Annotated in this window: 51 protein-coding genes and 1 pseudogene; 35 read left to right on the top strand and 17 right to left on the bottom strand. The window is 36.0% G+C overall.

The window, feature by feature from the left end:
• Positions 1 to 50 precede the first annotated feature (50 nt).
• The 5 genes from AC6HVZ_RS15395 to AC6HVZ_RS15375 all read left to right on the top strand — a co-directional run bounded on the left by AC6HVZ_RS15395 (position 51) and on the right by AC6HVZ_RS15375 (position 5585).
• The gene (locus tag AC6HVZ_RS15395) at positions 51 to 617 is read left to right on the top strand and encodes a site-specific integrase (protein WP_497559065.1); all 567 of its coding nucleotides are present in this window, start codon (positions 51 to 53) and stop codon (positions 615 to 617) included.
• The gene (locus tag AC6HVZ_RS15390) at positions 617 to 2023 is read left to right on the top strand and encodes a tyrosine-type recombinase/integrase (RefSeq protein WP_497559064.1); all 1407 of its coding nucleotides are present in this window, start codon (positions 617 to 619) and stop codon (positions 2021 to 2023) included. The genes AC6HVZ_RS15395 and AC6HVZ_RS15390 overlap by 1 nt, the downstream gene beginning before the upstream one ends.
• A complete protein-coding gene (locus AC6HVZ_RS15385) occupies positions 2013 to 3659 on the top strand; it encodes a tyrosine-type recombinase/integrase (RefSeq protein ID WP_497559063.1) in 1647 nt (548 codons plus the stop codon). Before AC6HVZ_RS15390 ends, AC6HVZ_RS15385 begins: the two co-directional genes overlap by 11 nt.
• Before the next feature lie 5 nt (positions 3660 to 3664).
• Positions 3665 to 4108, top strand: a complete 444-nt coding sequence (locus AC6HVZ_RS15380; protein WP_497559062.1) for a DUF6262 family protein — start codon at positions 3665 to 3667, stop codon at positions 4106 to 4108.
• Positions 4109 to 4634: 526 nt separating this feature from the next.
• Positions 4635 to 5585 carry a hypothetical protein gene (locus AC6HVZ_RS15375; protein ID WP_497559061.1) on the top strand — a complete coding sequence of 317 codons (951 nt, stop codon included), beginning with the start codon at positions 4635 to 4637 and terminating at the stop codon, positions 5583 to 5585.
• Positions 5586 to 5756: 171 nt separating this feature from the next.
• Here the strand turns inward: AC6HVZ_RS15375 and AC6HVZ_RS15370 are convergent, their stop codons facing one another.
• Entirely contained in the window at positions 5757 to 5951 is a 195-nt protein-coding gene (locus AC6HVZ_RS15370; protein ID WP_497559060.1) for a hypothetical protein, read from the bottom strand.
• A 368-nt stretch (positions 5952 to 6319) separates the two neighbouring features.
• Here AC6HVZ_RS15370 and rpsR point away from each other — a divergent pair, with 368 nt between their 5' ends.
• Entirely contained in the window at positions 6320 to 6550 is a 231-nt protein-coding gene (gene rpsR, locus AC6HVZ_RS15365) for a 30S ribosomal protein S18 (protein ID WP_390364252.1), read from the top strand.
• Between the two features lie 301 nt (positions 6551 to 6851).
• Here the strand turns inward: rpsR and AC6HVZ_RS15360 are convergent, their stop codons facing one another.
• Complete coding sequence (locus AC6HVZ_RS15360; protein ID WP_497559059.1) at positions 6852 to 7019, bottom strand: hypothetical protein; 168 nt, start codon at positions 7017 to 7019, stop codon at positions 6852 to 6854.
• 4 nt (positions 7020 to 7023) lie between these two features.
• Positions 7024 to 7512 carry a DUF1189 family protein gene (locus tag AC6HVZ_RS15355; protein ID WP_497559058.1) on the bottom strand — a complete coding sequence of 163 codons (489 nt, stop codon included), beginning with the start codon at positions 7510 to 7512 and terminating at the stop codon, positions 7024 to 7026.
• Between the two features lie 371 nt (positions 7513 to 7883).
• On the opposite strand from AC6HVZ_RS15355, the gene AC6HVZ_RS15350 reads away from it, so the two are divergent.
• From AC6HVZ_RS15350 to AC6HVZ_RS15305, 10 genes are all read left to right on the top strand, one after another.
• The gene (locus tag AC6HVZ_RS15350; protein ID WP_497559057.1) at positions 7884 to 8819 is read left to right on the top strand and encodes a YybS family protein; all 936 of its coding nucleotides are present in this window, start codon (positions 7884 to 7886) and stop codon (positions 8817 to 8819) included.
• 31 nt (positions 8820 to 8850) lie between these two features.
• Complete coding sequence (locus AC6HVZ_RS15345; RefSeq protein WP_497559056.1) at positions 8851 to 10827, top strand: DHH family phosphoesterase; 1977 nt, start codon at positions 8851 to 8853, stop codon at positions 10825 to 10827.
• A complete protein-coding gene (rplI, locus tag AC6HVZ_RS15340) occupies positions 10824 to 11270 on the top strand; it encodes a 50S ribosomal protein L9 (RefSeq protein ID WP_497559055.1) in 447 nt (148 codons plus the stop codon). The genes AC6HVZ_RS15345 and rplI overlap by 4 nt, the downstream gene beginning before the upstream one ends.
• A 54-nt stretch (positions 11271 to 11324) precedes the next feature.
• On the top strand, positions 11325 to 12692 hold the full coding sequence (dnaB, locus tag AC6HVZ_RS15335) for a replicative DNA helicase (protein ID WP_497559054.1): 1368 nt from the start codon (positions 11325 to 11327) through the stop codon (positions 12690 to 12692).
• 953 nt (positions 12693 to 13645) lie between these two features.
• A complete protein-coding gene (gene yycF / locus AC6HVZ_RS15330) occupies positions 13646 to 14347 on the top strand; it encodes a response regulator YycF (RefSeq protein WP_497559053.1) in 702 nt (233 codons plus the stop codon).
• A gap of 5 nt (positions 14348 to 14352) precedes the next feature.
• Positions 14353 to 16173 (top strand): cell wall metabolism sensor histidine kinase WalK, encoded by a 1821-nt coding sequence (gene walK / locus AC6HVZ_RS15325; RefSeq protein ID WP_497559052.1) that lies wholly within the window; start codon positions 14353 to 14355, stop codon positions 16171 to 16173.
• A complete protein-coding gene (locus AC6HVZ_RS15320) occupies positions 16173 to 17477 on the top strand; it encodes a YycH family regulatory protein (RefSeq protein WP_497559051.1) in 1305 nt (434 codons plus the stop codon). The genes walK and AC6HVZ_RS15320 overlap by 1 nt, the downstream gene beginning before the upstream one ends.
• A gap of 2 nt (positions 17478 to 17479) precedes the next feature.
• On the top strand, positions 17480 to 18409 hold the full coding sequence (locus AC6HVZ_RS15315; RefSeq protein WP_497559050.1) for a two-component system regulatory protein YycI: 930 nt from the start codon (positions 17480 to 17482) through the stop codon (positions 18407 to 18409).
• On the top strand, positions 18406 to 19191 hold the full coding sequence (locus tag AC6HVZ_RS15310) for an MBL fold metallo-hydrolase (RefSeq protein ID WP_497559049.1): 786 nt from the start codon (positions 18406 to 18408) through the stop codon (positions 19189 to 19191). The genes AC6HVZ_RS15315 and AC6HVZ_RS15310 overlap by 4 nt, the downstream gene beginning before the upstream one ends.
• 120 nt (positions 19192 to 19311) lie before the next feature.
• A complete protein-coding gene (locus tag AC6HVZ_RS15305; protein WP_497559048.1) occupies positions 19312 to 20529 on the top strand; it encodes a S1C family serine protease in 1218 nt (405 codons plus the stop codon).
• Between the two features lie 264 nt (positions 20530 to 20793).
• On the opposite strand, the gene AC6HVZ_RS15300 is transcribed toward AC6HVZ_RS15305, so the two are convergent.
• The gene (locus AC6HVZ_RS15300) at positions 20794 to 21180 is read right to left on the bottom strand and encodes a DoxX family protein (protein WP_497559047.1); all 387 of its coding nucleotides are present in this window, start codon (positions 21178 to 21180) and stop codon (positions 20794 to 20796) included.
• Between the two features lie 276 nt (positions 21181 to 21456).
• On the opposite strand from AC6HVZ_RS15300, the gene AC6HVZ_RS15295 reads away from it, so the two are divergent.
• Positions 21457 to 23172 (top strand): ABC transporter ATP-binding protein, encoded by a 1716-nt coding sequence (locus tag AC6HVZ_RS15295; RefSeq protein WP_497559066.1) that lies wholly within the window; start codon positions 21457 to 21459, stop codon positions 23170 to 23172.
• Between the two features lie 770 nt (positions 23173 to 23942).
• On the opposite strand, the gene AC6HVZ_RS15290 is transcribed toward AC6HVZ_RS15295, so the two are convergent.
• The gene (locus tag AC6HVZ_RS15290; protein WP_497559046.1) at positions 23943 to 24764 is read right to left on the bottom strand and encodes a formate/nitrite transporter family protein; all 822 of its coding nucleotides are present in this window, start codon (positions 24762 to 24764) and stop codon (positions 23943 to 23945) included.
• Positions 24765 to 25046: 282 nt separating this feature from the next.
• Here AC6HVZ_RS15290 and AC6HVZ_RS15285 point away from each other — a divergent pair, with 282 nt between their 5' ends.
• On the top strand, positions 25047 to 25343 hold the full coding sequence (locus AC6HVZ_RS15285; RefSeq protein ID WP_497559045.1) for a 4a-hydroxytetrahydrobiopterin dehydratase: 297 nt from the start codon (positions 25047 to 25049) through the stop codon (positions 25341 to 25343).
• Positions 25344 to 25492: 149 nt separating this feature from the next.
• Here AC6HVZ_RS15285 and AC6HVZ_RS15280 read toward each other — a convergent pair whose 3' ends face one another.
• Positions 25493 to 26017: a hypothetical protein gene (locus tag AC6HVZ_RS15280; RefSeq protein ID WP_497559044.1), complete on the bottom strand. Its 525-nt coding sequence runs from the start codon at positions 26015 to 26017 to the stop codon at positions 25493 to 25495.
• 240 nt (positions 26018 to 26257) lie between these two features.
• On the opposite strand from AC6HVZ_RS15280, the gene AC6HVZ_RS15275 reads away from it, so the two are divergent.
• Positions 26258 to 26596, top strand: coding sequence for a YqzG/YhdC family protein (locus AC6HVZ_RS15275; RefSeq protein WP_497559043.1), 339 nt, complete (start codon positions 26258 to 26260; stop codon positions 26594 to 26596).
• A gap of 491 nt (positions 26597 to 27087) precedes the next feature.
• On the opposite strand, the gene AC6HVZ_RS15270 is transcribed toward AC6HVZ_RS15275, so the two are convergent.
• Positions 27088 to 27243, bottom strand: a complete 156-nt coding sequence (locus AC6HVZ_RS15270; RefSeq protein ID WP_497559042.1) for an aspartyl-phosphate phosphatase Spo0E family protein — start codon at positions 27241 to 27243, stop codon at positions 27088 to 27090.
• 396 nt (positions 27244 to 27639) lie between these two features.
• Between AC6HVZ_RS15270 and AC6HVZ_RS15265 the strand changes: the two genes are divergently transcribed.
• The 7 genes from AC6HVZ_RS15265 to AC6HVZ_RS15235 are packed head-to-tail and all read left to right on the top strand — an operon-like array spanning position 27640 to position 34380.
• Entirely contained in the window at positions 27640 to 28533 is an 894-nt protein-coding gene (locus AC6HVZ_RS15265) for a hypothetical protein (protein WP_497559041.1), read from the top strand.
• Positions 28514 to 29194, top strand: coding sequence for a DUF4129 domain-containing protein (locus tag AC6HVZ_RS15260; RefSeq protein ID WP_497559040.1), 681 nt, complete (start codon positions 28514 to 28516; stop codon positions 29192 to 29194). Before AC6HVZ_RS15265 ends, AC6HVZ_RS15260 begins: the two co-directional genes overlap by 20 nt.
• A gap of 18 nt (positions 29195 to 29212) precedes the next feature.
• Complete coding sequence (locus AC6HVZ_RS15255) at positions 29213 to 30343, top strand: DUF4350 domain-containing protein (protein ID WP_497559039.1); 1131 nt, start codon at positions 29213 to 29215, stop codon at positions 30341 to 30343.
• Positions 30340 to 31269 carry an AAA family ATPase gene (locus AC6HVZ_RS15250; RefSeq protein WP_497559038.1) on the top strand — a complete coding sequence of 310 codons (930 nt, stop codon included), beginning with the start codon at positions 30340 to 30342 and terminating at the stop codon, positions 31267 to 31269. Before AC6HVZ_RS15255 ends, AC6HVZ_RS15250 begins: the two co-directional genes overlap by 4 nt.
• A complete protein-coding gene (locus tag AC6HVZ_RS15245; protein ID WP_497559037.1) occupies positions 31220 to 32578 on the top strand; it encodes a DUF58 domain-containing protein in 1359 nt (452 codons plus the stop codon). Before AC6HVZ_RS15250 ends, AC6HVZ_RS15245 begins: the two co-directional genes overlap by 50 nt.
• Positions 32579 to 32604: 26 nt before the next feature.
• The gene (locus AC6HVZ_RS15240; RefSeq protein ID WP_497559036.1) at positions 32605 to 33576 is read left to right on the top strand and encodes a stage II sporulation protein M; all 972 of its coding nucleotides are present in this window, start codon (positions 32605 to 32607) and stop codon (positions 33574 to 33576) included.
• A gap of 12 nt (positions 33577 to 33588) precedes the next feature.
• Positions 33589 to 34380 carry an RDD family protein gene (locus AC6HVZ_RS15235; protein WP_497559035.1) on the top strand — a complete coding sequence of 264 codons (792 nt, stop codon included), beginning with the start codon at positions 33589 to 33591 and terminating at the stop codon, positions 34378 to 34380.
• A gap of 241 nt (positions 34381 to 34621) precedes the next feature.
• On the opposite strand, the pseudogene AC6HVZ_RS15230 reads toward AC6HVZ_RS15235, so the two are convergent.
• The 5 genes and pseudogenes from AC6HVZ_RS15230 to AC6HVZ_RS15210 form a co-directional block, all read right to left on the bottom strand.
• Positions 34622 to 34837, bottom strand: a pseudogene (locus AC6HVZ_RS15230) (hypothetical protein); the annotation flags it as partial.
• Between the two features lie 858 nt (positions 34838 to 35695).
• Positions 35696 to 35872 carry an NUDIX hydrolase gene (locus tag AC6HVZ_RS15225; RefSeq protein WP_497559034.1) on the bottom strand — a complete coding sequence of 59 codons (177 nt, stop codon included), beginning with the start codon at positions 35870 to 35872 and terminating at the stop codon, positions 35696 to 35698.
• 217 nt (positions 35873 to 36089) lie between these two features.
• The gene (locus tag AC6HVZ_RS15220) at positions 36090 to 36467 is read right to left on the bottom strand and encodes a group-specific protein (protein ID WP_497559033.1); all 378 of its coding nucleotides are present in this window, start codon (positions 36465 to 36467) and stop codon (positions 36090 to 36092) included.
• Positions 36468 to 36489: 22 nt separating this feature from the next.
• Positions 36490 to 37035 (bottom strand): GNAT family N-acetyltransferase, encoded by a 546-nt coding sequence (locus tag AC6HVZ_RS15215; RefSeq protein WP_497559032.1) that lies wholly within the window; start codon positions 37033 to 37035, stop codon positions 36490 to 36492.
• Positions 37036 to 37302: 267 nt separating this feature from the next.
• On the bottom strand, positions 37303 to 37662 hold the full coding sequence (locus tag AC6HVZ_RS15210) for a Lin0512 family protein (protein WP_497559031.1): 360 nt from the start codon (positions 37660 to 37662) through the stop codon (positions 37303 to 37305).
• A gap of 194 nt (positions 37663 to 37856) precedes the next feature.
• Between AC6HVZ_RS15210 and dacB the strand changes: the two genes are divergently transcribed.
• A complete protein-coding gene (gene dacB, locus AC6HVZ_RS15205; protein ID WP_497559030.1) occupies positions 37857 to 39386 on the top strand; it encodes a D-alanyl-D-alanine carboxypeptidase/D-alanyl-D-alanine endopeptidase in 1530 nt (509 codons plus the stop codon).
• 41 nt (positions 39387 to 39427) lie between these two features.
• On the opposite strand, the gene AC6HVZ_RS15200 is transcribed toward dacB, so the two are convergent.
• The gene (locus AC6HVZ_RS15200) at positions 39428 to 39601 is read right to left on the bottom strand and encodes an aspartyl-phosphate phosphatase Spo0E family protein (protein ID WP_497559029.1); all 174 of its coding nucleotides are present in this window, start codon (positions 39599 to 39601) and stop codon (positions 39428 to 39430) included.
• A gap of 232 nt (positions 39602 to 39833) precedes the next feature.
• Here AC6HVZ_RS15200 and AC6HVZ_RS15195 point away from each other — a divergent pair, with 232 nt between their 5' ends.
• Together AC6HVZ_RS15195 and rlmH are read left to right on the top strand one after the other, a co-directional pair.
• Entirely contained in the window at positions 39834 to 40181 is a 348-nt protein-coding gene (locus AC6HVZ_RS15195; protein ID WP_497559028.1) for a hypothetical protein, read from the top strand.
• 6 nt (positions 40182 to 40187) lie between these two features.
• Positions 40188 to 40667 carry a 23S rRNA (pseudouridine(1915)-N(3))-methyltransferase RlmH gene (rlmH, locus tag AC6HVZ_RS15190; protein WP_497559027.1) on the top strand — a complete coding sequence of 160 codons (480 nt, stop codon included), beginning with the start codon at positions 40188 to 40190 and terminating at the stop codon, positions 40665 to 40667.
• On the opposite strand, the gene AC6HVZ_RS15185 is transcribed toward rlmH, so the two are convergent.
• Complete coding sequence (locus tag AC6HVZ_RS15185; protein ID WP_497559026.1) at positions 40593 to 42317, bottom strand: recombinase family protein; 1725 nt, start codon at positions 42315 to 42317, stop codon at positions 40593 to 40595. The two genes, rlmH and AC6HVZ_RS15185, sit on opposite strands and share 75 nt — an antisense overlap.
• Positions 42318 to 42432: 115 nt before the next feature.
• Between AC6HVZ_RS15185 and AC6HVZ_RS15180 the strand changes: the two genes are divergently transcribed.
• Both AC6HVZ_RS15180 and AC6HVZ_RS15175 read left to right on the top strand, forming a co-directional pair.
• Positions 42433 to 43770, top strand: coding sequence for a hypothetical protein (locus AC6HVZ_RS15180; RefSeq protein ID WP_497559025.1), 1338 nt, complete (start codon positions 42433 to 42435; stop codon positions 43768 to 43770).
• Between the two features lie 136 nt (positions 43771 to 43906).
• On the top strand, positions 43907 to 44491 hold the full coding sequence (locus tag AC6HVZ_RS15175) for a hypothetical protein (RefSeq protein ID WP_497559024.1): 585 nt from the start codon (positions 43907 to 43909) through the stop codon (positions 44489 to 44491).
• Positions 44492 to 44679: 188 nt separating this feature from the next.
• Here AC6HVZ_RS15175 and AC6HVZ_RS15170 read toward each other — a convergent pair whose 3' ends face one another.
• Positions 44680 to 46215 (bottom strand): recombinase family protein, encoded by a 1536-nt coding sequence (locus AC6HVZ_RS15170; RefSeq protein ID WP_497559023.1) that lies wholly within the window; start codon positions 46213 to 46215, stop codon positions 44680 to 44682.
• Positions 46212 to 46385, bottom strand: a complete 174-nt coding sequence (locus AC6HVZ_RS15165; protein WP_497559022.1) for a hypothetical protein — start codon at positions 46383 to 46385, stop codon at positions 46212 to 46214. Before AC6HVZ_RS15165 ends, AC6HVZ_RS15170 begins: the two co-directional genes overlap by 4 nt.
• Positions 46386 to 46832: 447 nt before the next feature.
• On the opposite strand from AC6HVZ_RS15165, the gene AC6HVZ_RS15160 reads away from it, so the two are divergent.
• Positions 46833 to 47462 (top strand): hypothetical protein, encoded by a 630-nt coding sequence (locus AC6HVZ_RS15160; RefSeq protein WP_497559021.1) that lies wholly within the window; start codon positions 46833 to 46835, stop codon positions 47460 to 47462.
• 754 nt (positions 47463 to 48216) lie between these two features.
• Here AC6HVZ_RS15160 and AC6HVZ_RS15155 read toward each other — a convergent pair.
• Complete coding sequence (locus tag AC6HVZ_RS15155; protein WP_497559020.1) at positions 48217 to 48459, bottom strand: helix-turn-helix domain-containing protein; 243 nt, start codon at positions 48457 to 48459, stop codon at positions 48217 to 48219.
• 353 nt (positions 48460 to 48812) lie between these two features.
• On the opposite strand from AC6HVZ_RS15155, the gene AC6HVZ_RS15150 reads away from it, so the two are divergent.
• The 3 genes from AC6HVZ_RS15150 to AC6HVZ_RS15140 all read left to right on the top strand — a co-directional run.
• Positions 48813 to 49115: a hypothetical protein gene (locus AC6HVZ_RS15150; RefSeq protein ID WP_497559019.1), complete on the top strand. Its 303-nt coding sequence runs from the start codon at positions 48813 to 48815 to the stop codon at positions 49113 to 49115.
• Between the two features lie 230 nt (positions 49116 to 49345).
• Entirely contained in the window at positions 49346 to 49936 is a 591-nt protein-coding gene (locus AC6HVZ_RS15145) for a hypothetical protein (protein ID WP_497559018.1), read from the top strand.
• A 389-nt stretch (positions 49937 to 50325) separates the two neighbouring features.
• Positions 50326 to 51397 (top strand): hypothetical protein (locus tag AC6HVZ_RS15140; RefSeq protein ID WP_497559017.1); only part of this gene is annotated, 1072 nt, incomplete at its 3' end.

Here is a 51397-nt window from a genome sequence, read left to right as displayed (position 1 = left end):
AAAATTAATTAAAGCCTTCAAACTGTTGATAATAAAGGAATTGGAAATTTATGTCACCAAACTTGGGAAATAAACTATTATTTAAACTTCTCTATGAATCAGGTTGTCGGATAGGAGAAGCATTGGGACTACGACTTATGGATTACAGCGAACCTAATCCAACGGAGCAGATAGGTACAATTTATGTAAGAAAACATAAGCCATACTATCACAAGGACCATAGCCTAAAAACGATAGAAAGAGATATCCCAGTTTCAATGGGATTAATATATGCCATAGAGGACTATGTATTATCTTTTCGACCACAAATAGGAGAGATAGATACAATATTCGTTAATCATAGCACTTCTTCAGAAGGTAAATTTATGATAAGAAGTACTGTTGAAACTATTTTCAAAGAGTTGTCTGAAGAAACAGGAATAAAATGTACCCCTCATATGTTAAGACATACTCACGGTACAGAATTAAAAGAAAGTGGATATAGTGAAGTCTACATTATGGATAGATTAGGTCATAGTTCCATTGAATCAACAAAAAAGTATATGCATATTTCCTACGAAGCCCAAGCAAAGGCGTATGCAGGATTTATGGAACAAAGAGGCGGTGATTTTGAGTAATGAAACAATCAGTAATAAGAACGCTTGATATTAAAACAGATAAATGGGTAATTGATTATCCCACAAGTTTAGGTAATACTATTTCCTTTGATTTTACATATTTGCCGAATAGCTGGTTTAAGAAGATTCAGAAGCAGATAACAATAGAATGTATGACACTTAAAAAGCCAAGTGTAGAAACTCTTAATAGATATAACAGCGGATTAAGGCGATTTTTTGAATTCTTAGAACAGTATGGGATACAATTAGACACATTCGCAGACCTAACACATCAACACACTCAAATGTTTTTATTTTATCTAAAACAACAAGATATCGCTAATTCGACAAGGCATATTTCATTATGTTCACTTAAATGGCTGGTGCAATTTGGTCGGTTATTTGAATATGATGGGTTTCCAAACAAAGAAGTGTTTGATGGAGATGAATATAAAGTAGTTAAAACGGAAGATGTACTTAAAACCAAATACATTCCAGATGATGTAATGAGACAGATTGAAGCAGCATTAAAAAGAGAAAAAAACCTAATCCTTAAATGTTTAGTAGAGATTGGTATCGATACTGGAATAAGGTTAAGTGAGGCGTTAGAACTTACAAAAGGTTATATTACTGAGGATTTCACAGGAAAGCCTGTGCTTCACGTTATTTCTCCTAAAAACAATACTGAAAGATTTATTCCTGTGTCTCAACGTGTAAAGAGAGCAGTTAAAACTCTTGAAGAGTTATCGGAAGAAGGTAGGATTGCAATCGGTTCCGATAATTTAACTGTTTATTGGTTGAAGAAAGCAAGACCTCCACGTTTTGATAGGTTGGTTCAAGGAATTTTTCGACCACAACTATATAGTTTCGTAAAAAAACATAAAATAACAGACAGTGAAGGAGATTTATACCCTTTAACTTATCACGCATTCCGTCATACGTTAGGAACAGAAATGTTAAATCGAGGTATGTCAATCTTTGAAATACGTGACTATCTAGGACATGAATCATTACATTCCACAGCTGGATATGCAAAATTAAAAAATCAAACAGTTCAAAAAGAGTATAGCAAATTAGGTTTTATTGGGATGATTGTAGAAGAAATAAGTGAAGAGTCAATGGGAAAGGGGAAGAAGTTGGATACAGACACTTTAAAAGCAGCCTCTTTACCAGACGGAGCTTGTAAAAAACCAATTGATAACCAAGGCAATATATGTGCAAGATTTAATATGTGTATTATTTGTCCCAAGTTCATTACAACTCCTGCTCATCTTCCGGTTCATAAAAGCCATTTAGAACGATTACGGGCTGATAGAGAGTTTTATATGGCTACTGAGTATATTGGTTCCCAAAATCATTTAGAAACGATAGAACATGCCTTAGAAACGATTATAGACCGATTAGAGGTGATTGGGAGTGGAAGTTAAGAATAATACAGAAAAGGTTAAAGAAAAAGCATTACCATTATTTGATTATGATCCTTCCAATCCAAAAAAGGATTTTCATTGTGGAAATAGTATGTTTTCAGATATGGAGTGGGATTTTAATGGATATGTCGATAAGAAGCATCTTAGTGGGGCAAAATTAAAAATAAAATTTTATGCATTTGAACATAAGCCAGAAATGTTAGAAGTAGTTAAATGGTTTATGCATCACGAAATGACTACAGGAGATATTTTGACTGCAAAAAGGAGCATGGATGGTATTGTAAAATACATAAAATTTATTAATGAATATGTGCCAGAGGTAGAATCATTTGCTGAAATATCCAAAGAGCTTCTTATAGCATATTTTGACCATTTACTTATTGCAAAAAGTGAAACAACGGGTAACCCTATAAGTCCTGTAACAATAAAAAAAGCAGCACTTGCGATTAAAGAAGTTCTTATTAAGGGGAGTGTAAAAGGTTGGGATGTTCCAGACGATGTTGGATATGTTCAAAGGTTGTATGATGATAAAATTATTAATAATAAAGCCCTAAAAACTGATTCAAAAAAGCAGATGAAAAAGTTGGCAGCTAAGGTTTCTGATGAAGACCTAATTGATAAAATAGTAAAAACAGCTATGAAAGATTTAGAGCAAAATAGAAATATACTTGTGGCATCGGCAACTGTCATTACATTACAACTTGGACTAAGAATAAGTGAAATCATTACGATTGAAACAGGGTGTCTAAAACCAATAGGCGGAGAAACAATGATTGATTGTGGTACAGAAAAGTTACATTCCGAACGTATTGAGGTCCTAAAGCCGGCGAACGAACTAGTTATCGAAGTTATATCCAAATTAGAAGAATATTCAATGCCATTAAGAAAAGAGTCAGGATTACCCTATTTGTTTTTAAATAGGAAAAGAAATGAGAAAGGATATCCAGTTGCACTTGTTAACCATCCTAATTGGAATAAAAACTATCTTAGACCTTGGTTAAGAGAACATCAATTTTATGATTCAAATGGTAAATTAATAGATTTTACTTCTCATACGCTTAGACATGCATTTGCTACTTATGCTCTAAAAGGTGGGGCCTCAATAGAAGTAATTTCCGAAATTATGAACCATAAAACAATACGTGGAACACAGCATTATACTCATCCAATCGAAGAAGAAGTAAAGAGACGATTTAATGAAGTTCTAAATGAAGGTGCTATATTATCTGGAAAAAAGGCACTTCAAATTAAAGATAAATTGAGGGAACATAACCCGTTTAAAGGTAAAACAACTGATCAAGTTGATAAACTTCGTAGGGCTATGAAAATCCAAGTTTTATCACATGGTTTGTGCTTACATCATCCAATGCGTAATGAACCTTGTGCTGGTGACGGAGTTTGCTTAGGATGCCGAAATTTTTTAACGACACCAGAGTTTCTTAATGTACATAAAGGGCGTTTAGAGAGAGTCAGAAATGAATTATCCAAAGTTCCAAGTGAAGGGCCTTATGAAAATAAGTTAAGAAGAATGGAATCCTATTTAGTAGATATTATTAAAGATCTTGAAAAACAGTTGAATTACTCAGGGGAAAAAGACAATACAGAATATAAAGATCCCGCTATGCTAGGGGGTTAAACATAATGGCAAATGATAAACAACAAGATATGCTTATTAGGATAGATCAGGCTATTACCAATCTAAGACGTGGAAAGAAAAAACTATCAATCTCTAAAATTGCTGAGAAAGCTGGGGTTGCAAGAAAGACTATTTATAACCACCCAGAATTAAAACAACGCTGTGATCAAGCCATACATATTCAAGAAGAGCAAAATAAAGCATTACAAGAAGTTGCAGCTGGTTCAGCTACCGAAGTTAAAAATAAGCCTCTAACTGGAAGGAAACTCCTTGAAGAACGATATAGAAAATCAAGGGAAGACTTAAAATTAGAACGTGAAAAAAATGCGAAACTGTTAGAAAATAATAGGAATTTGGTAATAGAAAAAGCTGAATTAAAGAATAGAATTCAAATGTTACAACAGAAAATAGAAAGACTTGAAGCCCAAAAGATAAAGTCTCTAAAATAAAAGGCTTTATATTGGGAGGGACTATATTTAAAAAATACTTGGAGTGGCTTTAAAAAGTTGACCCGTTTTAGCCTCTTGGGTACAGTTTCGTTATTTGGTGTTGAAAAAAATGTACAGTATAGTTTTCAGCAATGCATCAATGGAGTTCTATAAAATATCGGCAAACTTTCCTCTTCTGAGAAAGTTAATGTTGAAAAACAGAGAAACTAAGGGAGAAAGATGTCGAAATACGTAATAGTTTCCCAATTTACAGATTATTAATTTTATGGTAACCTTTGGTTAAGTAATTATACAGCATAGAAGAGTTATAATGTTTAAATTCCTAACGAAATAAAATATAGAAGGGGTGTGAGTTTTCTTGAATCTATTAAATTTTTTATCAGAATATGTTATGTACAATTGGTAACCTTCAAGTAGTTACAAAATCGTTTAATGTAAAATACGGGATTGGGGACGGATTTTAGTTGTAATCCGCAATTAAAGGCATGAAAGTTATAGCTATTAATAACAAGAGGGGGATTTAAAGATGAAAAAAATACTTGTATTTTCATTATTCACTTTACTCCTTATTACATTTGGAAATACAGTTAGTGCAGAGGAAACTGTTAAATTAGTAAATAATAATGGTTTAGAAATTCACAAAGATGAATATGATAGATTAATTAATTTAGGATTTACAGAATATGATATTGAAAATATGAACAAAGAAGAATTTGACCTTAATAAAGATTTAGTTGGTGAAGTTGTTTCCGAGTCTGTTAAATATTATGAGATTACGGAACATGACGATGAAGGTATGAATAGTTTACAAAAGTCAACAGCAAATGAGGGCATTGAGTTAAACAAAGAGGAGTATCAAAAGCGAGTAAAAGAAGCTAAAGAAGAAAAAGGGGATGTTTCATTAAATTCATCTTCAGATACTGGGTATACATCTTATAAAACTATGACAACATCTATCATTGAGTTATCGAATGGAAGATATAGAGTTCGAAATCACGTGAATTGGGATGTAATACCAAAAACAAGGAGCCATGATGTAATTGGTGCTGCAATTAACTCAAGCTTTTTTAGGCCAAGAAACGTTTCGGGTACTTATTATGGAAAACAATTTTGGACTTTAACAAATACAACTTGGGGTAAGGCTTACTATGGTAATGCAACATATAATTCCTCAAGTAGTAAATGGAATAAGGGAGGCGAAGGTTACGGTCTAAAAATGAACCTGAAGAATGATACACACTCGGCTGAAAAGGTTACAGATTTATATATGTATATGTATTATGAGGTAGAAAAAGCATCTTCTAGTGGAAATCCGAGTTACCTTGATGTGTATGGAAGATATGGTCATGCTCAAAAAAATGTCTCGGTTAACTACTCCTTTGGTATTACATGGGGATATCCAAGTATTTCCTTCTCAGGGGTTTCTAGTAGTTCATTCAGTATACAAAAGAACACTCATGCTTCTATAAGACTTTAAATAAGAGATAACTCTTCCAAGCTTATTTGTCATTAAAATAAAAAGACTGTTACAAACTTCTGTAACAGTCTTTTCTCAACTTAGAAAAAACAATAAAATAATTTTCTATAAGGAACAAAAAATTAATATCAGTTGGATCAGTTTAGTTATGTCTGATTATTTAATTCTGGATTAAAACAAATTATAAAGGACTGGTATAAATAAGGATAAAACTAAACAAACAATAGCCATCAGTTTTGACTGTTTAGTGACACGTCCATCACCTTCATGTATACTCTCAATAAAGTTAAGTGTGAAATAAAAGCAAAAAATAAATAGCAATATTGAAATAATTCCAATCAAATGAGCTGATTCTAAACCAAACATTCCACCATCTCCTTAATAACTTCAAAAAACTAATGTCATGTCTCTCTATATATTTATTTCATCTATAATATAGTATTATATAGCGAAACTCTTTAATTATTCTTTCTACTTCCATTATACCAGCCTTTTCTAAGACAAGCTATTATGAAAATAGAATGTAGATTGAGTCAATTGGTTTTTAGTGACTTATTCTTTTAACATTGACATTAGCGTTTTATTTCGTTATTATTATCTATACACACATAAACGAATTTACACACATTTTATATAAAACACACACAAAATCAGGTTTGACAAGGGAATATGTCCAATTACACACCGAACGGAGGACATAATTGCCTTTTTAGAATAGTAAAGGAGGGTCATTAATGGCAGCTCGTCGCGGACGCGCTAAGCGTCGTAAAGTGTGTTACTTCACAGCGAACGGAATTACACACATAGACTATAAAGATGTTGATTTGCTTAGACGTTTCATTTCAGAACGTGGAAAAATTCTTCCACGTCGTGTCACAGGAACTTCTGCAAAATACCAACGTAAACTAACGAAAGCAATCAAACGTTCACGTACAATGGCATTATTGCCGTTTGTATCAGAATAATAAAAGAGCCTCTAATTCATGCTTTGTGCAGGATTTAGAGGCTTTTTGTTATTTCTGTTAATTTATTGATAATATATCCTTGCGATACGTTTAAATTGATTGATGATTCTCTTCCACATAATAATTAGTTCTTCAGCAGTTTTCCTTTTTCTATCCTAATTATTCTATCGCTAATTTTTATTGCTTCCTTATAGTCATGTGTAACCGATAATTATCGGTATCTCCCACATCTCATGTAATCGGAGCAATTTATTCTGTCATCCTTCACATGTTTCTTCTTCCAGTGCGGAGCAGGGCTCGTCTAGTAGTAGTGCTTCTGGATGGTGCGTACAAGGGCAACACGCTGTTTTTCCCCTCCGGAGATTTGATGGGGATAACTATCCAGTAAATGCCCAATACCAACAGCTTTAACCAATTGATTAACTAAAGATCCATCCTTTATCCCATGCGTAATATTGCAAGTTAACATAGCATTATGATCGTATTTTACGTTTCGGATAGATCGATATGCACCATATTAATAATACAAATGTATAAACTAGGAAAACCCATAAAAATAGATCACTTATAGGAAAAAACAAGGCAATAACCGTATAAAGCAGACATGGAATGGTTGTTGTATATGCACCTATTTTCCAAAGGATGGGATAGCGTAGTTTCCGATGCATAAAGCGAGCAATCCATGATCCAATATAGGCAATGATGGAAAGCGTTAAAAAAACAATGATATTTAATGGTAAATAATAAAATATAAAGAAGTAAATAATGAGCAGAAACAAGCTCATTTCAGCCCCAGGTCCACTTGTGGCCGTTATCCTGTCAATCAATGATGGAATAGAAACGAGAAAGAGTAGAATAAACATATAGATAACCGTAAAATCCATCCCGATTCGATTAAGCTGGAACATTGCCTTTTTATTAGGTAATTTGATACTATGGATAAACGCTTGCAAGAACATCATTTTTTTCATCCTTGTTTTCATAATTATTCTATAGTCTATCTATGTAATTATAATTGATAACGATACAAAAAGCGCATGATGAAATGAAAAAATAATGACATTTCCCGATGATTGCGTTTGTAAGGAAATAGTTGGACGGGAAACGAAACACAAAAATTACAAAATATTCCCTGGGAAATATTTTTTCAGCTTTATTCGACAACCATTTCATTAGAAATCATGTTATCATATTATAATGGAAATAAAAATATAGAATCAAGCTGGTTTTTATACGCATGTAAAAGTATATATTTTTAAGAAATTAGTGTAACTAGGGTTTTCGCCATTACCCCCTGGCGATAAACCAAGTTTTCTAAGCTGAGGTGCATTAGATGGTTCAATCAAGAAAATTAACGGATGGAGCACTGTTAACTGCGATATTTATGATGCTTGTAATCGTTAGTCTATATATCCCTGTACTGGTAATTGTACTACCGCTCCCTTTTATTATATTTGCTTCAAGGTATGATTGGAAGCCGGCATTATTAATGTGGGCTGTTACATTAGTATTAACAGTCATTTTTACAACCGTTTTATCCATATCATTACCAATACTAATGGGTGTTGGTGGTTTGATGATCGGAAGTGCAATGTTTCAACAATCATCACCCTATGAAACTTGGGCTAGAGGCACAGTAGGGTTTATTATCGGGTTATTATTTGTCTTTGTATTTAGTCAGATTGTGTTTGATGTAAACTGGGTAGATGAATTCGAACAAACAGTAACAGAATCAATGGAAATGAGTACAACTATTCTAGAAAATATAGGCGTGGGAGAACAAACGGAGGAAATGAAAGAGCTTATGCAGGAGCAGATCGCTGTATTTAAGGATTTATTTCCTGCGGGTTTAGTAATGGTTGCCATTGTGATGGCATTTATTAGTCAGTGGATTGGCTATAAAGTTATAAACCGTTTGGAAAAAAAACAATTTCGTTTTCCGCCATTTCGTACACTTCGTTTCCCTGTTTCCATTGTTTGGGTATATTTTTTTGTGCTGATTTTATCGTTTTTCGACACGGATCCATCCAGTATTTTTTATACAGGCATAAATAATCTGTTTATATTAACTGGGTTATTAATGAGTTTACAGGGCTTTTCATTTATATTCTTCTATGCTCATCATAAAAAGATGTCGAAGGTTTTTCCTATTATCAGTGTAGTTTTAACATTACTTTTTCCCATGCTACTACTTTATTTAGTGCGGATTTTAGGTATAATTGATATAGGTTTTGGATTAAGGGATCGCATGACCAAGAAGGAAAAATAAACAGTTGTTAGGTAATTAGGAGCTGAATGTTATGCCAGATTTGCAAAAAAAGCCAACACTTAGCAGTCATTTATGGGTTATTTATTTGTTATCCATTATGTTGCTTGGTGTAATATGGTATTTCCAATGGGTGCTAGGGCTCATCATGACATTATTATTAGCTGCTTCCTTTTACTATAGTATTCGAACGGAAAAGACATTACTGAATGAAGCAGAGAAATATATATCTACACTGTCCCATCGGATTAAAAAGGTGGGAGAAGAGGCGTTATTGGAAATGCCGTTTGGTATTGTATTATATAATGAAGATTTTAATATTGAGTGGGCAAATCCGTATATGAATAGATTTAGTGATGAAAATGATTCAATTGTTGGAGATTCACTTGATATATTGTCTGAAAAACTTATCCCCATGATAAAGGAAGACAATAGTGAGGTTTGGTTTGAAATAGACGGATTAAAAATCCAAACAACGATTAAAAAGGAAGAACGCTTGCTATATTTGTTTGATCGGACACAGCAAGCTGAACTTCAGACCCTTTATTATAATGAACAAACGGTGTTAGCGATTATCTTTTTAGACAATTATGAGGAAATCACACAAAATATGGATGATACATTGAAAAGCCAATTGAACTCTCAAGTAACCTCTATTTTGAATAATTGGTCACACCAGAAGGGTCTTTATTTAAAGCGAACTTCGCAAGAGCGATTTTTAGCTGTTGGGACAAGAGAAATTTTGCAACAACTGGAAAATGATAAGTTTGATATTTTGGATGAGGTTCGTCAATTAAACGGGGAGCGGAATAATCCTGTAACACTTAGTATTGGTATCGGACTTGGTAATGTAGATTTACCGACACTTGGCGAGCTCGCTCAATCAAGTCTCGATCTAGCACTTGGACGTGGAGGAGATCAAGTAGCCATTAAAGATGAGGAAGGTAAAGTTCGTTTTTATGGCGGGAAAACAAACCCGATGGAAAAACGAACAAGGGTAAGGGCACGGGTGATTTCACATGCTTTAATAGAACTGGTCAGAGCTAGTAATAATGTTATGATCATGGGGCATAAATCACCAGATATGGATTCCATTGGTGCTGCAATCGGTATTTTAAATATTGCTAAATCAAACAATGTAGAAGGTCATATCGTATTTGATCCAGACGATGTCGATACAGGTGTCTTTCGTCTGGTGCAAGCAATTAGGCAAGATGAAGATTTATGGCAACACTTTATTGAACCTGAAGAAGCAGAAGCAATTACCGGAAGTAGAAGCTTAGTTGTTGTTGTTGATACACATCGTCCTTCAATGGTTGCGAATGAGAATCTTTTAAAGCAAACAGAATACAAAGTTGTTATTGATCACCATAGGCGTGGCGAAGAGTTTATTGGCAATTCAACATTGGTATATATGGAACCATATGCTTCATCAACAGCAGAGCTTGTTACAGAGCTATTGGAATATCAGCCAAAAGGAATAAAACTGAAAAGATTAGAAGCTACTGCGCTATTGTCTGGCATCATTGTTGATACAAAAAGCTTCACATTACGAACAGGTTCAAGAACCTTTGATGCAGCTTCCTATTTACGTTCCAAGGGGGCTGACACCGTATTGGTTCAGCAATTTATGAAAGAAGACATCGCTCTCTATGTGAAACGAAGCAAATTAATTGAGCGAACTGTTATTTATCGAGATACCATTGCCATATCCAAGGCAGATGCCGGTCAAACCTATGGGCCTGTATTGATTGCTCAAGCAGCAGATACACTCCTTACTATGACTGGGGTTAGAGCCTCTTTTGTTATCTCTGAGCGTGCAGATGGCAGAATTGGGATCAGTGCACGTTCTTTAGGTGAAGTCAATGTACAGGTAATTATGGAAAAAATGAATGGTGGAGGCCATTTAACAAATGCAGCCACCCAAATTGAAGACACGACACTTGATGATGCTGAAGGCTTGTTAAAAGACATACTTGCTGATTATTTTGAAGGGAGAGAATTGGAATGAAAGTAATTTTTTTAAAAGACGTTAAGGGTAAAGGCAAAAAAGGGGACGTGAAAAATGTTTCAGACGGATATGCACGAAACTATTTATTGAAAAATAAAATTGCGGAAGAAGCAACACCAGGCAATTTGAAAGCATTGGATGCAAAGAAGAGAAAGCATGACCAATTGGAACAAAAGGAAAAAGAAGAAGCGATCGATTTAAAAGATACATTAGCGGATCTTACTATCGAATTAAAAGCCAAAGCAGGGGATGCTGGACGTCTATTTGGTTCGATTACCAGTAAACAAATTGCGGAAGTACTGGAAAAAGAATATGGTTATAAAATTGATAAACGAAAAATTGAATTAGACCAGCCAATTCGTGCATTAGGTTATACAACAATACCGGTTAAGCTGCACCCAGAAGTTTCCGGTTCAATAAAAGTTCATGTTACTGAAAAATAAATTGTTTTTTCAGAGGAAAAATTGTTCCATGGATAAGGGAGGGAACCTCGAGCGATGAGTGAAGCATGGACTGATCGTAGACCACCACATAATATAGAAGCAGAGCAATCTGTAATAGGTGCTATATTTTTAGAACCGGAAGCATTTTCAACGGCGTCTGAACTACTGGTGGCAGAGGACTTTTACCGGGCAAGTCACCAGCGTATTTTTGCAGGCATGATGCATCTTACAGATAAGGGCGAGCCGATAGATGTTGTTACTGTAACGTCTTATTTATACAATTTGAAGCAGCTTGATGAAGTCGGTGGGGTAGCATATCTCTCTGAATTAGCTGAGAGTGTGCCCACAGCTGCTAACATTAAATATTATAGTAAGATAGTGGAGGAAAAGGCATTACTTCGCCGTTTGATACGTACTGCCACAGATATTGTTACATCCGGCTTCGAAAGGGAAGAGGAAGTAGAGGATGTATTAAATGATGCAGAGAAGAATATTCTTGAAGTATCCGGGCGCAAAAACTCAGGCGCATTTAAAGCGATTAAAGATGTTTTAATCGATGTGTATGATAAAATTGAGCAGCTCCATAATCAAACCGGAGAAACGACTGGTATTCCGTCTGGTTTTCGCGATTTAGATCGTATTACTTCCGGCTTTCAAAGAAATGATTTAATTATTATCGCGGCACGTCCATCTGTTGGTAAAACAGCATTCGCTTTAAATATTGCTCAAAGTATAGCAGTAAATACGGATGAAAATATTGCTATTTTTAGCCTGGAAATGGGAGCAGATCAGCTCGTACAACGGATGCTCTGTGCAGAAGGAAATATCGATGCACAACGTTTACGAAGTGGGCAGCTGCAGGCAGATGACTGGAGTAAACTGACGATGGCAATGGGAAGCTTGTCAAATGCAGGTATTTTTATTGATGATACTCCCGGTATACGCGTTAACGAAATTCGCTCAAAATGTCGTCGGTTAAAACAGGAACACGGGCTTGGAATGATATTAATTGATTATTTACAGCTTATCCAGGGGAATGCGAATTCTCGTGAAAATCGACAACAGGAAGTTTCAGAAATCTCGCGTTCATTAAAAGGACTGGCACGTGAATTAAACGTACCCTTAATTGCTTTATCACAGTTATCCCGTGGAGTTGAATCCAGACAGGATAAGCGTCCAATGATGTCGGATCTACGTGAATCAGGAAGTATTGAGCAGGATGCAGATATCGTGGGATTCTTGTATCGTGATGACTATTATGATGCAGAATCAGAGAAACAGAATATTATAGAAATTATTATTTCCAAACAACGTAACGGTCCAATTGGTAACGTGGAATTGGCGTTTGTGAAGGAATATAATAAATTCGTAGACTTGGATCATCGTTATCAGGAAAGTGATGTACCACCTGTTCCGGTTTAAGCATAGAGAAGCAGCCTTTGAAGGACTATTGCATTCGTTTGGTTTCTTAGAACTAAGGAAGGGAGATCACCTTTCCTGCGTGCGACGTGATTTTAGGGAAGCTTTCCTTGGGTTCAAATCTTCACTGCGACGAATTTTTCGGCCTTTTTATCCCCCTTTTTGAACATGTGCTAAAAGGCTGGTGATGACTTAATAAATCATTATACTATTTCAAGGCAGGGATTTTTAGATCTTGCTACTTGGAACTTAGGCTAAATAAAACATTATACGATGGTGAAGGAGTTCTCTTAATGTAGGGGACTTCTTTTTACAATGATAGGTATAAAATTCACCAGTATTTTTACCGATAACAGGCAAAGTTGAGAGAGAAGCTTATGAAGTTAAGAGATGTATGCAATAAGTTGAGAGAGAAGCTTATGAAGTTGAGAGATGTATGCAATAAGTTGAGAGAAGAGCCTATGAAGTTGAGAGGTAATTATAAATTCCCTTGTTTTCTCTCCACTTTTACCCAGTTTCTCTCAACTTTGCTGTTTTATCTCTCAACTTTCATCTCTAATTAGGATGGTCATTTCTCCAGCACCCCAGCATTTCAGCACTTCACCATTTGTAACTAATTGCGGCTCTTACGCATTTATCGATATTTGGGTATCCTCAGCAAATTTATTAATTATCTAGTATCCCTTTGGACATAATGACTCTACTATTTTTTCACACCGTTTTATGCGTAAGAGCCCTAATTGCTCTCGACCCCGTTCTTAATGTATATTTACGTGTATTATTTATTTTTTTTTCATCTTACAACGATAGGCTTTTCCGGTAAAATGAAGGAAAAAACTAGCTATCCAAGACATTTTAACTAAAATAAGATAAAATAGACAAGAAGCATTTTAAATACAACAAACGATTCAACGATAGATCAACTTTTTATCATGTAAAATAAGGATGTGGCCATGATGAGTCAGAAAATTTTAGTAGTAGATGATGAACAGCCAATTACAGATATATTGAAATTCAACTTAGAAAAAGAAGGATACCAGGTGGTAGTAGCTAATGATGGTGATGAGGCAATTTCGCTTGCTGAAAGTGAAAATCCTGATTTAATATTATTGGATCTTATGCTACCGAACAAAGATGGAAATGAAGTTTGTCGTGAAGTGAGAAAAACCCAGACAATGCCGATTATTATGCTTACAGCGAAAGATACGGAAATTGATAAAGTGTTAGGGCTTGAACTTGGTGCGGATGACTATGTGACAAAGCCTTTCAGTAATCGGGAGTTGATTGCTCGAGTAAAGGCTAACTTACGCAGACAGCAGGTGCCTGATGATGCGGTTAAGACAACAAAGGATATAGTTATCGGTTCACTTGTGATTCATCCGGATGCTTATGTCGTCTCACGAGATGGAGTACAAATTGAATTAACCCATCGTGAATTTGAATTATTACATTATTTAGCACGTCACATCGGACAAGTAATGACCAGGGAACATTTACTGGAAACCGTTTGGGGCTATGATTATTTTGGAGATGTACGCACCGTTGATGTAACAGTAAGAAGGCTTCGTGAAAAAATTGAGGAGAGTCCTAGTAATCCAATGTGGATTGTAACCCGCCGTGGTGTTGGATATTATTTGCGTAATCCTGATCAGGAGTAGTTGTGATGAATAAAGTTGGTTTTTTCCGATCAATTCAATTAAAATTTATTATTGTTTTTATTTTGTTATTGGTATTAGCGATGCAGATCATCGGCTCTTTTTTTACAGAAAGACTGGAAACAAATCTTCGCGAAAACTTTAATAAGGCAATTGATCAGAATGTGGAGTTATTGAGTTATAATCTTGAACAGGCATTTAATAAAGACCGTGAAGATGACGATGTACCAAGTCTTCAGCAGGAGGTTCAAGATATATTAGTGGATGTTCGAGCAAGTAATATAACCAATATAGAAGTTATCAATAATCAAAGTCGTGTGATTGCAGCCAGTGGCAATAGCCCAAGTAATATCGGAAATAAGACAACAAGAGATATCGTGCAACAAGCCATTTTATTTGATACCTTTCAGGAAAGAACAATGCGGGATCAGGATAATAATCAAGTGTTTGTAAAAGCTGATCCGGTATTTAATGATGAAGGAATTGTGGAAGGTGTTATTTATTTGGAAGCATCCTATGATGAAGTAAACGATCAATTGCAGGATATTAATAACATATTTTTACAAGGGTCGATTTTAGCAATTGTTACTTCAGCATTGATTGGAATCTTAGTGGCACGATCAATTACAAAGCCAATTATGGAAATGCGGGAACAGGCCCAGACAATGTCAAAAGGGGATTTCAGCCAAAAGGTAAACGTTTATGGGAAGGATGAAATCAGCCAATTAGCTGAAACCTTTAATGACTTAAACAGTCGCTTAAAGCATTCCTATGCAACAATAGAAGAAGAGCGATGGAAGCTGAGTTCTGTTTTGTTTAATATGTCAGATGGGGTTATAGCAACGGATAATGCTGGAACAATAACATTAATGAATGAGGCTGCCGGAAGATTGATGGGGTATAATCCTGATGATGTTATTGGTGAATTTTTACTAGATTTATTGCAGCTTGAGGAAAAGGTTGTGGATTTAACAGAATTACTGGAAAGCGGAACAATGATTATCGATTTCAGTAATGATGAGCAGGACTTTTTAATTCGTGCTAATTTCTCAACCGTTTTGGATGATGAGGATGAGGTAACTGGATTTATTACGGTGATAAGTGATGTTACAGAACAGGAAAAGATAGAGCAGGAGCGTCGTGAATTTGTGTCAAATGTCTCCCATGAGTTAAGAACACCATTAACAACAATGAAAAGTTATATGGAAGCTTTGACAGAGGGTGCTTGGGAAGACAAAGAAATTGCTCCTAAATTCCTTGGCGTAGCACAAAATGAAACCGAGCGAATGATTCGAATGGTTAATGATCTGCTGCAGTTATCTAAAATGGATGCAAAAGAATACCCATTAAACAGGGAGCGAACAGACTTCGTTAATTATTTTCACCAAGTAATTGACCGATTTGATATGAATGCTCCGGAACAGGTTACACTTCGAAGAGATTTACCTAAAGGGAAGTTTTATGTATGGCTGGATAAAGATAAAATGACACAGGTATTGGATAACATAATTTCCAATGCAATAAAATACTCCCCTGAGGGTGGAGAGATTCGCTTAAAAGTTGAAAATAGAAGAAACCAACTTCTAGTAAGTATTCAGGACCAAGGGCTCGGGATAGCGTATGATAAGCTGGAAAAAATATTTGAACGTTTCTACAGAGCGGATAGAGCGAGAACGAGGAAGCTTGGTGGAACTGGTTTAGGTCTGGCAATCTCTAAAGAATTAATCGAAGCGCATCATGGACAAGTATGGGCAAAAAGCAAAGAAGGCCAGGGGACGACTATTTTCTTCACACTGCCGCTGATGAATCAGAAGCGGAGGGAAATTTAATGAAACTGGAAACAGCAAAGTCATTTATATTAACGATTTTAATAGGGATAAGTTTACTGCTTACCTACGGATTATGGACCTATCAGCCAAATTATGATCCATTAAAGGAATCTGCTGTAGAGAACGAGGCGGATTTGGGTGGAATTGAGGAATCAAAAAAGAGTGTTATTGAGCCAACGTCGATTATTTTTCATTCAGATGACAAGCATTATGGATTTACAGATCCTTTACGGGCAAAAGCATTGTACAGGGATATGCAATCATGGACGTTGTATAACTTTGAAATAGGTGAAGCAAATGATAGAATTCCCGAAAATCATGAGGTTGAAGTTATTTTTCCGGATGAACTGCCGATAAATATTTTAGGAAGTCTATTCAAGTTAAATGAAGATGACATGGAACTTCCAAGCTGGCTCTTTAATCGAATTTACTTGACCTTTATTCCGGAAAATTCCTCATTAATGGTACAAGTTTTATCAACAAATGGAAATCAGCAGGCAACTGCGGTTATTAATGATGCAAGTAGTTATGAGCAATTATGGTCCTATATTTCAAATGTTGATTCAGATGTACTTAGAAACTATATCTTATTTAATGAAGAGAATACACCTATATATATTCCAGAAGCGAAAGTCAGTCTCGAATATCGCCCGGTAACGATTAATGATATAGATCCGAATTTGCTTGTTAATGCGCTATTTACTACTCCTTCAGCAGTAAGGCCAATTTACAATGAAGGTGAAAGATTATTTACGGATAGTCAACGGCAAATACGTGTTTATGAGAATGGAAGCAGTATGGAGTATTATAACCCATACACAGAGGATTCTTTCCAAACAGAAACAGTCGATTTAATTGATCGAAGTATTGTAAACATTAACGACCATTTTGGTTGGACAGAGGAATATAATCTGCTCGCAGTGGAAGGAGATAGGATCCAATATCAAATGTACTTTGAGGGATTGCCTGTCTTTGATAATTCAAATTTAAATTTGCATCTGATCGAACAGAGATGGATGAATCAGGAATTATCTTTATATCAACGTCCTTTATTTACATTGGATACCTCATTTTTTGCAGAAACAGTGCAATTACCTTCAGGCAAGGATATTGTCTACTATCTGGAAAGTAACCAAAACTCAGATTATAATCTGGCAAATATCGAAGACATCCAAATAGGCTATCGATTGTATTTTCAAAGTAATGACACGATAACGCTTTTTCCAGCTTGGTATATGAAATACAACGATAACTGGATTGAATTCAAATATGGAGAATTAACCCATTTTAAAGGAGGAAGATGAGAATGCAATGGAGCAAAATAAAAACCCTGTTTATTCTCTGTTTCCTCGTTTTAAATATCTATCTGGTAACCCAATTTATACAGAAACTTGATGCGGCAGATTTAGCTGTTTTAGAGGAAGGTCAGGAAGAATCGATTGAAGATAAATTAAAGTCGGAAAATATAACCTATGGTAATTTAGAATCAGATATTCAGGAGGACTCTTTTATTTCAGTAACGCAAAAAGACTTCTCTGATGAAGAGATCAATCAGTTAACTAATTTTGAGAATCAACAATCAGAAGTGATTAATGGAAACTTTATCCTTTCCTTATTTGAGGAGCCTGTTTCAATTCCGGAGAAAGCAACATCGGAAGAAATTAGTGGACTTGTAAAGAATCATCTATTGTTTCCTGAAAAGTATCAGTATTGGGGCTGGAATGAGGACATGAATGTGCTTGTTTTTTTCCAATTAAAAGATGATCGCCCATTTTACTTTAATCAAAATGGGCTGATTCTCGTATTTCTAAATGAAGCAAATGAGATGATATATTATCTACAAACCATGCTTGGTGAAGCTGAGACCCATGAGGAAAAGAAAACAATTCAGCAGCCGATTCAGGCAGTTGGGACACTGTATGATCGTAATGATCTATATCGGGAAGATGAAATAACAGATATAAACATAGGTTATTATGCAAGGATTTTAACAGAGGGTATTCAAGTATTCGCCCCAACTTGGAAAGTGGAAGTCAATGAAGAAAAGAATTATTTTTTTAATGCTATTGAAGGTCTCGTGTTTACCAGTAATGATATTGAGTTTATCAAAAATACAATGGAATCAAATATAGAAAAAATTCGGCTTTTAGATGAAGAAAATGAGTTAAGGGAAACCATTTTAACCCATCTAGATCTAAAGCTTAATGAAACAGGTAATCGGAGTGAGATGGAATGACATTACGTTTTAGTGTGTTAGCATCGGGAAGTACAGGAAATGCATTTTATATCGAATCAGAACAAGAGAAGATTTTAGTAGATGCCGGTTTAAGCGGAATAAAGCTGGATAAGTTGTTTGCAGAAATACATGTGGATCCAACACAGTTAACTGGTATTTTAGTAACACATGAACATAGTGACCATATTAAAGGCCTGGGTATTATTGCACGGAAATACAATTTACCAATATTCGCAAATGCAAAGACATGGAAGGCTATGGAAAAATCAATTGGAAAAATTTCACTGGATCAAAAGTTTCTTTTTGGGATGGAGGAAGTAAAAACATTCGGCGATATGGATATTGAATCCTTTGGCGTCTCGCATGATGCTGCTGAACCAATGTTTTATACGTTTCATCACGATGGAAAAAAGGTAGCACTCGTGACGGATCTAGGTTATGTTTCGGAACGAATTAAAAAGACGGTAGAAGCTGCTGATGCATATATTTTCGAATCAAATCATGATGTAAGTATGCTGCGTATGGGGCGCTATCCATGGAATGTGAAGCGGCGGATTTTAGGAGATTCAGGTCATGTTTCTAACGAAGATTGTGGACTGGCACTAACTGATATTGTTAGTGACCGTACGAAACGAATCTACTTAGCACATCTAAGTATGGATAATAATATGAAGGATCTTGCCCGCATGTCAGTGGACAGTGTTTTACAGGAGCGAGGAATTAAGCTTGATATATTTGATACAGATCCGAAAGTTCCCACTGCCTTATATGAAGTGGTATAAATTTGTTTATATTTTACTATATTGAGGTAATACTATAGCGAAAACAGCTTTACAATAAATGTGTGTTCAAAAAGAAGGATGGGCGGACTTTTTGAACGACCTCTATAAGGGGATAGATAAATGGGATATTATGATCAGAACTACCCACCAAATCCACATCGCAGGAAAAACCGTGGCTGGCTAGTTCCTGTTTTGCTGGGAATCATTATCGGTATATTATTAGTTGTGGTAGCACTGCCTGCGATTACGAAATCAACGTTCACTCTAGGTACTTGGGGCAATGAAGAAAACAAATCAGATGTTGGTTCCATCCAGAGTGGGGATTCACCTTTAACAAATACTTCTGTAAATGTGGATGTTTCCACACAAATAACCGAGATTGTTGCACAAATAACGCCAGCAGTTGTAGGTGTTGTCAATATTCAACGGCAAACAGATTTCTGGCAGCAGCAGGAAGGCAGTGAAGCAGGAACTGGATCTGGTGTTATCTATAAAAATGAAGATGGTACTGCATTTGTCGTTACGAATCATCATGTGATTGATGGTGCGGATACGATTGAAGTTGTTTTATCAGATGAAACACATATGGAGGCAGAGTTGATTGGAAGTGATCTGTTTTCCGATCTAGCTGTACTTAGAATGGATGGCTCAGAGATACAAAAGGTGATTGAAATCGGTTCATCTGGAAATATAAAGGTCGGGGAACCAGCTATTGCAATAGGTAATCCGCTTGGTCTGATGTTTTCCAGTTCAGTCACGCAAGGTGTTATAAGTGGAACGGAACGGACAATCCCCCAGGACTTTAACCAGGATGGGCGTGCGGATTGGCAAGCAGAGGTTATTCAAACAGATGCTGCGATCAACCCGGGAAACAGCGGGGGTGCGCTGGTTAATATAAATGGCCAGCTTGTAGGCATTAATTCCATGAAAATTAATGAAACGGCTGTTGAGGGAATTGGATTTGCGATTCCGATTGACTCTGCATTGCCAATCATTGATGAATTAGAAACTACTGGTAAAGTAACACGTCCATTTATAGGTGTGGAGATTTATTCCTTGGAAGAAGTACCGCAAACGGAATGGAGAAATACATTACATCTTCCAAATGATGTCGAGGGCGGTGTTTACGTCTGGAGTGTCGAGCCATTGTCACCAGCAGACCGTTCAGGACTACAGCGTTTTGATGTGATCACTAAGCTTGATGGTGAGCCAATCATGAATATGATCGATTTACGCAAAATCTTATATCACGAAAAGGAAATTGGTGATGAAGTTGTTGTTACTTACTATCGTGATGGAGAGCTTTTAGAAACAACAATCCAGCTTGGTACACAGTGATAAGCAGTCTACGTTTATAAAGTAAAGATCTAAAAAAGGCTATCTGCTGAGGGAGGTAGTCTTTTATAAGCAAAAAACAATAGTTATCCACTTTTATTAAAAGTTATACACAAACAGTGGATAAAATATTGATGAAATCAATATATGGTATTGAAAATATATTCCATAACAAAATAACTGGGAACATTTGTGCATATGTGGATAAAACTGTGGATAAACGGACTGCTTTTATAGTTAATATGTGCTTATCCACGGATTAATTGATTAAATTACTTTATTTGCTCGAACATCCTGCCAAATCAGTAATAGTAAAATGAGCATTACTACATCCAGTCTCGCTTCAAATGCAAAAGGAAGGAATCCTTTATTTAATAGAACAGGGATTTTTGTTATATAAAGCGCACCGAATATAATTAAGATGAGTGGGGGAATGGCAATATTCATATACATTCTTCCAGCAATCAACATTCCGCAAGCAATTTCAACGAGTGCCACTAAAAGTAGGGTGGCAGATGGAAATGGCAGTCCTAAATTAATAAATAAACCTTCGAAGTCACTAATTAACAGCTTTAAAATACCAGATGTTATAAAAACATAGCCCACCGAATAGCAGATCCATTTAGATACGTTCATATGCAATGTTAATTTCAACTAAATAACACCTCTTTGAATTAATTGTTAATACATACATATGCACAAGCAAAGACAACTTGACAAGCATTTTAAAAAATATGAAGTACGATCGAATCAATCTTGTTGCCAAGCCTATCATTTAGCCGTATAATTTCCTTTAGACTTAAGAAAAAGCAGGGGCGACCTGTTCAAAACGGACATATAATCAACGAACCATAGAGCACATAAAATTTCATGCTTGAGGTGTTGATGGTGCTGAAGGTCAAAGCTGGATCAAGAAAAGGAAGTGCAACAGTGATACGTCGTTTTTTCTCCTATTATAAGCCGCATCGGCGATTATTTATTATTGACTTTACTGCAGCAGTCATTGTTGCAATACTTGAGCTTGCTTTTCCGGTCGCAGTACAGTGGTTCATTGATGAATTGCTTCCCGGAAATAACTGGAACTTAATTTTGACAGTAAGTATCTTGCTATTATTGGTTTATTTATTGAGTACATTCTTGCAATATATTGTGACGTATTTGGGCCATAAACTCGGTGTAAACATTGAAACAGATATGCGACAGGATTTGTTTCATCATGTGCAGCGGCAGTCCTTTCGTTTTTTTGATAACACGAAAACAGGACATATCATGAGCCGGATCACAAATGATTTATTTGATATTGGTGAGCTTGCCCACCATGGTCCTGAAGACTTCTTCATTGCGATTATGACCTTTATCGGTGCATTTTTAATCATGTTTACCATTAATTTAGAGCTTGCACTGATCATTTTGTTTGCTGTACCAATACTCATTTTCTTGATTGCTTTTAGCAATATTAAGATGAATAGAGCCTGGAAGAAAATGTATGAGAATATTGCCGGAGTAAATGCGCGGGTTGAAGATGCTGTTTCAGGTGTACGTGTTGTACAATCATTTACGAATGAAGAATTTGAAATGGATCGTTTTACTAAGGATAACTACAGCTTTCGAAAAGCAAAGATCGGTGCATACAAAGTAATGGCATTCGTCCATTCAAATATTTATATGATGATGCGCCTGATCACATTAATCGTACTAGTTGTCGGAACATGGTTTACCTTTAATGATCGGATGCAAATGGGTGAGCTTGTCTTTTTTGTATTGATGGTGAATGTTCTGATGAACCCGATTCAAAAGATAAGTGCACTGCTAGAGCTGTATCCAAAAGGAATGGCAGGCTTCAAACGGTTTACGGAACTAATGGATGTTGAACCAGATGTGCAGAACCGTATAAATGCTAAAAAGGTAGAATGGTTAAATGGGAATATCGAATTTAATAATGTTACATTTGCCTATGAAAAAACACAAAAGCCTGTGTTGGAGTCACTTAGCTTCGATATCCACGCAGGTGAAACGATTGCATTTGTTGGCCCATCAGGAGCCGGAAAAACAACGATATGCTCTCTGATACCACGGTTTTATGATGTAGAAGGTGGAAGTATCACCATTGACGGCATGGATTTACGTGATATGACCAAAGAATCACTCCGTCAGCAAATTGGTATCGTACAGCAGGAAGTGTTCCTGTTCACAGGCACACTTCGGGAAAATATCGCCTATGGAAAGCTTAATGCTACTGACGAGGAAATTGAACATGCAGCATATCAAGCACATATGGAAGAGTTTATCAAGGAATTGCCAATGGGATATGAAACGCAAGTCGGTGAGCGGGGCTTGAAGCTCTCGGGTGGACAGAAGCAGCGGATCGCCATTGCCCGCATGTTTTTAAAAAATCCGCCAATATTAATTCTGGATGAGGCAACTTCAGCACTTGATACCGAAACGGAGACAATCATCCAAAAAGCGCTGGCTGAGCTATCAAAGGATCGTACAACGCTTGTCATTGCACATCGGCTGGCAACGATTAAAAATGCCGATCGGATTATGGTTGTTACACAAGCAGGAATTGAAGAAGAAGGCAGTCATGAGGAACTGTTAAAACGTGATGGGATCTTTGCTCATTTGCATAAGGTGCAAATGCGGTAGAAGTTAAGTATAAATAAAAATGTAACAGATAAGCATTAAACCCATATACACCATTGGGTTTAATGCTATTTATATTGTTAAAGTTAATTGAATATTTTAGACGTATAAAGTAAATGGAAAAAATCACAAAAAATAAGCTAAAATTTGTGAGAACATAAGATTTTAAAAGGTAAGTTCTTAAAACTATTCACCATTATATTAAAAGAGGCGATCTAAGTAACTTCATAATTTGAATACCATACTTAGGTTTATAATTAAACTCTATTCTAATCGATGGAAAACATATCAATATAATCTATAACCAGTTAAATGCACTTAATTATTTAATGATTTAAAAAAGACACTTAATTTTCCTGTTATACAAAACTATCTTGTTATTTTGGAGCAAAAGCATATCGAATTTTGACGAATAATGTCGTTATTTCCCAATAACAAACCGGTTAAATTACTGATACAATTGGTATTAAGACAACAAGAATATTCTAGTAAATATGTAAAAAGAGGTAGCTTATGAAACTCTACGTAGATATACTTATAGGTGTACTTTTATTGCGGGGAATGGTAACTATAAATTTAATTGTGAAATGGGAAAACACAGGTATATCACAAGGAAATATCACATCATGAACAAAACCTATTATATCAATATCTTAATGTTAATTACTGTTATATAGGTATAGCTATATATAGCTGCTATACATCCATTAAATACAGATACAGGACTTCCTTCCTCTAAAGTAGGCAGGAAGTCCTTTTAATAAATAAATCACTCAAGAGATTTTCTTTTTAATCCTGCTGACACTTACTGGACTTTCCTTTGTTACGATATGCAATGCTAAACCGGTAAATAAGAATCCACTGATGAAATTGCCAATTGTAACAGGAATCTGGTTCCACAACCACCAGTCACCAAAGCTGATATCTGCTCCGATCATCATTGCAGCCGGAATTACAAACATATTTACGACAGCATGCTCAAACCCTTGTGCGAAGAAAATAAATACAGGAAGCCACATGGCAACGATTTTTCCAATTGTTGAATGGGAGGTAAAGGCCATAACAGCACCCATTGTCACCATCCAGTTACATAATAATGCTTTGACAAATAAAACGATCATTCCATCAGATCCATAGGTTTGGTAATCCAATGTTTTACCTTCAGCAACAGCAATAATCTTTCGGATCATGACAGAATCCTCCACATGCCCAAACTTTGTAATATAAATACTGAACAGTGCAGCATAAAATAAACTACCAAGCAAATTCCCGATAAATGCGCAGGTAAAATTGCGGGCAATGAGCGGAACAGTTGTTTTTTTGCGCAGCTTTGCAATTGGCAGCATGGCAAATGAACCTGTTACGAGTTCCAAATTTAATAACAAAATAAGCACAAAGCCTACAGGGAAAATTGCTGCACCTATTATATCGAGTCCAGTCTGTATAGAGGCAGTAAAGGCCAAGGTTGTTGAATAGCCTAAAAAGGCACCAGATAATACCCCTTTAATTAGAATGTGATTAATCGGCAGTTTTGCTTTATTGGCTCCGGCAATTGCAATAGTGTTCACAACTTCTTTAGGTTTTACGTAGTCCATTTATGATCCCTTCTTTCTAATAGAAACATATTATTTTCAAACCATTTTACGTGAAAAACAAAAATAGGATATATGATACAAATCACAAATTTTCCTTCTTATCTTAATAAAATTGACAAATTTGTGTATGTACAATATTGTCACAGTGCAAATGTGGCAATAAATACTGACTTATCCACAAAAACCGTGGATAAACTGTGAATATGTTTTTAGAAAGTTCATAAGAGAAGTTAAACTGTGCCTATAATAGGGAAATAGAAGTAAATACGAGGAGGAGATAAAATGGAACGGCTTACGGAAGCGGAAATTATCAAGGAATTAGAAAGCCTGCCGGACTGGCAGCGGCTGGATGAAAAATGGATCCAATGTAAATACCGATTTAGAAACTTTCTCGCTGGCGTACACTTTGTAGATCAAATTGCAGAATATGCAGAAAATAAGAAACATCATCCGTTTATTTCAATTGATTATAAGGTTGTTACGTTGAAGATTTCATCTTGGCAGGCTAAGGGACTGACTGATTTGGATTTTGAAATGGTTAAGCATTTTGATGAGCTGTATGAACAAATGGATAAATAGCATGGTAGTTTCAGCACATCATTTGTCGATATTTCCCGGGAAATGATGAAATAAAGATGGAATGGAGCAGGATATATACCCATAGCTCTATTCCATATTAGAAAGTGAATTGAATAATATTTTTACAAAGGTTGTCCGATTACGCCATTTTATCGAATCGAGTTTGCTATTTCTACCAATTGCTCTGGAGAAACCTTATCAGCAACGCGTTTATCCAGACTAAGCATATATTGCCAGCCTTCTTTTTCAAAGACAAGTAAATTAAATTGATCTAGTGGCTTTGTGTAGTATAATGCTTCAGAACCATCTTGCAAGTCAAATGTCCTATCAATTAATTCTTTTTTGAATGTGATCCCTTGTTTCTTTGGGCGGATGTTTACTTTGTAATGGTTTTCAGGCATATCTTCATCAATAAGTTTCAATTCAAAGCCATCAATTTCTTCAAAACATTTGCCTAGTTGATGTGTAAATGTTAATGGCGGCTGCTTCTTTGGTAATTTTAAAACTTCTTTCAAGTGTAACTCGCAATCTGCCAACGCTTCTTCTATAGACGTATATCCAATATCAGAAAAAATATTTCCCAGTGAAGAAGGTGTATCATTGGCGTGAATACCAGTAGGATACGTAATTACTAATGCAACTAAACAGGCTATCAAGCAAAATTTCCTAATCATAAGAAGCTCCCTTTTTAGTTATTTGCTGGTAGTTTATCCCAAAGAGCTTCCATTTATCCGAATCCAGAACGAATAAGGATAGATAGGCTGCAATGTGTTGCTTCTCACTGCGGCTAGCCGAAAGCATTTCAATTTCCCATCTCTGGTATAAAAAAATGGTTGTAATAATTCCTCCTGCTCTCTACATTTGAATAATAGAAAATCCATTTACACATCCTATGTGAAAAGGAGGAAATGGAAATGAGAAAATTATTGCTGGTGATTAGCATGATATTGCTATTTACTTCAAGTTATATTGCATCAATCGATTTAAACCATACAGTCAGTGCGGAAAAGGAAATTCCTCCATATGCAAAATGGGGACAACTGGCTGTAAAGGAAACGAAATCAAAATATCCAAATGCCGAGATTATTGATTACCTGCATATAGGAAGAGAAACAAAGAATGATTCCATGGTGGAAAAGTTCAAGCTATGGTTAAAAGAGGAAAACAAAGAATATGGTGTCTTTATAAATATAGAATTTAATAGTAAAACGGATCAAGTTCTTGCAATTACTTTTAGGGAATCCGCTAAATAAGATCATCTTGTACTCATCCTAATTCTATAACTTCCTAACTATGCTTTTTTGCCGAAATCAGGCAAAGTTGAGAGAGAAGCCTATAAAGTTGAGAGATAATTGTAAATTCCCTTGTTTTCTCTCCACTTCTACCCAGTTACTCTCAACTTTTCCGTTTTTTCTCTCAACTTTCATCACTAATTAGGATGACCATTTCTCTAGCACATCATCATTTGTAACTACCGCACTTGATTCCGTTCTTAACGTAAATGTATTAAATAAATTTTTTTTAGTAATATGTAATTTCCATGATATATTGGGTATAAAGCGTTTAAAGAAGCGGTTTCTGCTAATATAGGAGTCTAAAGCCATGCCTGCTTAAAAGCAATGGTCCGCAGCGGAAAAGCAAGCCAATCAGAAACATTATAGTGTCATTTTCATCGGACTTTTTAATGATTTTAGAAAACGTTTATCCGCAATGTGGATAAACGTTTTCTAATCATTAATACTTTTTATTGACGCCTGAGATTTTCCAGTTTATTTAGCAAACGATCTAATTCCTGAGAAATTTTGATTATTTCATCATAATTTTTCTTGTTTTCGAAAGCTTTATACATGGTATTTCTTAGCTGCTCTATCTGGATCTCCAGTGAATTCCTAGATCCCAAGTACTCCCCCCCATTCTTTATGATAGATTTTTTTCGTAACTATTATGCTCTTTAACCTTCGCAGTTAATATAAAATACGATGTAACTAAAATCACTTTGCTTGGATGAGTAAACCGCAGTCACTAGGTTTTAGAAAAAAGTATTATTATATTAGTGAAGATAAGCATTATTAATAGATAAGAAACATATCAATCACTATAATATTTCAATGTTAGAACAAGCGTTCCGATTCGTCAAATTTTTTGATATTACGTAAAAAAGCGTATGTATTAACGATGAGCTTCTGTTTATTCTCTCATTTTCTTGTTTTTTCACACTCTTTAACTAAAAAAGTCAGCCAAATAATGATAGAATGGCTCTTATATCCACTGTTTTACATAAAGGGAGGCAACACGGATGAAAGATCAGTTCAGCAGGGTAAAGGGATTTAGCGAAATATTGGATCATACCTTTCAGCTTTGCAAGCGGTATTTTTCTACATTTTTTCTTGTGTTTTTAATCATACTGGGACCGATTTTTCTGCTGGAAGCATTTTTTTTGATGGCTTCTGGAACAAGCTTCTTCAGACAGATGGGAAGTGGGAGCGGCTGGTTGGAGCAATTTATTTCTGGTTATGATGAATCATTGAGCAACAGTTTAGGATCAGATATCTTGATTGGGCTTGGAATGCTTGCCTTAACGCCAGTTGGTTATGCAGCTGTATTATTTGCTATTGTACAGATTAATAAGGATGAAAGCTTTACAGCAGGTACTGTAATCAAACAAGGTTTTTCCAGGTTTTGGCCATTGTTTGGAAGCAGTATCATTATTGCAGCGATTCTTATTGGGATAATTATTGCTGTAGCTATTTTTATTACTTTTCCAAGTGTAATTATGGGTATGGGTGATCCATTATCCGGTATAATCCTGAGCATCGTTTTATTTTTGGGAATTGGTCTTGTTGTTGCATTGCTATTTACCCGCTGGAGTTTTTACCTTGGTACAGTTGTATTTGAGGAAGGCTTTCCAGGCTTTACGGAAAGCTGGCGTCTGACGAAAAAGCATACGTGGAGAGTATTTGGTTTGTTTCTTATTGTGATTCTGATAACAACGATTGTTGGGGGTGCTATAGAAGCGATTTTTACAATTATCCTTGGGAATAGTATCCTTTATGTTATCATTGTTGATTTAATTACTATTTTGACCTCAATGATTAGTGCAGTTGCCTATGCGTTGATCTTCTTTGATCTGAAGTTTAGACAGGACGGGGATGATCTAAGGGAAATGATTGATGATTACCAAAAAAACTAGTCAGGTGATATTAGTGGAAAATCCAACAAAGGCAAAGGAAGAACTGCAGGAAATTTTAAATCAGAAGGAATACCAGATTTATTACGAGGATAATCGAAACTTCCTCGAAATCTGGTGGGATCGTAGTAAAGCATGGTTTCGAGACCTGTTGTCAGAGTGGTTATCAGGATTTGAGCCATCGAATGGGTTTGCGGACACCCTGCTCGTAATACTAATAGGGGCGGTTGTATTGCTGGTGTTATTTGGCTTATTTCTGTTCCTGCGATCGACTAAAAGAAAACGCTCATTACGAGGCGATCAGCCTTTTCAATCATTAAATGAAATGGAATGGTCGGTGGAGCGGCATGTGAAAGAAGCAGAAAAACAAGAGCATGCTGGAGATTATTCACTTGCTACAAGGCATCAGTTTTTAGCAGTGCTGCTTTACTTTCACGAAAAGGAATGGCTTCAGGCACATGGTTGGAAAACAAATTGGGATTATTTTGCAGAATTAGAGCAAAAAAATAAGCAAAGGGCTGAAGCTTTTTACGAACTTGCCCGCATATTTGATGAGGCTGTTTATGGTAGGAGAAAGATTGAGAAAAAGGAATATCAAAGCTATCAAACGAGAACGCTGGAATGGCTTAACGAAATCGATAAAAAGGAAATCCAGGAAAGCTAAAAGGAGGCTTGGAGACAATTGCGAATTTCACAAACTGATAAAAAAACGTGGATCTGGCTGGGCGTCATGTTGCTGCTATTTAGTATGATTAGCTACTTCCTTGTTTCCAAACAACCCAAAGAATATCCTGGGTATGTTTCCGAGTCTCCTGCACCAACAGGTACGAAGGCATTTTATACGTATTTAAAGAATGAGCGTATGATAGATCGATGGAAGCATGCACCTCAGCTCTTAACCGGCGAAGATCAATTGTTACTCATGATCGAGCCGTTCTATATGCCGGAACGAGCGGAACTGGAAAAATACATCGATTATATGGAAGCAGGGAATACGCTTTTGCTCTTGAAGAATAACCCGGACGGCATGTTTGATGTTAGGACAATTCCAGTGATGACAGGTGTAGAGGAAGCGATTACGGTAACAACTAGTCAAGGAGAAAAATACAATGCATCTGTAACTTCAAATGTGAGAATACTAGAAGAAGAAGCGGATGAAGTGTTACTGAGGGATGAAACAGGGGTGATTGCACTGAAGCGTACTTTTGGTGATGGTAGCCTGATTGTAGCGAATTCGCCTCATTGGCTGACGAATGATTTCATCACGGAGGAAGACCATGTGGAGCTTATTTCTGCACTTTTGCAAACAGAAAGGCAGTACAGAAGTCTATTAATTGATGAATATATCCATGGATCAGGTAATAAGCCTTCGATAGCTTCCCTGTATCCGAAATGGCTGCTAGTTCTCACATTGCAGTTCATTGGACTGACATTCCTGTGGTTGTGGTATCAAGGAAAACGCTTTGGACCAATAAGTGAACCAAGAGAAGCCACAGTCCGCTTCAGCAATGAGCAGACGACGGCACTTGCAGCATGGTATCAGCGGGGACGAAGATATCAGGATTCCTTGACGCTGCAAGCAGATTATTTAAAATTACGACTGCAGGAAAAATGGGGGATCCCTTACCTGAAAAATTGGCAGGAATGCAGTGAACTGATCACTAAAAGAGGCAGTCAACTGTCCGAGGAAGAGGCTCGAGCATTCACACAGGGTCTGGAAAGTCTATTAAACAAGGAATCTGTCCATAAACAGGAATACGTAGCCTGGTCCGGGAAAATTGACCAGCTTAGGCGAGAGGTGGAAGAGGAATGAATAGTCAGCTTAAAAACGTAATCAATGCATATGAAGAACGAATTCTAGGCCAGTCAACGAATCTGAGATTATTATTATCTGCTATTTTATCAGGAGGTCATGTATTAATCGAGGGGGTTCCAGGAACTGGGAAAACACAAATGGTACGGACGTTATCCAATTTAATTGGTGGTGAATTCAGGCGGATTCAGTTTACACCAGACCTACTGCCATCGGATATTACAGGAAGTACTATTTTTAACATGAAGGAAAGCACTTTTCAAACAGTGAAAGGACCAATCTTTGCCAATATTGTTTTGGCAGATGAAATCAACCGAACACCTGCCAAGACGCAGGCTGCATTGCTTGAGGCGATGGAAGAAAGACAGGTAACGATACAGGGGGAAACCTATCCGCTGCCAGAGGTATTTTTCGTTGTGGCAACACAGAATCCAATTGAATTTGAAGGTACCTATCCACTTCCGGAAGCACAACAGGACCGTTTTTTATTTAAATTAACGATGGACTTCCCGGAGCTTGAGGAAGAGACGAATGTATTGAAACAGGTACTAGAACGCCGTTATACGGATGAATCCATTGCTGCTATTTTGGATATACCATCATTCCGGGCGATTCAAGCAGAAATGGACGCTGTAACCATTAGTGATGATGTTTTACGTTATATTATGCAGATGGTAAGAAAAACGCGAGACACCGAATCAATTCGATTTGGGGCAAGTACGAGGGCAGCTATTTCAATGGCTAAAGCTGCAAAAGCCTGGGCTTATTTAGCGGAGCGTGATTACGTAACACCAGATGATATAAAAGTCGTAGCCAAGCCGGCGTTACGGCATCGTATTCAAATTTCTCCACAGATGGAATTGGAGGGAGTTGGCTTTGACCAGATCATTGAAGAGCTTGTGGGCGCAGTTCCTGTTCCGAGATAAAGGGATATTGCCTGCAAGAAGGCTTTTAATTATTTATTTGCTGCTATCAGTCGTATTATTGCTACTGGCTTTGACAGATATTTCTTGGGTATTCCTTATTTCGGTAAATGTTTTATTCATCCTAACGTCCTTTTTTGACTTGTTAATTTTACCAAAACGAAACGAGCTTAAGGCGATACGGCGTGTAACGGATGAGATGGAGCGAGGATTAGATTATCAGGTTGAGATTGAATTAAAGAATACAGCTGCATATCCATGTGGATTTCGGATTATCGATGATTTGCCGCAGTCCTTTCAGCATACCTTCCCGATATGGGGTACAGCTGAAGCAAATTCCCAAATCCGGTTGACCTATGAAACAACAGCAATTGTCAGAGGGAAATATGAGCTGCAGATGCTATACATCCGTTACGCAAGCAGATTCGGACTTTGGGAAAGGCAGATGACTGTAGAACAAGCGGATACAGTAAAAGTCATCCCGGATTTATCAGAAACAAGACATTACTTGGAAAATGCCCAAAGCTTTTTGCTGTATGAAGGTGCGAAGATTCGCCGACATCAAAGCGGTACAGGGGAATTTTCCCGGATCAGAAATTATGTGGTTGGGGATGACCCGCGGAAAATAAACTGGCGACAAACGGCAAAGCTGCAGGAAGTGATGACAAATGAATATGAACCGGAGCATGGAAAATATATAACGATCTTAATTGATTGTGGAAGAATGATGGGCGCAGAACTGAAAAAGGGAAATCGTCTGGAAAAAACATTGGAAGCCTCGATAACTGTTGCCACCTCAGCCCTTAAAAAGGGGAATTATGTAGGTGTGTTGGCGTTCTCCAATGCTATTAAAGTGTTTGTACCACCGGCTAAAGGAATGGATCAAGTGCAGAAAATCCTGCAGTCCATCTATCACTTGCAGGCAGATGCAAAGGAATCCAATTATGCCGGGGTGCTGAGCTACTTGCAGACTGTACAGAAAAAGAGAAGCTTGATTTTACTGTTCAGCGACATCCATACATTTTTACATGAAGAAAGTACATTACATTATCTAAAACGACTAAGGCAAAAGCATTTATTCCTCATGATTGGTATAGAAGACGAAGCACTTGCCGCTGAGACGAAGCAAAGCCCGTCTACAGTACCGCTAGCCATGAGAAAGTCAATCGCTCAGCAACAGGTACTGGTGAAAAAGCGAGAGAAAGCAAAATGGGAAGCACAGGGTCTTGTCATGATCGAAGCAAAGGAAGAAAATTTAGCAACAGAAGCCGTATCTCAGGTAATCCATTGGATGAATCAGGGATTACTTTAAAGCGCTTGTAGGAAGTGGGGGAAAGGATGAACATCAGTCAGTTTGTGAAGCTTCACCGGGAGGATTGGAAGCAGCTGGAGGAATATGTACGTCATCTTCAGAAAAAAGGAAGAAGGGTGAGTGGCCAGGATATTTCTAAATTCCATCGGCTCTATCAAAGGGCAGCACAGCACTTATCCTATAGCCAAACCTACTATCCTGATGAAGAAGTTACCGGCTATTTAAATGGACTTGTTGCCAAATCACATAATCTCTTATATAAAGATCAGGTTTCCAGTTTCCAGCAAGTCCGTTATTTTTTCAGTTCAAAATTCATAGGTCTGTTGCTGGAACAATGGAAGTTTATCATCCTTGCTATGCTGCTGTTTCTGTTTGGTGGGCTAGCGGCCTTTCTTTCAGTCGTGGATGATCCACTCCATTTTTATTCCATCATGCCAAGCGATATGGCAGCGGGAATAAACCCGGAACAGCTTGGAGAAGGCCATGACGCCATTGATTCGTCCCTGATGTCAGCCGAAATAATGACCAATAATATCCAGGTTGCCATATTGGCATTTGCTAGTGGCATCACATTTGGATTATTGACGGTATTTGTACTCGTTTATAATGGTTTAATTGTTGGCGCACTGGCTGCAGTGTACTGGCATGCAGGCATGTCCTATGATTTCTGGGCATACATTGTACCACACGGCATCATTGAGCTGACAGCTATTTTTATCGCTGGCGGTGCAGGTCTGTTAATGGGATATAAATTGTTCGTTCCAGGTCGATTTACCAGAGGCTACCAATTGAAGGAAAATGCAAAACGGTCTGTACAGCTTTTCCTTGGAACGATTCCTCTGTTCATCATCGCAGGGATCATTGAAGGCTTCATCACACCATCCCCACTTTCCCTGGAAATGAAATATGTGGTGGCGCTTGTGACGGTTATCGGCTTACTTCTCTATATTATATGTGGTAAGCTATTACTGAAAAAGAGAAGAATGCGTGAAGGTTAGGGGAGAAAGGGCATGGCACAGGATCAGATACATATAAAAACACCGGAATTCGTTTCGCTTCAATTCAAACTTGCTGGCCTTGGATCCAGAGCAGCGGCAATGATTGTTGATCAGGTAATCCTGACGTTCACACAAATTGCACTTATTTTAATGCTTGTATTTACGACAAGCTCAGATATGTGGCAACTAATGGAATATGGCTGGATGATAGCCATGGTGATCATTGTAGTGTTTGCAATCAATTGGGGTTATTTTTTCGTTGGGGAATATTTTTTTAACGGAAAAACAATTGGCAAGCATATGATTGGAATTCGTGTTATTCAGGAAAATGGCCATAGTATCACCTTGCTGTCTGCGGTGATCCGCAATCTACTCCGCATTGTTGATATGCTTCCAACCAGTTATTTCCTGGGAATTATTCTGGTATTTCTTCATTCTAAACATAAAAGGCTCGGCGATATGGCAGCTGGAACGATCGTCGTCCATGAACGGAAGGCGAAGCGGCTAAAGAAATCGCCACTGGAAAAAGAAATCGAAGTGCGTGGACTAAGTAGAGAAAGTATTTCAATCGGTACGCTGGCAATGAACTCACTTGGTGCGAAGGAATTCAATTTGCTGAAAACATACAGCTATAAGTTTATGGAAATGCGGGAGATACCAAGAAATCAGCTGACAAGAGAGATGGCAGCAATACTGTTACCGAAAGTTGGTCTGGAAATGGGGACGAAAACAGTTCGAGAGCTGGAAAATGTGTTGCTTGTGCTTTATTTAAAGATGAAGGAAGACTGGGAATTTGAAATATAGAGACGAGAGATTGTTCAATGGGAGCAATCTTTTTCTATATTAAAAACTGGATAAAAATACAGCGTATACGAATCGTATTCGTTTTAAACTGAGGAAAGAGGTAAGGAAGAAAGTAGATGGGATTTAATAACGTTATTTTAGGTTAAAAGAAACTTCATGAAAAGGAAGGTCAAAAAACGTGATCTGCCCGTAGCACGGAAAAAGTGAAAGGAAACTGAACAAGCAGTTATTCATCTCATCTTCACTTGATACTACTAGATATAAACATGGAGGCGTCTAGGTTCATAAAAATACGATTTCCATGATGGAATGTCTTCATTTCGATTGATTTAAATCCAACTTCAGATAATTTTATTTTAAGTTCTTCATGGGAAAACCCGTTATGAACTTTCGGATGATTTATTTGTTCGTTTTTATCAAAATCAATAATAATTAGCTTGCCACCCCTATTTAATAATTTATGCCGTCTGTCTTGCTCGTTGTTACGTGATTCCCTATATGGGGGATTGGCTAAATAGGTTAAAAATAAGCCCGAGAGCCGCCAATTCAAAGGTGGCTTATTTTTTTGATCAAATGACAGTAAGCCTACGATTAACAACCCGGAAGTTAGAGGAATTATAAGTGCCTCGAACAGTTTAGAGTTATGATAAGGAAAGTTGGTTTTAATTATTATGAAATATGGTATAATAAAAGTAACAGCATAAAATAAAAATGGATCGTCAGCGTGTCAGCGCTGACGACCTAAGTACAATAGCATAGTTCCCTTCAAGGGGGATTGGCTGTAAAGCACAAAAAAATAAGCCTCAGAGCCGTTACAACTCTATGGGGGGCTTATTTTTTTTGATCAAATGACAGTAAGCCTACGATTAACAACCCGGAAGTTAGAGCAACCATCAATGCTTCGAATACTGTCAAGGACACCACCTCCCTTCTTGGAGATGAATGCCAACCTGCCCATGAGTTTACCAAACTATTGTTCTATTATTATATCATATAGATAATTAGAATACTTCATCTTTTCCAAGTATTTTGGCTATTATTTCTTCTCTCATCGAATATGAATTTGCTTTGTGAATCCTGCCGTTCAATTGTGAACTTCGGCTTTTTTCTCTGTGAACTTTGGTATTTCCTGTCACTCAATGGATTTTCTCCATGAAATCAACCTATCTCTCGTAATCAAATGCTCCGTATGAACAGGAAGCTCCTTTAAACCTTCCTGCAAAAACTCCGGATACAATTTAATCTCGCTCAATTCTCCGATTGGAACCCATTTATAGATCAGCCGCTCACCCTCAGGGCCATGAAAAGCATCAGTTTAAAATAAAGCATTCGAACCCGCAACAACCTCATAATACAATCCAATTTCGTGAAAATTTGATCCTCGATATGAGAAAAAATTTTCAACGATCCAGAGCAGTCTGCCTGTATCTATTTCAGCAGCAAGCTCTTCATGGAATTCCCGTTTCAGCGTATTGCGTGAGTCCTCGAACATTGCAGCCCTTCCACCAGGCAATGCTCAGTGTGTATCATTTGCATCCTTATGTATCAGTACATGATTATTCTCATTCCAAACACCGGCTACCCGGTAGTTAAAGACAGCCTTTTCTGTTTTAAAAACAAGATCCATTCATGTAATCCCCCTGTAGATTTTTTCTGTATATCCAAACAGCCTTCGTATAAATTTGCCAAGTAAGACCCCCTATTACTATTTAAACTAACCCAACTCGCTTTATAAACATATCAACTTCGCCATAAATTCGCTCGACACCATCAACAAAGTAAAATGTAGAAGCTGTCGCTGGATCAATTTCTTCCACTGAATATATAAATATTCGCTTATCCGACGCCAATGCCATCCCTAATTCAACATGACTTCCTTTTCCGGCAGGCAGCAGCATGATAAATACGTCACAGTCAGAAACAGCCTGTTTTTCCCTCATGCCAATTTGCTGCAGCTGTTGAACAGTCACGGCTCGATCGTTTCTCGTCCAATCATATGTATGGCTAAACCCTAAAGAAAGTAGCTTTTGACTCACATACATGACTAATTCTTTATTTGCAAAACCAGATGCTATATAAAAGTTCATAACAACACATTCCCTTCTCAAGCTAATGCATATTCCATTCACTCGCTAACATCCCGTAGACGACATGATCAACATAATGGTCATACAACCACTCTGCCTGACGAATCTTCCCTTCCTCTGTGAAACCGAGTCTTTCAGGAATTGCTCGGCTCCGTTTATTTTCATATGCAGCCCGAATATCCACTTTATTCAGGTTAAGCTCCTGAAAAGCATAATCCGTCAGCACCGCACTAACCTTTGTCATAATTCCAAGACCCTGATAATCCTTGGAGAGCCAATAGCCGATATAACCAATTTTATTCGTCCAGTCAAAGCTGTTAAAGCCGGCTGTACCACCAAGTTTATCTTTGTAAAATACGCCAAAAGTAATTCCTTTTTTAGCTTCAAAGGACGATTGAGTATGTTCGATAAAGCCCCTAGAATCATCAACAGTGGTCGTCGTGTCTACCCAGCCAAGCCACTCGCGCAAATATTCCCTGGAGTCATCTGTTAATTGAAACAGTTCCTCTGCATCTGATATTTCCAGCATCCGTAATTCCAGTATTTCATCTATTTCCAGTGAAAACATAAAAGCTGCCCCCTTTTTGTCCAGATAGTAAAAATAATCATACCACAAAATTAGCAGGTGAATTATGAACTTTGGCATTTTAATTGTGAACTTCAGCATTCTGCCCGTGAACTTCGGTATTACTTCTGTGAACTTCTAACCAACTCATTGTGAACTTCAGCCAAATCACAGTGAGCTTCAGCATTTCGCCCTCGGGTTCACCCATCCAGAACACAAATCAACACAAAAATAGGATGAAACAGCAGCCGCTGTTTCACCCTATTCATATCAGTATCCCACTTCCACTGCGGCATTGACGATATACATTAAATCGTTCTGATCATCCTTATCAGCTAAAATAATCCCGCTGCTTGTAGCCATTCCACCATCCGTCACATCTACCGTTACAGTGCCATAAGGAATGGCCTCCTTCAGTTTTGCCACTTCCAGCTTGTTACGATCCAGCGGTACGGCAATCCGTATATTCACCTTCATATTTTCAATCTGCTGATCGGGAAGGCTTTTTTCTATCCCCGGCATCGAGTTATACCAAATGGCATTTTCGACTGCGCGGACCGCTGCTTTTGTTACATCCTGCCCATGGACGTCCACACCAGTACCTGTCTGAATGAATAATACTTGATTCATTGTGAAACACTCCTATTTTAGGGTTTGTCCGGTTTTTCTGACTCTAAAAATAACTACATTATTTCTATTCCCCATGTTAAAAATCTAAAACACAGCCTTACTTTTTTTGAAAATAAGTTCATATGCCTTACCCAGCCACCATAATCATGTATAATTGAAAGGAACTTAGGAAAACCAAAGGATGTGATGATCGAATGAATTCAAAACGGTATATCAAGCTCTCAGCAATCCTTTTGTTGCTTGTAGCAGCAGTCTTTTTGTTTTTTCCTGATAAAGACGAAGAACCATTATTTATCACTGCATCGAATGAAAAAGAAGATAAAGAAGCAGGGCACATCTCATTGGATGATAAAGTTGACCGCATTCTTGATAACGAGCTGCTTGATGGAACGGTCACAGGAATCAGTATCCGAAGCGCTAAGTCGGGAGAAATCCTTTATTCTAAAAATGGCGACATTCGCCTGCACCCGGCGTCCAATATGAAGCTGTTAACGGCAGCTGCCGCACTGGCAACACTTGGACCGGAATATCGCTTTGCTACAGAAGTATGGACAGATGGAGAGATACAAGGGAATGTCCTTTACGGCAATTTGTACTTAAAGGGTAAAGGCGATCCGACATTAATGAAGAAGAACCTAGATCAATTTGCCGTTGATTTGCAAAATCAGGGGATTCAACGTATTGAAGGAAACGTAATTGCAGATGACAGCTGGTATGATGATGTTCGTTTATCTCAGGATTTAAACTGGTCGGATGAGTCATATTATACCGGAACCCAAGTATCAGCATTAACCTTATCGCCAAATCAAGATTATGATGCGGGAACTGTAATCGTGGAAGTAACCCCGACAGAGGATATCGGGGGACAGGCAGAGGTAACATTGACGCCGGAAACCGATTATGTAACGATTATCAATGAATCCGAAATTGTAAATGGTAAAGAAGACAAAAATATATCAATTGAACGAGAGCATGGAACAAATAATATCATCATTGAAGGCAAAATTCCGGTCAATGCTGCGCCCTCCAAATCATGGATCGCCGTATGGGAGCCAGCAGGATATGCTGTTGATGTGTTTAAACAATCAATGGAAGAAAAGGGGATCACCTTTGCCGGTCTTCCGGAAGTAATCAATGGTGTCACACCAGAAAGAGCTACATTACTAACATCGGGAAAATCAATCCCATTGAAACAGTTATTCTTCCCATTTATGAAGCTGAGCAATAACGGGCATGCGGAAGTACTCGTAAAGGAAATGGGTAAGATCTTTAATGGAGAAGGTAGCTGGGAAAAAGGACTGGAGGTCATGGAGCAGACTGCAGGGGAGTTAGGGATGAGTACAGATACCATGCTGATTCGGGATGGATCCGGAATGTCTCATAAGAATATGGTCCCAGCAGATGAATGGACCCACTTGCTATACGATATTCAGAAAGCAGAGTGGTTTGATGTATTTAAAAACTCCCTGGCAATTGCAGGTGAAGAAGAGCGACTTATTGGCGGCACCTTGCGCAACCGAATGCTGGAAGACCCCGCAAAAGGAAATGTCACCGCAAAAACAGGTTCCATCACAGGTGTTTCTGCATTATCAGGCTATGTGATGTCAATGGACGGAGAAGAGCTGATCTTTTCTATTTTAATCAATAACTATCTTGGGGAAACAAAGGGAATCCGGAAAATTGAGGATGAACTGGCGACAATGCTTGCAGGGCATGAAACTTAAAAAAACATAGAAAAAAAGCGGCTATGTACAAAGACGGCCGCTTATTTCCTATCTGTTTTATAAGTTTTTTTGTGATCATCCAATCTATTTAGCAGTGTATCTAATTCCTGAGAAATCTTGACGATATAGTCATAGCTTTCATTAGCTTCGTATGCCATATACATCTTCTTCCTCAGCTGCTCGATCTGGATCTCTAATGATGTAATTGATTCCAAGTAATTTATTCACCCTATTCTTTATCGAAGTGATAATAAATACCCATTTTTTAGCTGGATAAACCTATAGACATAAAATTTGTTTAAGAATAGTAGGTATTTGGTTGCGCTTCCATGCACTGATTCCGTGCTATATATCATATTCTAAAATAATCTTGAATGCAAAATGTTTTTTTGTTTATGATAGATGTAAGAGTTGGAGGGATATATGTAAAACGAGGGAGATGATCAAATGATGAAGGTTTCCAGATGGCTGGGCGTGATTGCGGGAATATCCAGTATCTTTCTTTGGATTTATTTTATTTATTTAAATCCATATCATAATGGCGATGTTGAGTTGGAGCCGTTTCTGAACACATTGTTTACACTGTTTCTGCCGGCTTGTCTGGCAATCGGAGCGGCTGTTACGAACAGGAAGTACTTTCTGTTAATCGCATTCATCTGGTCTGCTCCGATCAGCACTTATATGGCACTCACACCGGGTGTTTTTAAATTATTTGGACTAACCAGTGCATTATATCTCGTTAGTTTTCTGATTATTCAACTGGCAACTAAGCAAAAGCGCAATAGAAAAGGATGAACGCAAGTGAAGATTAGTCTGATTACGGTAGGAAAACTTAAAGAAAAATACTTGAAGCAGGGCATCCAGGAATATTTAAAACGTCTGACTGCCTATGCCAAGGTTGATGTGATTGAAGTGGCAGATGAGAAGGCACCCGAAAACTTGAGTGATGCACAAATGCTGAAAGTTAAACAAAAGGAAGGCGAGCGGATCCTGTCACACATCAATCAGGATACCTATGTAATCACCCTGGAAATCAACGGCACCATGCTTAGCTCCGAACAGCTGGCAGCAAAGCTGGATGAGCTCGCAACCTACGGCAAAAGCAAGCTTGCATTTGTAATTGGCGGATCGCTTGGGATTAGTGCGGATGTACAGAAGCGGAGTGACATGTCTCTGTCTTTTTCAAAAATGACGTTTCCTCATCAGTTAATGCGGCTTATACTTTTGGAGCAGGTATATCGGGGGTTTCGGATATTGAGGGGGGAACCGTACCACAAATAGAGGCAAAAACTGTTGCAGGTAAGGGGCTAATTCTTTATCGGAAGCGGGTATTGAAAAGGTATGTTCATTATCCGTTTCACGATATAACAAGTGGATTAATGTAAATGTTTTCGATATGTGCATTTCAGTAAAGTCAAAATCCAGTTCTATGTTTTTAACCGATCTGGATTTACCTATTTGCTTGATTGCAATATTATCAATTAACAACTGTAGTAATTGTTTTTGATTTTCCCTAGATGACTCTTTATAAACTAATAGGAACTTCTTTAGTAATTGCTCGATTAATTCTGGTTGGATTACTTTTGAATCGACAGAACCTAATTGTATTATAATCTTATTTTTCTTTTGTTCTAACCCTCTTTTATCATTTGAGACCTTTTGTAATCTTTCTTGTAAAATATCTACGGGGAGAGTATTCTTTTCAAAGGCTTCCATATACTTTGCTTGTAATTGTTCTATTTCTTTTAGTTGCTTTTCAATCTCTTTTAGTTCTTTATTAAGCTGATTTATCGAATGGGCAGAATTAGAACTTATGTCTGTGAGCGTCTTATATAACTTCTTTTTATTAGAACTAAATTGTTCAATTTTCTTGATAACCGTATCTTCTGCTTCATATGCTTTAATGGAATTAGCTTTACAAGCAGCAGACCCTTTATTATGAAAATCGCTACATACATAATAACGATGTTTTCGTTTCGTTCCATCTTTTAGAGTGTATGTTGTTATAGAAGGAACCATTCCTTGACCACAATCTGGACAACGCAATAGCTTACTTAGTAAAAATGGCTCATTTGATTGACGCTGCTTAAAGGATTTACTTTGTCTTCTTGCTTGTACAATGTTCCATAATTCATCCGAAATAATAGCGTTATGCTTTCCTTCAACAAGGATAGGATTAGGGTTTTTCCCTTTTCTTCGTTTGGTATCCCAATTCTCAACCTTTAGCCAGCTGATTTTACCGTTATATATAACATTGTCTAGGATTTGTGCTATACCATTGATGGAAAAATATCGGTTACGTTTCGTCTTATACCCTTCTTTATTTAAATGGTTAGAAATTGCTCTTAGCCCTTTACCATCAGCATACATATGATAGATTAGCTGTACTACCTCTGCTTCCTTTCCATTGATAACAAGTTCCTTTTTTACAGTGTCATAACCAAATACAATACCACCGTTCCATCGCCCTTCTAATGCCCGTTGCTTCATTCCTAGTTTTACGTTTTCCGCTAAAGTATTACGCTCCATTTCAGCAATTGAAGCCATAATTTGAAGTACTAGGCGGCCTATAGGACTGCTGGTATCAAAGTTTTCCGAGTAGGAAATAAATTTCACATTGTATTTTTCAAACTTATCTAGAATCGTTAGTGTGTCTAACATATTTCTTGAAAGTCGGGAAATTTTCCATACTATCACAGCATCGAATCTCTCACTTTCTACATCTTTAATTAACCTTTTCATTTCCGGACGTCCCTTTACAGATTTGCCGCTAATTCCTTCATCAACATACTCATCAATCAGTTCCCATTTATAGACTTGAGCATATTGCCGAAGTGTTTGAAGTTGGGCGGCTATACTGAAACCTTCCTTTGCTTGTTCCTCTGTACTTACGCGGGCATAGATAGCTACTTTTTTTATTTCTGTTGTCATATTTGTCCTCCTCTCACTTTTATAATACTATGAAAATAATAGAAGGGGAAAAAGGAAATAAGTATCCATTAGTTTTTATTTGTGAAGTGATTTAATGATTGATATGGAGGATTACATGGAATTAAACTATATAAAATTTCAAGATATTGATTGTGTTTATTATAGAAAAGATAATTCAATGATTCTTATTCCAAAAGAAGAAAAGGAAAGTTTTAATTTTTTAGATGTTATCAAAAAGAAAAATTTCATGATTGAATTTACTTCAACTATTTATAAAAAGTCGTATGCATTTGTAAAAGACGTTTCGTTTACAGGAGATAAAGCTATTCGATTTAATATTCTGTACTATGTATTATTGATTCAAAGTAAAGCCATTAATGAAATACAAATAACTGGCGATGAAATAGATGTAATATTTAACCCAGCCTCATATTTTTTCCCAGAAGCTGGTAATTTTAAGAAGAACCCTGTTGATTTAATATATGGAAAACATATAGCCGAAGAGTATAATATTAAATATAAAGATGAAAATATATCGATAGTTTTATCATACGGTGATATTTTCGAAAGGGGGATAGCAAGTGATTTAAAGCTACATGCTAAGTTGTCTGTGCTATTTGAAGAAACAAATAATATAGAAAAAGTCCACGATTTAGTATCTATTGTACTGAAGTTTATTCAATTAGTTAGTCACCAGTTAAAAATTAATTTTAAGCCTATAACAATCTTGGGGAAAATTGATGGTAGAAGACAAAAGTTAGGTACATACCATAATAAACCATATGAATTAAAGAATATTAATGCTTTCCCTGTTATACAGTATGATTATTTCAAACCTTACATTAGTCAATTATTACAATTTGTTGCTGATAATAAAAATATAAACTTGAATTTTTATCCTAAAGATATTAATGAATCGTATTCCTACGATATTGAAAGATTCCTTGCGATTTTCGCTGCATTTGAAAATGAATGTAAGGAGAATACTGCCCTATACGAAAGAAATGTAGATAACTATCCCATGTTGATAAAAGAAGATTTATTAGAAGTAATAAATAATCTAGGTAACAATGATCAAATAAGTGCTGATGATAGAAACTTTTTAAGTCTAGCAAAAAGTAGAATTGCTCAGTTAGGCACTCAGTTTGGTCAGAGGAAAAAAGTAGTAAATGCATATAAACAAAATATTAATATTCTCGAAGAATCGATGGAATTTATATTTCCAAGTGGATTCAAAATAGAAAAAGTTGCAAGTTTTTTAGTGGAGTTACGAAATAAAATTGTACATAGTAATTTTCATACTATATTCGACAGAGATGAAACAAATATTATTCGATCTTTAGAGATTTTAACTTACGTAATGCTATTTAAAAGAATTGGAATTGAGGATAAGGGAGTTGAAATATTGATAGGAGTTGTTTTTGGCTGCAATACAAAACACATGCAGATTTAGTCGATAATTATGAAGGTAATAGAGGTAGTAACAGTAACAATGGATTTTGATTTTAATAAATGTGTAATATTGTTTCAGAAACCTCAAGTTACAGAATACCTAGTATAAAGAAATTATTGAGAGGAGTGGCAGATGAATGTTAGGTAGTATGATGTTTGATACAGTCACATTAGAAAAGCAAAATGGGGAACGTATAGAAAACATAAACGCAAATGTACAACCAGACATGATATTTATTGACGATGGCAGCTTATCTATTGAAGAATCTGATGTCTTAATTAGGAAACTCGATAATGATTTAGTGGAAAGGTACAAGGTATTAGAAAGAGGCTTTTATAGCAAACAGATGGGGATTTCTGCACATTATCAATGCAAGGTTAAGAAGGAATCAGCTATTGAAGCTCAACAACATCAACCGCAACAAATTGTTTATAATTTGAATGGTGCAAATTCAAGGGTAAATAACAATTCTTCTGACTCATCTACAAATATTGTAAACATAAATAAAGAAAATTTATTTGAGGATTTAAAGGAAATAATAAAAGAAAATGTTGAAGATCCAAATGAAAAATTAGAGTTAATTGAAGCTGTACATGATATGGAGAAAAATCAGGGTACAAATAATTTTAAAGATTATTACGTTAAATTTATTACTACCGCTGCTAATCACATGACTTTAATTTCTCCTTTCATTCCTGCATTATCTCAACTACTGGAATAAGGGAGTTCCTGTACATATTAAAATCCTAGATAAAGCCAAAATACCTAAATGCATGGAAAGAAGGAAATACGGTTAAGCTTTGTGTAGTCGTAACTAAGAGTTATAAATTAGCAGTCTATTCGATTGAAAATAGACTGCTAATTTTGATTTAGACAAATAATTATACACAGTATTATCCCCATTAGTTGTTAAATAAGTTCATGACTAATCTCCTCAAACAGCTCTTGGTCAAACTCGTAAACGATTTCTTTGATTGTTCGATCTTTAGGCTTTTCTCCAGAATTTACTTGAATTTCCTTGATAAGAAACCGGAGCAATTCCTTTTTATCATAGTCATCTAATAAGTGATAAAATGAATTAAAATCATTAGTAATGTGGTTAATTACTGGTAATAGGTCATTGTTGTTCTTTAATTCAATCTGTTTTGTTAGTAGTATTTTAAATTCCTTTTGTTCACTTTCTTGATTTTGAACTCTTTTCATTTCATCACTAAGTGTATCTATGTCTACTATTTTCTTCGTATAGAGCTGCAAGAGTTCCTGTTTCTCTCTTTTTAGTTCTCTTAAACTTTTTTCTAGTGATTTAAGTTCTTCTTCAATTGGTTCAAGTTCACTTTTTAGATTATCGATAACAACTGTTTGTAATGGTACAGAGAGGTTTAGATTGTTAAGGTAATTCATAACCTGCGACAATACCTCTTGTTCCGCATACTCCTTTTTTACAAGATTCGACTTACATGCTTTAGAACCACTGTTTTTAAAACGGCCACACACGTAATATTTGTATTTTTTGTTTGCATTCCCTTGTACCATTGCACCGCCACAAGTAGGACACTTTAATAGACCTGATAATGGAAAGGATCCGTTGTGTAACTTTTCTTGGGTATAACTACGAAACGATAAAAGTTTTTGGGTTTTTTCCCAAAGCTCTTCACTGATAATTGGATAATGATTACCTTTTTTATAATTACCTTTCCATTTAACATATCCAATGTAGATTTTATTGTTGAGAATGGTTTTAACAGCAGTAATTGACCAATAATTATCCTTTTTGGTTTTGATACCTTGCATATTTAAATTACTAGCTATTTTTCTATAACCCCACATTTTATTGGAGTAACAATCGAAAATGTATTTAACTACTTTTGCTTCCTCTTCATCAACTACTAACTTCTTGTTGATTAAATCGTAACCAAATACTCTCCCACCGTTAAAGTAGCCATTTTCAAATGTTTTCTCCATCCCTAGTGACGTACGAAAAGCGATTAGATCTTTCTCTACCTCTGCAATAATACCTAATATCTGATAAATTAGTTTTGAGTTAGGATCGTTTGTGTCGATATTATCAGCAATGGAGATTAAATTCTTGTTAGCCTTTTTAAAACGACTAAAGATATATTGGGAATCTAAAGAATTACGTGATATACGATCTTGCTTAAATATGATGATTGAATCAATATTATTCTCCTCTTGGAAAACATTGTAAAACATCTTTTTAAACTCAGGTCTATTCGAAAAGCTCTCCCCGGATGCGGGTTCTTCTACATATATTTTCACAAGATCAATATTATTTTCGTTACAATACTTTTCTATTGCCTCAATTTGTTGTTCAATAGATGTGTTATCTAATTGTTTATTTGTGCTAATACGAACATAAGCATAAGCTCTTATAAATTTTACTGGCATATTCACTTGCATCCCTGACATTTCAATTTTTGCTGTCATCTTTCACCCTCCAATTCAATAGAAACCCCTTCTCCTATAGAATCCGAATATTTAACCATTAGGTCAGTTAGGTAATTTAGAAAGTCATAGCCCTTTATTTTTATTAACTCTTTATTTGTCGCAAGTCTCAGTCTGTAATCTTTATCGTAATCTAGTATTTCATTTTTCATCATAATTTAATGAACTCCCCTTATCTATTTGTGGTTTTAAGACACAAATAACAGCCGGCTTGTCATTTGCTGAAATATGATAACCGCGAAAAAATGATATTTTAAGAGGAAATCAAAAATATTTTTATTTTAATTTGGGAACTTGAAAAATTTGCATCAAAAACCATTTGAAGTGCTAATGTGGCTTAACTCTTGAAAAGGGAAGAAATGATTTAATAATTATGATTGCAGCCAATGAAATATACTAAATTTGAGATACTTTTTACCATTGAATGACATGAAATGCACCAATAATTAACACATGATTACCACCACATCCACTGGTTGATTAAAGTTAAAGGCAGTACGTATTTTGTATTATAAATGCTATACCTATAAAGGAAAGTGGATATTCATGATAAAATATAGAGAATATCTAAAATAAACGAATGTGGGGGAGAATATGAAATGCCATACATTAAACATTTTGGGGTAAATGTACTTGAAAAATCTAGTGGATTAAAACTAACAAGAGAAAATTACATAGAAAAAATAGTTTTTAAAAGCTCACATTTAAAAAAACACTATACTGATTCAGTTATAAAAGACTGTACAGAAGATTATTTATATAATTACGATAGGAATATGAAGTATTTTCGTTCATTATCTAAAAAGGAATTTAATGAAGAGTTAAGGAATTTCGTCAGTAAAAATATAAACTTTAAGGAGATTACTGACTTAACTTCTGTAAATGGAAAGTCTGGATATTATATTATGGTGTTGGATGAATATGACCAAGCTTATATTGGTACAAGTCGTGATATTAAAAAACGAATACAACAACATTGGAATATGCAAATGTATTTTGACCGAATGATATTTGGTGATAAAGAAAACTCCATTTTATCTATAAATAGCTTTAGGGCTTTAGATACAACAATGATATTTGTATATCTAACATATGACATTTATGACCTTGAAGATAAATTAATTAATCAATTTGATAATAAATATCTTTTAAATAGAACTGCTGGTGGATTATTGGATGGATTATCGGAAGCTATAGCTAATAGGAAAACAAGAGATTTATCCATTTAGGCTAATAATTTATGAAGTTCTTTTAAGTTTTGGGACTTCAGTAATTGGGCGCGTTTACTGAACATCAAATATCTAATTTCCCACAAAGCTCAGAGGAATTAGGCTTTTTATTTTTCAAAATTCATAAAAATGTAATTCTGCACTTACTTGATGTTATCTGATTGGTAACGCGGTGGCATCAAGTGGTAAATCTTGTGGCAATCGCTGGTAAAAAACATGACAGACGTGGTACATTCTGTTGACCGTAATCATTCTATCAAAAGTATATATATAATTAATCTAGGAGTAGTTATATGGTGTGATTTTGACTGAAAATTCATGTTCACAGAGGCTCAGTGTAAGTTTCAATATTATTGATTTCTAATTGCAATATTTTAATAATCTGCTTTGCAAAAAGAGCAAAAATGATATGCACATACCAATAACTATAAGCGATAAGGATGTCAAACTGTTATGGCAAACCTAGTTTTCCTTAGTAAAATATGCAGAGGTATGGACTTTATTCTTTACAAACAAAAAGTGCCTCTCCCTTCCGTACTCAGTGGCTCTATTTTCTGCAAACGGTGGCTTAAACCCCTACACAGCCAACTAAATCCGTCCGCAATACTTATGAATTAAGTACGGGAATAATGCAAAGAGTTATCGGTAGACATTTTTATTGCTTAAATACTCTTTCGTTATAAAAATTATCCCACCAATTTAATAAAAGCATTTCAGATATATAGATAGGTGGGATATTTGTTATTATATTAGATTAATCATTCCTCTCTGCATTTTCCAAAATCTGCTCCACCTCTACCACAAAGGTTGATGCAGGAACATTTAGGTTTTCAGCAATTTTAAAAAGTGTAGAAATAGTTGGCTGCCTTTCACCTCTCTCTAACATTCCGACGTATGTTCGATCAAGGTTACAATGTAATGCAAGTTTTTCTTGTGACAAATTTGCCTCGGTGCGGTATTTTCTCAAAACAATTCCATAGGCTTCAATTAGATTCATATATTATCACCTCTCACTTTATTAACAAGTAAATTGAGAGATCATTCTACCGACTATAGTCATCTTTGCGAGAAAGTGATATAATTTGAGTGAGAGGAATTACTCGATGTGAATTGTTGTGAAGATGTAAAGATAATGTATTCTAGTGATTACTTATTTATCCAAGGGAGACATTAAAAATCACCAATTGCAAGGGTAATAAATGGTTAGGTTTAATGAAAAGTATACTACTGTACTTCAATGCTTTCTTGAAGTATTAGGAAGAGGTATATTGTCTTAGAATAATTCACGTATTATTCTAGAGATTTTATTGTAAGACTTAAAAATAAAATACAATAAAGGGGGAATAAATTATGAAAGAAATCATATATCATTTTTCATTAAATTATAATATTAATAATTCAGGTACTGAAATTATAGAAACACGTGCTATTAAAAGAGAATATGAAGATGATGCATCTAGTTTATTAGAAATCCTTAAAGCAGAAATAAATACATATTCTGTTAGAAAAGTAGATAAACAAATTGAAGAGCAACTAGGTACTGAGTCATTTATTGAGTTGTCAGACGAAATTACTTCTGATCAATTTGAAAAATATATGGATAAATCTTGTGATTTATTTTCGGTTGATATGACTATGCTGAATTTACATTAAAAAATATTTAAAGTAGTAGACAGCATAAAAGATTAATGCACCAGTAAAAATATAAGGTATAAACGCGCAGTCATTAAGTATCTGTGCGTTTTTGTATGAATATAAAAGATTAATTAATAGAGAAATTGGATATATGTTTTATTTTTCAAAAAGGTTTGTAGAATAAAGTTAGTTAACGTAAAATTTCCTATAATGGTTTTGGATTACTATATTTTAAACGGAGGGATAGTATGATTGAAGAATCTATGCTAGGAGAATTGAAAAACTCTTTTATCTTATCTGTTAATTATCATGAAGATTATGGTAATTATGAAGCAGAATTGATGGTTCCATTATTTAAACATGATACAGAACCATATATACTAAAGGTGATAGATGCCGATTTTCCTGATCATACAATTAACATTGATAGCCAGCATTTGGATAGACTAATAAATTCGGGTAAGTTAAGGTTTATAGACAGGCTAACTCATGAATCACATTCGCCATATACGGATGTTAATTATGTAACAAAAAATGATATAACACCTTTTTATAACAGAGTGGCAGATGAGAGTAAGGAGACTGTTTCCCATTACATAAATACTTTTTGTCAATATATTTTAAAACCACGTATAAGTAAAAGTTTACCATTGAATGTTTATTTTGATGAAAATAATTCATCAATTAACTTTGTAATTCCTTTTTTAGAAACAATACCAGCAATACATATAAATACAGTTTTACATAACTGGGAAACCACTGAAGAGTTTGTCGAAAATGTCACGCAATCATTAATTACAAACTTTATTCCATCGAAAAATCAAAAACTTTTTTCATAAATTTCCTTGAACTCTTGGATTATTGAAATTAAATCCGGCAGAATTTTAGAATCGGGAAATAATTGCAGCAAAACGCTGTCAATTGTTTAAAGGATCCGAATTAATCTTAATAGCCGCCAAAGGATTTTAAACCATCTAATATATTGATTTGGGACCCTTGTTTATGGCAATAAAAAATGCTATAAATGGCACTATCTTTTATAAATGCAAAAGAGCTTATTATACGCAAGTGGTGCTTAAAACTTGCATATAATAAGCTCTTTATTTTTATCCTTTTTGTATAAAAGCGCTAGTTATTTAAGTACTAATCTTCACAAACTTAATTTGGAACTTTCTATCACATTCATTCGTAATAAAGAAATATAAAGGGGAGAGAAAGGGGCATAAAGGTGAAAAAGTTAAATAAGCAATTCAATCGTTATGAAAATATGCGTAACCATGAGTACATAGAGTTTTTAGGAGACAATCTATTTCAAAAGGACGTATTGTTCAAGGGATATATCAAGTGTAAACTGATGCACGGTTTGATGGGATCTGTAATTGTACCAGATTTTTTATTTTATCAAGTAGAGGAGAAAAGGTTTAAATTTATTCAACCACTTGCCTTTCGAGCAAATCAAATCTTTTATGACGATGAAGAGGGTTATGCGAACGTAATGATTGATATATCAGCTCAAACAACTGTCACCGTTCGCTTTAAAAAAGGCAGTTTTGTTAGGAGTCTAAATGATTACTCCGAATTGTATGAGTGCGAAATATATGCTTCTACTGACATTAGTGAGCATTTTACAGGTGAAGGCTATTTTAGTAAGGATTTTGTTCCATTTATTAAAGCCTATCATCACACCACCCAAAATGCTTATTCAAAGATAAAAGAAAGCAGCTACCTAATAAATTCAAAATGGAATATTGGAGGAACAAAAGAGCTAACTAATATCGGCTATGTTTATTTCACACCACTGGATAAACTAAAACATAACGCCGATCTTATCCAAGTCGCTATGTCGAATACGGGGTTCATTCATCTAGTTTCAAATACCGGAGCCATCAGAAGGATTAAGATTTACAGAAGATTTGTAAGGGATTTTGAATCGACATTAGAATTCTGGCTCGATACCCAATCAATTGCCCCATCTCACCTTTTTAGACGCCTTGATTCTATTGGTGGCGTGTTTTATCAGGTGGTCGCCCCGTTTATCCAACGAGTTGGCATGATTCCAGACACATTTTTAGTATTTCAGAATGATGTGATTCAAGATTCTAGTAAAAAAGCAGATTACATAATAGTAGGGGATTGTAATTATATGGATGGACTGATCGCTCCTTACGATGAAGAAAATACTGATTACATCTTCAAAATTGAAAAACAGGATGGTTCAAAGAATTTATTCGATTGTAATTGTCAACTGAAATTTCCCCCACATAGGCATTTAATTATCCCCCACCTAGAGTTTCCAATTA

Source organism: Oceanobacillus sp. NCCP-135, from assembly GCF_059698015.1.
Note: the sequence above shows the minus strand (reverse complement) of the source record. Positions and strands in the feature narration are given on the sequence as shown.

Coding starts and splice junctions, on each gene's coding strand:
- AC6HVZ_RS15195 (WP_497559028.1), top strand. CDS start 39,834: ATGATGAAGGTTTCCAGATGGCTGGGCGTGATTGCGGGAATATCCAGT.
- AC6HVZ_RS15210 (WP_497559031.1), bottom strand. CDS start 37,662: ATGAATCAAGTATTATTCATTCAGACAGGTACTGGTGTGGACGTCCAT.
- AC6HVZ_RS15260 (WP_497559040.1), top strand. CDS start 28,514: ATGATTACCAAAAAAACTAGTCAGGTGATATTAGTGGAAAATCCAACA.
- AC6HVZ_RS15395 (WP_497559065.1), top strand. CDS start 51: ATGTCACCAAACTTGGGAAATAAACTATTATTTAAACTTCTCTATGAA.
- AC6HVZ_RS15180 (WP_497559025.1), top strand. CDS start 42,433: ATGGAATTAAACTATATAAAATTTCAAGATATTGATTGTGTTTATTAT.
- AC6HVZ_RS15235 (WP_497559035.1), top strand. CDS start 33,589: ATGGCACAGGATCAGATACATATAAAAACACCGGAATTCGTTTCGCTT.
- AC6HVZ_RS15215 (WP_497559032.1), bottom strand. CDS start 37,035: ATGTTTTCACTGGAAATAGATGAAATACTGGAATTACGGATGCTGGAA.
- yycF (WP_497559053.1), top strand. CDS start 13,646: ATGAGTCAGAAAATTTTAGTAGTAGATGATGAACAGCCAATTACAGAT.
- walK (WP_497559052.1), top strand. CDS start 14,353: ATGAATAAAGTTGGTTTTTTCCGATCAATTCAATTAAAATTTATTATT.
- AC6HVZ_RS15220 (WP_497559033.1), bottom strand. CDS start 36,467: ATGAACTTTTATATAGCATCTGGTTTTGCAAATAAAGAATTAGTCATG.
- AC6HVZ_RS15185 (WP_497559026.1), bottom strand. CDS start 42,317: ATGACAACAGAAATAAAAAAAGTAGCTATCTATGCCCGCGTAAGTACA.
- AC6HVZ_RS15170 (WP_497559023.1), bottom strand. CDS start 46,215: ATGACAGCAAAAATTGAAATGTCAGGGATGCAAGTGAATATGCCAGTA.
- AC6HVZ_RS15155 (WP_497559020.1), bottom strand. CDS start 48,459: ATGAATCTAATTGAAGCCTATGGAATTGTTTTGAGAAAATACCGCACC.
- AC6HVZ_RS15375 (WP_497559061.1), top strand. CDS start 4,635: ATGAAAAAAATACTTGTATTTTCATTATTCACTTTACTCCTTATTACA.
- AC6HVZ_RS15265 (WP_497559041.1), top strand. CDS start 27,640: ATGAAAGATCAGTTCAGCAGGGTAAAGGGATTTAGCGAAATATTGGAT.
- AC6HVZ_RS15150 (WP_497559019.1), top strand. CDS start 48,813: ATGAAAGAAATCATATATCATTTTTCATTAAATTATAATATTAATAAT.
- AC6HVZ_RS15160 (WP_497559021.1), top strand. CDS start 46,833: ATGCCATACATTAAACATTTTGGGGTAAATGTACTTGAAAAATCTAGT.
- AC6HVZ_RS15275 (WP_497559043.1), top strand. CDS start 26,258: ATGAGAAAATTATTGCTGGTGATTAGCATGATATTGCTATTTACTTCA.
- AC6HVZ_RS15310 (WP_497559049.1), top strand. CDS start 18,406: ATGACATTACGTTTTAGTGTGTTAGCATCGGGAAGTACAGGAAATGCA.
- dnaB (WP_497559054.1), top strand. CDS start 11,325: ATGAGTGAAGCATGGACTGATCGTAGACCACCACATAATATAGAAGCA.
- AC6HVZ_RS15350 (WP_497559057.1), top strand. CDS start 7,884: ATGGTTCAATCAAGAAAATTAACGGATGGAGCACTGTTAACTGCGATA.
- AC6HVZ_RS15145 (WP_497559018.1), top strand. CDS start 49,346: ATGATTGAAGAATCTATGCTAGGAGAATTGAAAAACTCTTTTATCTTA.
- rpsR (WP_390364252.1), top strand. CDS start 6,320: ATGGCAGCTCGTCGCGGACGCGCTAAGCGTCGTAAAGTGTGTTACTTC.
- dacB (WP_497559030.1), top strand. CDS start 37,857: ATGAATTCAAAACGGTATATCAAGCTCTCAGCAATCCTTTTGTTGCTT.
- AC6HVZ_RS15360 (WP_497559059.1), bottom strand. CDS start 7,019: ATGTTAACTTGCAATATTACGCATGGGATAAAGGATGGATCTTTAGTT.
- AC6HVZ_RS15320 (WP_497559051.1), top strand. CDS start 16,173: ATGAAACTGGAAACAGCAAAGTCATTTATATTAACGATTTTAATAGGG.
- AC6HVZ_RS15250 (WP_497559038.1), top strand. CDS start 30,340: ATGAATAGTCAGCTTAAAAACGTAATCAATGCATATGAAGAACGAATT.
- AC6HVZ_RS15355 (WP_497559058.1), bottom strand. CDS start 7,512: ATGATGTTCTTGCAAGCGTTTATCCATAGTATCAAATTACCTAATAAA.
- AC6HVZ_RS15305 (WP_497559048.1), top strand. CDS start 19,312: ATGGGATATTATGATCAGAACTACCCACCAAATCCACATCGCAGGAAA.
- AC6HVZ_RS15290 (WP_497559046.1), bottom strand. CDS start 24,764: ATGGACTACGTAAAACCTAAAGAAGTTGTGAACACTATTGCAATTGCC.
- AC6HVZ_RS15240 (WP_497559036.1), top strand. CDS start 32,605: ATGAACATCAGTCAGTTTGTGAAGCTTCACCGGGAGGATTGGAAGCAG.
- AC6HVZ_RS15380 (WP_497559062.1), top strand. CDS start 3,665: ATGGCAAATGATAAACAACAAGATATGCTTATTAGGATAGATCAGGCT.
- AC6HVZ_RS15390 (WP_497559064.1), top strand. CDS start 617: ATGAAACAATCAGTAATAAGAACGCTTGATATTAAAACAGATAAATGG.
- AC6HVZ_RS15280 (WP_497559044.1), bottom strand. CDS start 26,017: ATGATTAGGAAATTTTGCTTGATAGCCTGTTTAGTTGCATTAGTAATT.
- AC6HVZ_RS15315 (WP_497559050.1), top strand. CDS start 17,480: ATGCAATGGAGCAAAATAAAAACCCTGTTTATTCTCTGTTTCCTCGTT.
- AC6HVZ_RS15285 (WP_497559045.1), top strand. CDS start 25,047: ATGGAACGGCTTACGGAAGCGGAAATTATCAAGGAATTAGAAAGCCTG.
- AC6HVZ_RS15175 (WP_497559024.1), top strand. CDS start 43,907: ATGTTAGGTAGTATGATGTTTGATACAGTCACATTAGAAAAGCAAAAT.
- AC6HVZ_RS15370 (WP_497559060.1), bottom strand. CDS start 5,951: ATGTTTGGTTTAGAATCAGCTCATTTGATTGGAATTATTTCAATATTG.
- AC6HVZ_RS15165 (WP_497559022.1), bottom strand. CDS start 46,385: ATGAAAAATGAAATACTAGATTACGATAAAGATTACAGACTGAGACTT.
- rplI (WP_497559055.1), top strand. CDS start 10,824: ATGAAAGTAATTTTTTTAAAAGACGTTAAGGGTAAAGGCAAAAAAGGG.
- AC6HVZ_RS15225 (WP_497559034.1), bottom strand. CDS start 35,872: ATGTTCGAGGACTCACGCAATACGCTGAAACGGGAATTCCATGAAGAG.
- AC6HVZ_RS15345 (WP_497559056.1), top strand. CDS start 8,851: ATGCCAGATTTGCAAAAAAAGCCAACACTTAGCAGTCATTTATGGGTT.